The sequence below is a fragment of the Allolucifera butyrica genome (genome assembly GCF_900476375.1).
In the GTDB taxonomy this organism is placed as follows: domain Bacteria; phylum Bacillota; class Negativicutes; order Sporomusales; family UPPP01; genus Lucifera; species Lucifera butyrica.
On record NZ_UPPP01000072.1, the window covers coordinates 1 to 57,671 of the forward strand.

General features: G+C 42.2%; 57 protein-coding genes. 10 read left to right on the plus strand and 47 right to left on the minus strand.

All coding sequences use genetic code 11. From position 1 onward, the window contains the following. Positions 1-143: 143 nt before the first annotated feature. The 15 genes from LUCIF_RS11575 to LUCIF_RS11645 form a co-directional block, all read right to left on the minus strand. Positions 144-1,097 (minus strand): phosphoglycerate dehydrogenase, encoded by a 954-nt coding sequence (locus tag LUCIF_RS11575; RefSeq protein ID WP_122628056.1) that lies wholly within the window; start codon positions 1,095-1,097, stop codon positions 144-146. Between the two features lie 168 nt (positions 1,098-1,265). Next, positions 1,266-3,254 carry a methyl-accepting chemotaxis protein gene (locus LUCIF_RS11580; protein ID WP_122628057.1) on the minus strand — a complete coding sequence of 663 codons (1,989 nt, stop codon included), beginning with the start codon at positions 3,252-3,254 and terminating at the stop codon, positions 1,266-1,268. 37 nt (positions 3,255-3,291) lie between these two features. Continuing rightward, entirely contained in the window at positions 3,292-4,671 is a 1,380-nt protein-coding gene (dcuC, locus tag LUCIF_RS11585; protein WP_122628058.1) for a C4-dicarboxylate transporter DcuC, read from the minus strand. A 16-nt stretch (positions 4,672-4,687) separates the two neighbouring features. Beyond that, positions 4,688-6,025 carry an MmgE/PrpD family protein gene (locus LUCIF_RS11590; RefSeq protein ID WP_122628059.1) on the minus strand — a complete coding sequence of 446 codons (1,338 nt, stop codon included), beginning with the start codon at positions 6,023-6,025 and terminating at the stop codon, positions 4,688-4,690. A 14-nt stretch (positions 6,026-6,039) separates the two neighbouring features. Next, positions 6,040-7,230 carry a mandelate racemase/muconate lactonizing enzyme family protein gene (locus tag LUCIF_RS11595; RefSeq protein WP_122628060.1) on the minus strand — a complete coding sequence of 397 codons (1,191 nt, stop codon included), beginning with the start codon at positions 7,228-7,230 and terminating at the stop codon, positions 6,040-6,042. Between the two features lie 261 nt (positions 7,231-7,491). Beyond that, positions 7,492-8,085 (minus strand): DUF1847 domain-containing protein, encoded by a 594-nt coding sequence (locus tag LUCIF_RS11600; protein ID WP_122628061.1) that lies wholly within the window; start codon positions 8,083-8,085, stop codon positions 7,492-7,494. Between the two features lie 217 nt (positions 8,086-8,302). Further along, on the minus strand, positions 8,303-8,941 hold the full coding sequence (locus LUCIF_RS11605; protein WP_122628062.1) for a VC0807 family protein: 639 nt from the start codon (positions 8,939-8,941) through the stop codon (positions 8,303-8,305). 33 nt (positions 8,942-8,974) lie between these two features. After that, the gene (locus LUCIF_RS11610) at positions 8,975-9,529 is read right to left on the minus strand and encodes a PadR family transcriptional regulator (RefSeq protein ID WP_122628063.1); all 555 of its coding nucleotides are present in this window, start codon (positions 9,527-9,529) and stop codon (positions 8,975-8,977) included. 179 nt (positions 9,530-9,708) lie between these two features. After that, positions 9,709-11,061: an MATE family efflux transporter gene (locus LUCIF_RS11615; protein WP_122628064.1), complete on the minus strand. Its 1,353-nt coding sequence runs from the start codon at positions 11,059-11,061 to the stop codon at positions 9,709-9,711. A gap of 228 nt (positions 11,062-11,289) precedes the next feature. After that, positions 11,290-11,898, minus strand: a complete 609-nt coding sequence (locus LUCIF_RS11620; protein ID WP_122628065.1) for a P-loop nucleotide/nucleoside kinase family protein — start codon at positions 11,896-11,898, stop codon at positions 11,290-11,292. 36 nt (positions 11,899-11,934) lie between these two features. Further along, positions 11,935-12,777 carry a class II fructose-bisphosphate aldolase gene (locus LUCIF_RS11625; RefSeq protein WP_122628066.1) on the minus strand — a complete coding sequence of 281 codons (843 nt, stop codon included), beginning with the start codon at positions 12,775-12,777 and terminating at the stop codon, positions 11,935-11,937. A gap of 45 nt (positions 12,778-12,822) precedes the next feature. Further along, the gene (locus LUCIF_RS11630; protein ID WP_207857539.1) at positions 12,823-13,212 is read right to left on the minus strand and encodes a hypothetical protein; all 390 of its coding nucleotides are present in this window, start codon (positions 13,210-13,212) and stop codon (positions 12,823-12,825) included. 18 nt (positions 13,213-13,230) lie between these two features. After that, positions 13,231-14,511, minus strand: a complete 1,281-nt coding sequence (locus LUCIF_RS11635) for a PTS sugar transporter subunit IIC (RefSeq protein ID WP_122628067.1) — start codon at positions 14,509-14,511, stop codon at positions 13,231-13,233. A gap of 32 nt (positions 14,512-14,543) precedes the next feature. After that, positions 14,544-14,849 carry a PTS sugar transporter subunit IIB gene (locus tag LUCIF_RS11640; RefSeq protein WP_122628068.1) on the minus strand — a complete coding sequence of 102 codons (306 nt, stop codon included), beginning with the start codon at positions 14,847-14,849 and terminating at the stop codon, positions 14,544-14,546. A 92-nt stretch (positions 14,850-14,941) separates the two neighbouring features. Beyond that, positions 14,942-17,068 (minus strand): BglG family transcription antiterminator, encoded by a 2,127-nt coding sequence (locus LUCIF_RS11645; protein WP_122628069.1) that lies wholly within the window; start codon positions 17,066-17,068, stop codon positions 14,942-14,944. Between the two features lie 277 nt (positions 17,069-17,345). Between LUCIF_RS11645 and LUCIF_RS11650 the strand changes: the two genes are divergently transcribed. The 6 genes from LUCIF_RS11650 to LUCIF_RS11675 all read left to right on the plus strand — a co-directional run bounded on the left by LUCIF_RS11650 (position 17,346) and on the right by LUCIF_RS11675 (position 21,598). Continuing rightward, positions 17,346-17,573, plus strand: a complete 228-nt coding sequence (locus LUCIF_RS11650) for a helix-turn-helix transcriptional regulator (protein WP_243638723.1) — start codon at positions 17,346-17,348, stop codon at positions 17,571-17,573. Then, positions 17,574-18,170 carry a hypothetical protein gene (locus LUCIF_RS11655; RefSeq protein WP_122628070.1) on the plus strand — a complete coding sequence of 199 codons (597 nt, stop codon included), beginning with the start codon at positions 17,574-17,576 and terminating at the stop codon, positions 18,168-18,170. 85 nt (positions 18,171-18,255) lie between these two features. Further along, positions 18,256-19,014, plus strand: coding sequence for a hypothetical protein (locus tag LUCIF_RS11660; RefSeq protein WP_122628071.1), 759 nt, complete (start codon positions 18,256-18,258; stop codon positions 19,012-19,014). Between the two features lie 333 nt (positions 19,015-19,347). Further along, positions 19,348-20,148, plus strand: a complete 801-nt coding sequence (locus LUCIF_RS11665) for a transporter substrate-binding domain-containing protein (protein WP_207857542.1) — start codon at positions 19,348-19,350, stop codon at positions 20,146-20,148. Between the two features lie 69 nt (positions 20,149-20,217). Continuing rightward, positions 20,218-20,877 carry an amino acid ABC transporter permease gene (locus tag LUCIF_RS11670; protein ID WP_122628072.1) on the plus strand — a complete coding sequence of 220 codons (660 nt, stop codon included), beginning with the start codon at positions 20,218-20,220 and terminating at the stop codon, positions 20,875-20,877. After that, positions 20,870-21,598, plus strand: a complete 729-nt coding sequence (locus LUCIF_RS11675; protein ID WP_279386959.1) for an amino acid ABC transporter ATP-binding protein — start codon at positions 20,870-20,872, stop codon at positions 21,596-21,598. Before LUCIF_RS11670 ends, LUCIF_RS11675 begins: the two co-directional genes overlap by 8 nt. A gap of 117 nt (positions 21,599-21,715) precedes the next feature. Here the strand turns inward: LUCIF_RS11675 and LUCIF_RS11680 are convergent, their stop codons facing one another. The 21 genes from LUCIF_RS11680 to LUCIF_RS11780 form a co-directional block, all read right to left on the minus strand. Further along, positions 21,716-22,294 (minus strand): flavodoxin family protein, encoded by a 579-nt coding sequence (locus LUCIF_RS11680; RefSeq protein WP_122628074.1) that lies wholly within the window; start codon positions 22,292-22,294, stop codon positions 21,716-21,718. A 54-nt stretch (positions 22,295-22,348) separates the two neighbouring features. Beyond that, entirely contained in the window at positions 22,349-22,993 is a 645-nt protein-coding gene (locus tag LUCIF_RS11685; RefSeq protein WP_122628075.1) for a flavodoxin family protein, read from the minus strand. Positions 22,994-23,175: 182 nt separating this feature from the next. Beyond that, positions 23,176-24,219: a sensor histidine kinase gene (locus tag LUCIF_RS11690; RefSeq protein ID WP_207857544.1), complete on the minus strand. Its 1,044-nt coding sequence runs from the start codon at positions 24,217-24,219 to the stop codon at positions 23,176-23,178. Between the two features lie 3 nt (positions 24,220-24,222). Beyond that, entirely contained in the window at positions 24,223-24,891 is a 669-nt protein-coding gene (locus LUCIF_RS11695) for a response regulator transcription factor (protein ID WP_122628076.1), read from the minus strand. Between the two features lie 191 nt (positions 24,892-25,082). Further along, a complete protein-coding gene (locus tag LUCIF_RS11700; protein ID WP_207857546.1) occupies positions 25,083-25,826 on the minus strand; it encodes an AAA family ATPase in 744 nt (247 codons plus the stop codon). Positions 25,827-25,896: 70 nt separating this feature from the next. Beyond that, positions 25,897-26,448, minus strand: a complete 552-nt coding sequence (locus tag LUCIF_RS11705; protein ID WP_122628077.1) for a CD3072 family TudS-related putative desulfidase — start codon at positions 26,446-26,448, stop codon at positions 25,897-25,899. A gap of 147 nt (positions 26,449-26,595) precedes the next feature. Further along, positions 26,596-27,639: a hypothetical protein gene (locus LUCIF_RS11710; RefSeq protein WP_122628078.1), complete on the minus strand. Its 1,044-nt coding sequence runs from the start codon at positions 27,637-27,639 to the stop codon at positions 26,596-26,598. Between the two features lie 253 nt (positions 27,640-27,892). Continuing rightward, a complete protein-coding gene (locus tag LUCIF_RS11715; protein ID WP_122628079.1) occupies positions 27,893-29,599 on the minus strand; it encodes a DUF4153 domain-containing protein in 1,707 nt (568 codons plus the stop codon). 165 nt (positions 29,600-29,764) lie between these two features. Then, positions 29,765-31,162, minus strand: a complete 1,398-nt coding sequence (locus tag LUCIF_RS11720; protein WP_122628080.1) for a contractile injection system protein, VgrG/Pvc8 family — start codon at positions 31,160-31,162, stop codon at positions 29,765-29,767. After that, positions 31,159-31,812 carry a hypothetical protein gene (locus LUCIF_RS11725; protein ID WP_122628081.1) on the minus strand — a complete coding sequence of 218 codons (654 nt, stop codon included), beginning with the start codon at positions 31,810-31,812 and terminating at the stop codon, positions 31,159-31,161. Before LUCIF_RS11725 ends, LUCIF_RS11720 begins: the two co-directional genes overlap by 4 nt. Positions 31,813-31,863: 51 nt before the next feature. Continuing rightward, positions 31,864-32,910 carry a DUF4280 domain-containing protein gene (locus LUCIF_RS11730; RefSeq protein WP_122628082.1) on the minus strand — a complete coding sequence of 349 codons (1,047 nt, stop codon included), beginning with the start codon at positions 32,908-32,910 and terminating at the stop codon, positions 31,864-31,866. Between the two features lie 70 nt (positions 32,911-32,980). Further along, positions 32,981-33,490, minus strand: a complete 510-nt coding sequence (locus LUCIF_RS11735; protein WP_165865975.1) for a hypothetical protein — start codon at positions 33,488-33,490, stop codon at positions 32,981-32,983. 53 nt (positions 33,491-33,543) lie between these two features. Then, complete coding sequence (locus tag LUCIF_RS11740; protein WP_122628084.1) at positions 33,544-34,152, minus strand: hypothetical protein; 609 nt, start codon at positions 34,150-34,152, stop codon at positions 33,544-33,546. Beyond that, entirely contained in the window at positions 34,149-35,702 is a 1,554-nt protein-coding gene (locus tag LUCIF_RS11745; protein ID WP_122628085.1) for a hypothetical protein, read from the minus strand. Before LUCIF_RS11745 ends, LUCIF_RS11740 begins: the two co-directional genes overlap by 4 nt. Next, complete coding sequence (locus LUCIF_RS11750; RefSeq protein WP_122628086.1) at positions 35,689-36,333, minus strand: hypothetical protein; 645 nt, start codon at positions 36,331-36,333, stop codon at positions 35,689-35,691. The genes LUCIF_RS11745 and LUCIF_RS11750 overlap by 14 nt, the downstream gene beginning before the upstream one ends. A gap of 350 nt (positions 36,334-36,683) precedes the next feature. Further along, positions 36,684-37,547 (minus strand): ketose-bisphosphate aldolase, encoded by an 864-nt coding sequence (locus LUCIF_RS11755; RefSeq protein ID WP_122628087.1) that lies wholly within the window; start codon positions 37,545-37,547, stop codon positions 36,684-36,686. A gap of 15 nt (positions 37,548-37,562) precedes the next feature. After that, complete coding sequence (locus LUCIF_RS11760) at positions 37,563-38,414, minus strand: class II fructose-bisphosphate aldolase (protein WP_122628088.1); 852 nt, start codon at positions 38,412-38,414, stop codon at positions 37,563-37,565. A gap of 16 nt (positions 38,415-38,430) precedes the next feature. Continuing rightward, on the minus strand, positions 38,431-39,507 hold the full coding sequence (locus LUCIF_RS11765; RefSeq protein ID WP_122628089.1) for a PTS fructose transporter subunit IIC: 1,077 nt from the start codon (positions 39,505-39,507) through the stop codon (positions 38,431-38,433). 25 nt (positions 39,508-39,532) lie between these two features. Beyond that, on the minus strand, positions 39,533-39,844 hold the full coding sequence (locus tag LUCIF_RS11770) for a PTS fructose transporter subunit IIB (protein WP_122628090.1): 312 nt from the start codon (positions 39,842-39,844) through the stop codon (positions 39,533-39,535). A gap of 14 nt (positions 39,845-39,858) precedes the next feature. Next, positions 39,859-40,314, minus strand: a complete 456-nt coding sequence (locus LUCIF_RS11775) for a PTS sugar transporter subunit IIA (protein WP_122628091.1) — start codon at positions 40,312-40,314, stop codon at positions 39,859-39,861. A gap of 25 nt (positions 40,315-40,339) precedes the next feature. Beyond that, the gene (locus LUCIF_RS11780; RefSeq protein ID WP_122628092.1) at positions 40,340-42,124 is read right to left on the minus strand and encodes a BglG family transcription antiterminator; all 1,785 of its coding nucleotides are present in this window, start codon (positions 42,122-42,124) and stop codon (positions 40,340-40,342) included. Between the two features lie 269 nt (positions 42,125-42,393). Here LUCIF_RS11780 and LUCIF_RS11785 point away from each other — a divergent pair, with 269 nt between their 5' ends. Together LUCIF_RS11785 and LUCIF_RS11790 are read left to right on the plus strand one after the other, a co-directional pair. Next, complete coding sequence (locus tag LUCIF_RS11785; protein WP_122628093.1) at positions 42,394-42,834, plus strand: MarR family winged helix-turn-helix transcriptional regulator; 441 nt, start codon at positions 42,394-42,396, stop codon at positions 42,832-42,834. 50 nt (positions 42,835-42,884) lie between these two features. Continuing rightward, positions 42,885-43,631 (plus strand): nitroreductase family protein, encoded by a 747-nt coding sequence (locus LUCIF_RS11790; protein WP_122628094.1) that lies wholly within the window; start codon positions 42,885-42,887, stop codon positions 43,629-43,631. Between the two features lie 175 nt (positions 43,632-43,806). On the opposite strand, the gene LUCIF_RS11795 is transcribed toward LUCIF_RS11790, so the two are convergent. The 4 genes from LUCIF_RS11795 to LUCIF_RS26080 are packed head-to-tail and all read right to left on the minus strand — an operon-like array spanning position 43,807 to position 46,513. Continuing rightward, positions 43,807-44,013: a hypothetical protein gene (locus LUCIF_RS11795; protein WP_122628095.1), complete on the minus strand. Its 207-nt coding sequence runs from the start codon at positions 44,011-44,013 to the stop codon at positions 43,807-43,809. 30 nt (positions 44,014-44,043) lie between these two features. Further along, positions 44,044-44,907 (minus strand): ketose-bisphosphate aldolase, encoded by an 864-nt coding sequence (locus LUCIF_RS11800; RefSeq protein ID WP_122628096.1) that lies wholly within the window; start codon positions 44,905-44,907, stop codon positions 44,044-44,046. A gap of 26 nt (positions 44,908-44,933) precedes the next feature. Continuing rightward, a complete protein-coding gene (locus LUCIF_RS11805; protein WP_122628097.1) occupies positions 44,934-46,307 on the minus strand; it encodes a PTS fructose transporter subunit IIC in 1,374 nt (457 codons plus the stop codon). A 29-nt stretch (positions 46,308-46,336) separates the two neighbouring features. Next, positions 46,337-46,513, minus strand: a complete 177-nt coding sequence (locus LUCIF_RS26080; protein WP_165865976.1) for a hypothetical protein — start codon at positions 46,511-46,513, stop codon at positions 46,337-46,339. 589 nt (positions 46,514-47,102) lie between these two features. Here LUCIF_RS26080 and LUCIF_RS11810 point away from each other — a divergent pair. Further along, positions 47,103-47,498, plus strand: coding sequence for a helix-turn-helix domain-containing protein (locus tag LUCIF_RS11810; protein ID WP_122628098.1), 396 nt, complete (start codon positions 47,103-47,105; stop codon positions 47,496-47,498). 143 nt (positions 47,499-47,641) lie between these two features. Here the strand turns inward: LUCIF_RS11810 and LUCIF_RS11815 are convergent, their stop codons facing one another. The 6 genes from LUCIF_RS11815 to LUCIF_RS11840 form a co-directional block, all read right to left on the minus strand. Next, complete coding sequence (locus tag LUCIF_RS11815; RefSeq protein ID WP_207857601.1) at positions 47,642-48,820, minus strand: IS256 family transposase; 1,179 nt, start codon at positions 48,818-48,820, stop codon at positions 47,642-47,644. A 275-nt stretch (positions 48,821-49,095) separates the two neighbouring features. Further along, positions 49,096-50,406 carry a DUF6602 domain-containing protein gene (locus tag LUCIF_RS11820; RefSeq protein ID WP_122628100.1) on the minus strand — a complete coding sequence of 437 codons (1,311 nt, stop codon included), beginning with the start codon at positions 50,404-50,406 and terminating at the stop codon, positions 49,096-49,098. 245 nt (positions 50,407-50,651) lie between these two features. Continuing rightward, positions 50,652-51,218, minus strand: coding sequence for an SLATT domain-containing protein (locus LUCIF_RS11825; RefSeq protein WP_122628101.1), 567 nt, complete (start codon positions 51,216-51,218; stop codon positions 50,652-50,654). Beyond that, positions 51,196-52,074 (minus strand): SMODS domain-containing nucleotidyltransferase, encoded by an 879-nt coding sequence (locus LUCIF_RS11830; RefSeq protein WP_122628102.1) that lies wholly within the window; start codon positions 52,072-52,074, stop codon positions 51,196-51,198. The genes LUCIF_RS11825 and LUCIF_RS11830 overlap by 23 nt, the downstream gene beginning before the upstream one ends. A gap of 72 nt (positions 52,075-52,146) precedes the next feature. Next, positions 52,147-54,606, minus strand: coding sequence for a S8 family peptidase (locus LUCIF_RS11835; RefSeq protein ID WP_122628103.1), 2,460 nt, complete (start codon positions 54,604-54,606; stop codon positions 52,147-52,149). Between the two features lie 2 nt (positions 54,607-54,608). Next, a complete protein-coding gene (locus LUCIF_RS11840; RefSeq protein ID WP_122628104.1) occupies positions 54,609-55,571 on the minus strand; it encodes an AAA family ATPase in 963 nt (320 codons plus the stop codon). 321 nt (positions 55,572-55,892) lie between these two features. Here LUCIF_RS11840 and LUCIF_RS11845 point away from each other — a divergent pair, with 321 nt between their 5' ends. Further along, on the plus strand, positions 55,893-56,510 hold the full coding sequence (locus LUCIF_RS11845) for a hypothetical protein (protein ID WP_122628105.1): 618 nt from the start codon (positions 55,893-55,895) through the stop codon (positions 56,508-56,510). A 244-nt stretch (positions 56,511-56,754) separates the two neighbouring features. On the opposite strand, the gene LUCIF_RS11850 is transcribed toward LUCIF_RS11845, so the two are convergent. After that, a complete protein-coding gene (locus tag LUCIF_RS11850; protein ID WP_122628106.1) occupies positions 56,755-57,336 on the minus strand; it encodes a hypothetical protein in 582 nt (193 codons plus the stop codon). Between the last annotated feature and the right edge of the window lie 335 nt (positions 57,337-57,671).

Here is a 57,671-nt window from a genome sequence, read left to right on the forward strand (position 1 = left end):
ACACCTCAAACCAATTTATTTAAAAATGACACCTACTTTTCAATATATCAAATACAAAATATATAATATATTATATTTGATAAAATATCAACGCAAATTTGATAACACAATAAAACACTACCGCCGAAAACCTATACCTAAAGCTACCAAACCAAATAGCGGGGAGCTTTCCCAGTTAACACGCTGATTACATCCTCCGCTGCCATTATGCTGACCCTTTCCGCGGCTTCCATGGTTGTTGCACCAACATGCGGGGTAAGAATGACATTGTCTAACTTACATAACTTACTCTCCGGCAACGGTTCAATGGAAAAAACGTCCAAAGCGGCGCCGGCAATCATTTTTTGTTCCAGTGCCGCACATAAATCCTCTTCATTCACTAAATCTCCCCTGGCCGTATTAATTAAACACGCTGTCCGCTTCATTTTTTGTAAAACCGCCATATTGATCATATGCCTTGTTTCTGCTGTTGCCGGAACGTGAAGGGATACTATATCCGCCTTGGTAATAACCTCAGACAATGGCCAATAAACCACGCCGTACTTCTCTACGAGATCTTGGCGAATCGATGAACTATGCGCCGCAATCTTCATATCAAACCCGCTGGCCCGTTTAATAACTTGACCTCCAATATGTCCGGTTCCGATTATACCGAGCGTCTTGCCGCTCAATTCCTGACCAACGCGCTGGTCCCATTTCCCAGCATGCATAGCCTGATCCAATTGGGCGATATTCCGAACGAGAGCTAATATCAATCCTATAGTTAAATCGGCAACCGAATGGGTATTGGCGCCAGGAGTATAGGTAACAGGCACATGAAAGCGCTTTGCGGCTGTTACATCAACGGTATTATAACCCGCGCCGCATTTGGTTATAACCTTTAAATCAGGCATTCCGGCAGCGATCACTTGCTCAGTAACCTGGTCATTGCCGATAATCAGCGCCGACACTCCTTTGATGCAGCTAAGCAGTTCAACCTCCTTAACAGGATTGGTATTCGGATACAGCATGACCTCATAGCCTAACTTGTCCAACATAGCCAGCGCCTTCTTTGATCTGCGAAAAGAAAGTGCTGTAATTAAAATCCGCTTTGTCATAAACATCCCTCCAAAAACGAAAGAAGCCCAATACCGTTTACTAGTCTTGGACTTCTTTGCTAAACGAAATCTATTTCAGAGTAGCGATAAATTTAGACACCAGACATCAAACTTGTCAACTGTCCATCCATATAATGACTGCTTTGGCAAGTATTTAAAATAGCTCGATTAAATTTTAAACTTAGAAACCATCATTTGCAGTTCAGCAGCCGTTTTAGCCAGCGCATTCGCGGAACCGGCTATCCCTTCCATCGACGCAGTGATTTCCTCTGTAGCCGCAGCCGCTGTTTCAGCGCCCGCACTGGACTTCCTGGCAATATCCGCCACCTGCTGCGTACCGGCAAGCATCTTTTGCATGACTTCGATTTGCTGTTTGCTGGCCGTATTCATCCCGCTGATCAAATTTGCATTGTTATTAATTTGCTCCATAATATTCATCAAAACCTGCTTTACTTGATTGACAACTTCAACGCCTTCATTAACTTTGACATTGCCGGTATCCATTGCCGTAACGGCTTCATTTGTCTGCTGCTTGATTTTCCCGATAATCGAGCTGATTTCTTCCGTCGCCTGCTGCGATTGCTCGGCCAGTTTCCGTACTTCTTCGGCAACCACTGCAAAGCCGCGTCCCTGTTCGCCTGCCCGTGCAGCCTCAATAGCAGCATTCAGCGCCAATAAATTTGTTTGGCCGGCAATACCGCTAATAACATTTAAAATTTCGCTTATTTGCCTGCTCCTGTCTTCCAGCGTCTTGATAGCACTAGAAGTCAAACCAGTAGCATTTTTAATTTCGTTAATTTTCTCCACAGCATTAATAACTGCACTATCGCCTGTTCTGGCATCCTTGCTCATATCTTCCGATAAGGCAGATGCATTGTCAGCTCTTTGGGCAACGCTGTTAGAAATATCGGTCATTTCATTCACTTCTTGTAAGCTCTTTTCCAGTTTTCCCATTTGCTGCTGCGACCCTTGCGCAAAATCAGTCATGGTAACAGCAACCTGGTTTGTAGCCCGCTCTGCCTCACCTGCAGAGGCAGACAGTTCCTGGGAGGCCGCCGCCACCTGGTTAGCATGTTCAATTACACCTTGAATCAAGTTTTTTAAGTGCCCGGCCATAGCATTGAAAGCTGCGGCCAACTGCCCCATCTCATCCTCGCGCTGTATGTCAACCGTAGCCGTCAAATCACCTTGCGCAAATTTATGAGTGACATCCACCAGTTTTCCTATCGGCCGGGTAATAAATGTTGCGACAAAAACTCCTGCGAATGCTGCCAGTATAATAGCCAGCAAGGTAAATCCAATGCCTACAAGGGTAACCTTGGTTGCTTCCGCCACCGCTTCACTTTTTGGCTGTTGCACCACAACACCCCAGCCGCTAAGCGGAACATTGCAAAAGCCTGACAGTTTCTCGCCGTCCTTCGTCTCATACGACACAGCGCCGCTCTTGCCGCTGAGCACTGCCTGCACCGGGGCAAGATTACTCACATCCACCATTTTTTGCATTAGCTCCTGATTAGGATGGACAATAATCTTGCCCTTCCTGTCAACCAAAAAGGCATATCCTGATTTGCCATACCGTGTGTCCAGGACTTTTTGGCTTAGTTTTTCAAAATCTACAACTCCTAATAAGGCTCCAATAACATTCTGCCGGTTGTCCCGGATTGGCACCGCAAGCACCAAAGAGGCCTTACCGGTACTATGCCCAATTTGCACATCGGAAATGGAGAAATCAGCCCCATGCAGCAGTTTTACAAAATAATCCCGCTTGCTGTTTTCCGTATTTTTTCCTTGAGTCCTTACTGTCTGCATTCCGTTTGCATCACTTATAATAAAGGTGCTAATACTGGAAGTTCTTTTTCCTATCTCCTTCATAAATAAAATCTGTTTTTCCGTATTCATTGATTTTATCTCTTCGGTATCTGCCATAGCCTGCAGCAGCTGAATATTAGCAGCAAGCGTAGCATTAATGTCACCTGCCAGCCCTGCCGATGCTTTTTCGCTGTTAGTATAAACAGACTCAATCATAGTCGCATGACTGAGATAGGATATGACTATTGTCGTCAAAATAAGTGGAATAGCCGCAATTACCACAAAAAAGACGCTGAGCTTTTGCCTTAAAGTAAAATTTCCTATGCCATGTAACGGAAAGATTTTCATTGGTTTACCTCTTTCTATAAAATGAAAAGATTCATTATTATAAGAAGTAATAATAAATCGCAAGCATATGTACTATAAAGCCTAAAATGACCGGAATTGCGCAGCGTTTTGCCACATGGAACGGTGATACACCGGCAATACTTGCTATTGCTACTATAGCAGCCGTAATCGGTGACATGCAGCGACCAAAACCTGCCGATAATTCCATAGGCAACAAAATAAGCACGGAATCAACATGCAAGACGCCGGCAATCTTCGGAGCAAAACTTGCAAATGCGAAAAAAGCTGCATTTCCAGACCCCATGATGAAGGCACACATTACCATAATCAGTCCAATAACCAATACAATGATATGCGTACTGAAGCTACAGCCGGTAGCAAGGGCGATTAAGGAATCAATGGCGCCTATCTTAACCAGGCCTAGCCCATAAAGTTCTGCGGAAATGATTAAAGATACAACGACTCTAAATTGCTTTGCCATACCTTCAAAGAACTTCATAATGTCATTCAAAACCAAATGCGCGTTATGCGTAAAAATAAATTCAAAGACCATTGCGACAATTGTCGATAAAATCATCGCAGATACAACATCGAGTTTGATACCTGTATGAAAAAAGGGACTAAAAATAACCACAAGAAACAAGGGCAGCATCGGTAATACCGCATAAATCGCCGGAACTTTCTTATTTGAGTCTAATTGATTTTCACTTTCATCCGCTTCAGTAAATACATTTATATTAAATTTCTTTTCCCGCTTCTCCCACCAAGGCTGGGCAAAATAATGCGCCGCACCGACAACAACAATTGCAGGAAGCACTGCATAAAGCTGATATTTAATAAAGTAAGTAACAGGATCTAACCCAGCTGTCGTTGCAGCCAAAATTGCATTGGATGACAGCGGACCGATATCTGTAAATTTTGAGGTTGCAATAATTGTAACCGCAGTAAGTTTACTTAAACCGCCGGCTACCATAATGGGATAAATGGTAAGCATAAGTAAAAGTCCAAGCCCTGCATGGCTCGGTATAAATAAGTCAATAATTTGCCCGATGATATACGCAACAACCATAATTAACATGGGTGATTTTACATGTTTTAACGGAAAAGCAGCCATTTCAACAAGCGCTTTGTTTGCGCCGCAATTTTCCATGTAACGCACAAAGCCGCCAATAGACATAATTGTTAAACCTAGTCCTGCCAAGCGCGAACTGAACAATAATTTGGCAGCTACAAAAATATCCAGCCATACAGTACCGGTAGATTGCTTCGCAGTAACAATATTGCTTGTCCCAAAAATTGCTGCGCAAAACAACAGAATGATACCGGCGGCAAACAAGACACCCTGCGGCTTATATTTTTTATACAGCATATAGCCTACCCCAAGCGTCACTATTAGAGCAATTACTAAAGATAACATCGCAATCTCTCCTCTATTAAATCCTCCGTATTGGGTCCTGTAAATTGTCAAGACTATCTTCATGGTCCAATGCTAAAATAGTTGTCAAAAAACTCTTGGCAAATGTTTCTCCATAACCTGAGTATCTAATGGCCTCCAAAAATTTACTTTCAATTTGGTTGTAATCCGGCGTATCATTCGAATGTAATATCTCTTTGCAAATACATTCGCCATTTGTTAAATAGATACTGACTTTTGCCTGACGTTCCGGGAATGCAGCTGTTGCCGCCGGGCTCTCCGCAACACTTACTTTTTCTGCTAAGGCAAGAACTTCCTTGCTATGCAAAATTTCCGGTTTGAATTCATTTAAGGATACCTTGCCATATAGAATGGCTATTGCAATACAATACGGCAAGGAAAATTTAGCTTGATCTTCCGTCTCGCAGGCAAGCCTCCCCGTAATTTCGACGCTGGTTTTATAAGTTTCTACCGAAATTTTCCGGACTTCTTCTGCTATAATTCTACGGTTGTTCAAAATGTGAAATACTGCATCAAGCGGCGAGTTTGTGTGTCCGCACGAAGCATAAATCTTGTAAAAGGCCGTATTGGCCAGGAAACGCATTTGATTGATTTCGTTTAAAGGCTCTTCGGTTGCATCAACACTTGTCGCTCTGACAAATCCTTTCGGCCCCATAATAATATCGGCAGGGCCTGTAAACCCTCTTTGGGCAAGCAATGCAGCCAAACCGCCGTTGCGGCACGCCTGTCCGATATTTAAGGATTTGGCATAAGTGCCAAATGTTTGCTGTAAACCAGACGCCATTGTCCCTGCAATACCCAACGCATTTACAATTTGCTTATGGTTTAATTTGAGTAAATACGCCGCCGTTGCGGCAGCGGCAAAAGTACCGCAAGTACCCGTCGTATGCCAATAATGATAATGCGATGGATTAACCACACAGCCAAGACGAATAAACACTTCATAGCCAACGAGAACTGCTTTTAAAAAATCCATTTCAGAGCAACCGTATCTTTCTCCAAATCCCAAAGCCACAGGTACGGTAACGGAACCGGGGTGTCCAATTGCCACTCTATGGCCATCATCCAATTCTGCGACATGTCCCATAATTCCATTTAAAAATATGCCGTCCAGTAAAGAAACCTTTTCTTTACTGCCTATGACCAGTACCTCTTCCTGCTGATTGCATTCTTCAACAAATTGTCCGGCAATGTGAGACTGCGGATAACTTTTCCCAATAACAGCACATCCCAGCCAATCTACAACACGATACTTAATATCATGAAGAATCTCTTCAGGAATAGAAATATCCTCCATTTTCTCAATGAAATTTGCAATCTTTTCTTGACTGTTCATTTTTCACTCTTCTCTTATTTTATTGTCACCTTATCCGACTCAGCAATCGACTTGTCTGTCAACTCTTGCCCGATGCCGGGAAGATCCGGTACCTCATAGAAACCATCTTTCGGCAAATAGTTATATTTGCAGGTATTGATGTTACCTTTGAGCAACCCATATCTGTGGAGTTCATGAATCGCGAAATTTGGAATGGCGCATTCCAGTTGCAGCGACGCCGCTGTCATGATAGGGCCGCCGCAAACATGGATTTGGCAGGTACAATCGTAAATATGCGCCATATCGCAAATTTTCTTTGCTTCCGTAAAGCCGCCGCATGTACCAAGATCAGGTTGGATTACTGCTATAGAGCCATCCTCCAAGAACGGTCTAAAACCCCATCTGGTATATATCCGTTCTCCCGCAGCAATCGGAATATCGACATTATCAGCAACTTTTTTCATCTGCTTAAAATTTAAGGGCTGAATCGGCTCTTCATAGAAATAGATATCTAACTCTTCAATCATTTTACCGAATTTAATGGCAGAAGTAGTATCTGTCAACGCATGGGCTTCAACGATAATATCCACTTTATCCCCAACCGCTTCCCGAATGGCTTTCAGTCTCTTATAGCCTACATCTAATACGCTTTTGGAAAGCGGTCCATAAAGATTACGACGTTTTGCATAACCCTCTTCGTCGATTTCATTGACGTCGACTTTTATACAGTCATAGCCATCCTCTACCGCCTTTACCGCTACTTCCGCATACTGTTGAGGAGTTGTAAGAATGTCTTTTTTGGCAGACAGACTCCAACCAAATTGAAGTTGGCTGGCATATGTTCTTAATTTATCTCTTGTCTTGCCGCCAAGCAATTGATAAACAGGAACATTTAATGCTTTGCCCTTGATATCCCACAATGCAACATCAATAGCACTCATGCCTGCAGAAACAACGGTACCGCCCCCTTGACCCCAGAATGTCTTTTTCTGCATCTTATCCCAAATGGCCTCATTTTTCATTGGGTCCATAGCAAGAATAATTTTCGACAAATCCTGAGCCATACCAAATCCTGCTGAGGCTCCTACACCATACGCCATGCCGACTTCACCGAATCCGCAAATCCCCTCATCTGTGTTAATTCTAACTACTACTGGTCTCCACTTAGCCACGGCTGACTGCAGATCGTTTTTAACATCAATAATATCAACACTTGTAATTTTCATTGTGCTTCCTCCAATCATATATAATATATTATATATGATATATTATTTGTTTTCTTCCTGTCAACCGCGAAGAAGCAACTTTTCGATTTTTTCGAAATGTGCATCTTCTCTTTGTTGCCATCGTAGCCATGCTGCTGCCTTTACCAGCCAGAAATTACAAAAAGGCTAAAGAAAACACTATTAGCGCTTTCTTTAGCCTTAAAATCCTAATCAGCTAACACTTTATATTTTGACAGTAAAGTAACATAACATTATTATGAATTACACTTCATCCTCGTACGTAATCTTAAGCTTTTTCCGCCAGTAACGAGAATACACCGCACCAAGAGGATTATGGGCCAGAACTCTGTCTTTTGCCACCAGGCAAGTTACCGGAACCTCTGCAGCCCCTGTAAATAATGCATCATGCCCCACACATAGACCCACAGTAATACAAAACTCTACCCCTTTTTCTTGCAGCAGCCGCGCCTGCATTAACGGATTGCACATCGTTTCGCGCGCGCCTTCGTTTATCTGCTCCAGTCCTAGATTTTCCTTAGCTACACCGCAAACCTTGCAACAAACCGAATAAACTTCAAATGTTTTGGCAAAGTATTCTTCTATCAGTTTCGCTTCTTTATTAAGACCTATACAAAAAGCTATACCAATCTTCTTGAACCCCATCAGCTTGCAAAATTCATTGGTCTCTTCTAATCGGGTCAGATTATTATAATAGCGTCCCTCTGTACAGGCGGCCGCCTTCATAATATCCAAAAGCTTTCCTGTATAAGCCTCTTTTACATCGTTAACAGTAATTTTTGTGCAGTTCTGTCCTTCTACATAACATTTTTTCCGCATACATTTCGCACATTTCATTTAAAACATCTCCCCTATGAATTCATAATGATAAACGCCACATTTCTAAACGTAGTTGGTATACCGGTATACCAACTGTTGAAAAATATAAAAGGGAATCACCCTTAATTTTTATTCATTGCAATGTTTATAATAATACCGTTTATCTTATATGTCAATCAATGACAAGTTAAAATGCGTTAATCTTATGTTATTTTTAAAGCATCGGAATTTGGGATTATCTTTTAACACCAATTCTTTTCCAATACCATTTAGGAAACTTATAAGAAAAAAGTAAAAGTAACGGACTGGAAACATTGACGTAAATCTTGCTGATAGCATAGTAAAGTTCGATTGGCACTGAATATAATAATGCAACTCTTAAAAGAGCCTGGGATACATTCAAAACGCCCCAGGCAATCGTAAGTATTTTCCACACAGATTTATATTGTGAAGTTTTTCGAAACTCTTCCGGGAAAGCTACGATATGGGAATCTTCAACGAATACTTGAATTAACGGCCTGGAGAAGAATAAGGAGCTAAAGAAAATTACGGCATACAATACATCTTCAAATATTGGTTCCACAAAATAAATATTCGGGTTTCGCCAAAGAATCGTACATAATAATCCGATTACCAAAAAAATTCCTGATAATAAGGCCAGTATATTTGTTTTATGCTCCCGGATTAAATTAAATAAAAAAACGCCAATACACCAGCATCCTGATAATATTGTGCCTGCAAGAGCCATCTTCCTATAATTAAATATATAAAATATGATCAATGGAATGATAACGCTTGCAATAAATTCTTTATTAAATAGCTTTGCAGAAGACGGAGGCGGTTTTTGAGAATTTTTATCAGCAGCTTTTTCCATGGTCCTTCTCCTCGTTTCATGAGTTTTATTTGGTTACATTTCTTTTCGTTTTAAAGACTCGATCTTTTCTATAGACTCCCTATACCAGGCAATAACGGCTTCCATGCTTTTTATTCCATAATCAACCGTCAAGCTTTCAAACAAAGTGAAGCTATTTTTCAAGGAGTGATTTTCAGTGATTTCATTCCTTATTTGCTGATATTTCGCCAGGTTACTTTCCGCTAGTTCTAAACGCTGATTGAGTTGGGAAATAATCAAGTTTTGATCAATATTTGCACCAAAGAAAATTTTAATTAGAAAGGCACTTCTATGCGGTTGTGGTTCCAGCGGTTCAATCAGCCAGTTTCGCAACTCTTCTCTTCCCTTATCGGTAATATGATAGATTTTGGCATTCGGGGAAGAGTCCTGGTATTTAACTTCTAAAGTTAATAAACCGTCCTCTTTCAATTGACTTAATGTGGGATAAATTTGACTTAAGCTGGCGTTCCAAAAGTAACGAACCGATTTGTCAAAGCGTTGTTTCAGTTGATAACCTGTCATGCTTTTATAATTTAAAAAGCCAAGTATTGCATGTTTTAACGACATCATAAACCTCCATATATAATTAATTATATATATAACTAATTATATATTAGGAGAAAGATTTGTCAATCTCGAATTAAAGCATTCGTTCTCCCAGACCAGTGGGAGAACTATTTTCTCCATCCTGCCGCTTTTAACCATATACGCATTTGTCCGTCCTTCGGAACCTGTTCTCTCTTCCCTCTTCAACAAACATTATGCTTATACCATGCTGTTTCCCGGAATCGTTTTAAATACAATCCCCCCCGTACCAGCCAATCAATGAACATTCCCAACCATACCCCTTCTATTCCAAGTCCTAATCTTATACCAAGTAAATACCCGCCAAAAATCCTGAATAACCACATTCCAAGCAGCGAAATAATCATAGTATACGTAGCATCCCCAGCGCCTTTTAGACCGGCAGGTAAAACAAATGATAAGGCCCAGACTATCATAAAAACAGAGTTTGTCACTAGTAAGTCTACAGTCATTTTTATAACAGTTAAATCTTTTGTATATAAGAGAACAATATACTTGTAAAACGGAATGCATGATATTGCAAATACGGTTAAAGAAACGGTAGCTAGTTTTAATATATACACCAATATTTCTTTCGCCTTTAAAATATTTTTCTGTCCCATGTATTGTGCAACCATCATGGTTGCAACAACACCCAATGCATTTCCCGGTATATTTAATATTGCAGATATATATATCGCTATATAATTCGCTGCAATTGCCTCCGTCCCTAAACTTACAATAAAAACCTGGGTAATAATCTTACCTCCGTTAAAGAGCAAAGCTTCTAGTGTTGCTGGAATACTAACGCTAAAAATTTTTCTAATTAAAGAAAAATCGGGGACAAATGATAACGGCCGATTTAATTTCAGATAATCAACCCCATTTATATAGGCCGCGATTGCCATTATGGCCCCTATTGCACGTGGAATGCCAATCCCGATTGCAGCTCCAGCAATGCCCAGTCCAGGAAACTCCAAAAAAGTTTCATTGATATGTATTCCATATATAAAAATATAACTTAAAATAACATTGAATCCGTTCATAATTATATTAATTTGCATAGGTAGTTTAGTATTACCAGCCCCCCTGAATATTCCTGAAACAATCAACTCTATTGCAATGAAAGGATATGTATATATTGTTATTTGCCAAAATGCTATAGCATTATTCATTACACTTGGTTCCGCTGCACCATATAAAAAAGACAAAATAGGATATTCATAATATCCAATTATTATCGTAATAAGAAGGGAAATCAATGTACCCATATATAATATTTGTTTCCCGCTTTCATTCGATAAAGAGAGTTCTTTTTTTCCATAATATTGAGCTACAAGTACGGTTCCGCCTACCGCCAGGCCGGAAAAAGAATAGATTACTACCATATTAAAAGAATCGATCATACCGATTGCGGAAATAACTTCCTTGCCCAAACTGCTGGCAATAATTGAATTTAAAAAGCCCATAATTAATATACAGAATTGCTCCATAACAACCGGAAAGGCCAGATTTATAACCTCTTTGCGAAACATCATACCATGCTCCTATAATTTACATGAACCAGTGTCAATCTTATGTGAAAAATATTCTTGACAACTATTAGAAAGTTTACTATTAATATTTAAAAAGTAAAAAATACCATAACTTAGTATAATCTATTTCAATTCCATATACCAAAAAAAATATCTATCATATTGATGAAAAGAAAAATAAGAACGAAATTTGATAGATTGCTCTGTCAATTTTCGCTCTTATTGGGTCTGTCAAAATTTTAGTATTCTTTCTAATTCCCGAAGTAATTCAGAATAATCAACAGCACTAAAATCCGTCATATCCATCTCAATTAAATGCCCTAACTCAAACGATCCATACCCCCGGGTTTGACACCGTACTATAAATTCCTTGTAGTCAAGCAAACCTTCCGCTTCCCTCCGGTTCTTTACCTTATCTCCATAGTGATAGCAATTAAGAATGTGCCCTGGATGCCGGTCCGGATCGATATCCCTTTTCTTCTGCCGTTCAAACAATACGTCTAAATTTCCAGTCAATCGGATCGTAATGATTTGATAGCCATATTGCTGAGACAAAAGTGCGATCCTTGACTTCTGTTTTTCACTAAAAGGATAATCCGAAATAATGGATGACCCTTCTCGCATGATTTTTTCCATTTCTGCGTAGTAATAATTCCAACTAAGCTGTATGACCGCTTCTTTTTTTTCTAAATTGTTAAATCCAAATTGATCCCAGAATCTCTCCTTGATATCGTCCGGTGATACGACAACAAAAGAATCTCTCCAATTAAGTATGGTATTGCACAAATATGTTTTTCCTGTACCCGGATATCCAGCCAATAATATAAGATTTTTCTGCAATTTACAAGTACTCCTTGTGTGCCGTTTAATCGTCTTTTAAGCGTTTAGGAAAATGCCAATTTTATTTTTAATCACACTAGCAACCGCTTCATTACAAGGAACAATATTTTTTCGCAATGAAGTATTCTCTTTCGTTTGCGAAAATAACTTTGCCGCTTCTCTCGTCCACCCCACTAGCAATTCTGTTCCTACATTAAACTTGCGCACGCCATATTTTGTACATTGCTGAATATCTTCATCCTTTACACCGGTTCCGCCATGAATCACCAGCGGAATGTCCACTGTCTCATGGATTTCCTTTAGTAAGGGTATGTTTAATTCTGTCTTTGACTTATACTGGCCATGATTGGTACCGACCGCAACCGCTAAGGCGTCAATCCCCGTCTCCATAACAAAGCGTTTGGCATCTTCCGGGTTGGTATAAGCTTTTTGGCTCTCTTGCACGGCAGCGCCCTCTTCCATTCCGCCAATGGTTCCCAGTTCGCCTTCCACGGATACACCCCGCGCATGAGCGTACTCAACAACTTCCTGCGTTCTCAGCACATTTTCTTTAAAATGCAGGGACGAGCCGTCATACATAACCGAAGAATAGCCCGCATCAATTGCCTTTCGTATATCGGCAAAATAATTGGCATGGTCTAAGTGCAGCACCACTTCAATACTTTCATACTCCGCCAAGTACTTACATACATTCGCAATCACGCCATAGCCAATATACTCGGCCGTTCCTGCACTCGTCTGAATGATGATAGGCGATCCCATATCTTTTGCCGCCCGGATCATCGCCGGCAGCATTTCTAAATTATGCATATTAAATGCCCCAACTGTAAAATTCAAGCGGATCGCTTTATCTGTTACTTTTTTTAAAGTCGCATACATACCATATTTCCTCCTACGTTATTCTGACTAAAAGCTATAGTCCCATCAATCTAAGCCGCGGATTACATCCTTAGAAAGCTTCATTAAATCATCAATCTTATTCAAATATTGCTGTACCTGTTTATCATCATTGCTTAGAGCAGCGTCTTTTCTCTTGATATTGTATAATTTTAGTAAATCTGTATAGGCTTTGCCCAAGGAACGATTTTCTTGGATGCTCAACTCATAATATTGGATAGCAGCATCTGTTTCTTGCAGTGCAAATAAGCTGCTGCCTAATTCATTTAATATCTTCGTTCTCAAATCACCGTTTGCTACCTCTAATTCATTTTTCAGCCGTTCAATTTTAACACGCAGCTCCGGCCTAATAACCGCCCTTTTTATTGTATTTGCCGGCGCATCTGTCGATTGATTTTTTTTCCTAAAGAAGAACATGCAAATTCCCTCTTTTTCTTAGAATATACTCATCAATGGTGTAATAATCCAAGCGTACAGTAATGCGGCAGTGACCGTATCCACATCCGTAGCCGTTGCATTGGCAAATCCCAGGTTACTAAATATAGTCACCAACAGCGCCGGCAGCAGTGTGATAAAAAATCCATGGGCAACACCGCCAATGACCGCGCCCCGTTTACCACCGGTAGCATTGCCAAAAATCCCTGCCGTGCCGCCGGCAAAAAAGTTGGTCAACATACCCGGCAAGATCATCGCTAACCCAAACATCGGTAATACAAACATCGCAATAACGGTACCAATCGTAGTACTCACGAAACCAATGATAACGGCATGCGGCGCATAGGGAAACAGCACCGGACAATCCAGCGCCGGTATAGCATCCGGCACTAATTTCATGGCAATACCGCGGAATGCAGGCACAATTTCTGCTAAAATCAACCGCACACCGGCCAGCAATACATAAACCCCAACGACAAACTGAATCGCTTGCAAAAATGCATATACCAAATAATCCGTATGTCCGGCTAACTTCGCACCAAACTCAGGGCCGGCAAAAAACGCAGTGATTAAATATAGCGGTACCATAACAACCATAACCGATAGATATGTATCTTGTAAAAACTCAAATCCCTTAGGAAGCTTGATATCCTCAGTCGATTCTTCCGGATTGCCAACCAGTTTGGCTATCCCTGCTTCAAATAAATAACCGATGGTGCAAAAATGTCCCAGGGCAATATCATCACTGCCGGTTATCTTACGGACTAAAGGCTGGGCAATAGCCGGCATAGCTACAGCAAAAATGCCCCCGACAACCCCGCCAACAATAATCAGGGTTACCCCTCTAAAACCTGCGCTATAACCAAATACCGTACACATCGTGGCCATCCACAGAATCGCCTGACCGGTTAAAAAGATGTATTTCCATTTCGTATAACGCGCAATGATAATATTAACAACAAAGATAGCCAGAAAAGTAAAAGCAATCGGACTGCCCAGCCCCAATTCATTCATGGCCTGCCCGTTAATCGCTTCTATGGAAGGTATGATACCTTGCATATGAAATCCTTCCGTAAAAATCTTGCCAAAATAAATCAAACTGCCAACGATGATGCCGGCGCCAGCAGATAACACCATGAATCCTAACAGGGTCTTAAACGTTCCTGCGATTGTCTGCCCAATGGATTTTTTCTGCAAAATCAAGCCAAGCATTGCAATTAAAGCAATCGTAATGGCCGCTTGCGTCAAAATGTTGGTAATGATGAAATTGATAATTGACACAACGATTCCCCCTCATTCTTTTATCGTTAGCTCTATAGCACACCTTTGTCCTGTAATAACGGAGTCAGTTTCTCTTCGATTTCTGCTTTACTGACAATATTTTTCAAATATACGATTGTCGTTGTATCCGGAATCGTAAACTGTTCAAATTGGGTTTTAAAATTCATGGCTGTAATGATGACTTCCGGATTCATGGAAACCGCCGACGAAATGTCACAATGATCCAAATCCGCTTCCACCCCCATTTTATTCAAAACATCTTCAACACTCATTTGACAGGCAAAACTGCTGCCCAGCCCTGCTCCGCACACCATTAACATCTTAATTTTTTTCCTCATCTCTACCCCTCTTTTTAAATAATTCGAAACTTTTCCGCCAGTATGCAACGGCATCCCGGGCGTTTGTAAAACCGCTAGTCTTTTTTAATCATCTATAAGCCCTCCTCAAACTCAACCAATACCCGTTTTAAATCATCAACAGTATACTGGTTTGATATTTTATCAATTTTGCATTCTTCAGCAATAATATTTACAATCGATTTCATGACTTTCAAATGCGAAAAATTGTCAATGGCCGCTAAACAGAAAATTAATTTAACAGGATCATTTGACTCATGACCAAAATAAATTGGTTCTTTTAATGTCATGATACTCAATCCTAATTTAGCGGCGCCATCTTCCGGCCGCGCATGAGCAAGCGCAACCCCTTTTGCGACAACGATATAGGGGCCATATTTTTTGACTGCCCCAATCATCGCGTCAACATAGTCCTGATTGATATAGTGATCCTCAAGTAATGGCTGCGCAGCATCTTTAATACAGGTCTCCCAATCTTTTGATGTATGCTGCAATAAAATATGATGGTCTTTAACGACTTCCTGGATCATTGGCTGAACCCCCTGCCGGTTAAGAATGATTTTGTTTTTCTCAAATAGATCCTCAAGCTCTTCGATAAAATTTCCCATCTTTATTTTCATGCTGTGTTTTTCAGCAATTTTACAAATGTCTTTAAAAAAATTAACTGCGTCAAAATTGGCTCCCCCCGTTTTTTTTATATCCGGATTACTTTCGATGAATTTTTTAATTTTTTTCCGGTCATACTCTGTCAAAACCGGATCTATCTTAAGCGAAGGCAGATTTTTAATTTCGATATCAATTGTTTTTAAGGCAAAATCTGCTCCCAGGCGCTTAATCGCAGGAAGATCGTAACCATTCACAACCCCAATGACATCAAACTGATAATATTTCTTTAGATTCTCCGCTAATAATTCACCGGTTGCCACACCATGGCCACAAATAACCACAACCCGGTATTTTCCCGGATTATGCTGAGCAAGCTTTTCCTCGGAAGCACTAAAGTGGAGTGTGATATAGGCAATTTCTTCTTCTGAAATCTTCTGGCGGCAATATTCTTCTACGATGCTGACGGCTTTACAAACTGCATTATACGTAATGCTGTATTGCTCCATAATCATATTTTTAAGAGGATTAAAGATGCTAACCCCATTTTTACTCCGGTTAACCAAAGGCTCGATATGGTTGAATAGCCGTTCAAACAGCTCTTTATCGTCGAGAAAAGGAATGGATGTTATCTTTTCCATTTCTTTAATCAACTGAATTGTCAGCAATTGCAATCCACCCCAGTCGATTTTTAAAGCAGCCGGATTTCTGATATTGAAACTATCAATAATAAAACATAGATAATACCGTTCATATTCACTGATTTCGCTGGCATTAATCCCCATGACTTCTTGCAATAACTGGATAACTATATGATAGGAATGCAATTTCTCATAGCGAAGTGGCAGACTATTCGTACTATTTACCAGATAACCTTGGGTAAAACGTTTATACCAGATAGCAAAAATAACAGACATTTGCCGGCAGTGCATTTCATTAAAAGCTAACCCATCGGTTCGTGCAATTTGTTGGAGAGACTGATAAATTTTAAAAAGAATCTCTTCCTGCAAATAAGACGTGACGATCTTTTCTTTCTTAGAAAAAATTGAACGGCTGCTGCAATGATCCATCATCATTTCTAAATTGATATATTTATTAATGACATTATTAATAAATAAACGAATTGACCATTCATCTCCAAGAAACTTGAAACCCTCTTTCGGTACGCTTTTGACCGCCACCCCATATTCCTGAGCCTGTTTGCGAATGGTCTTCATATCTGAATCGATAGAACTTTTGCTGGTAATCAAATCTTCAATAAAAGCAGTGGCAAAGGACGGTGTCTTTTCGTCTAAAATCGAAAATAGAATCATGAGTACCCGCTCTTCCACCGAATAATACTCCGCATGATATTGCGCGGATTTAAGCAAATAAGAAAATTGCTCTTTTTGAGAAGCCGTAAATTGTAATTTAACACCAAGCTTGCGATCCTGCTCAATCTGCGGTAAGTGATTTTGCTGTAAAAGTTGATTGGCTTGTTCTAAATAATACCGGATTGTTCTTTCGGACCTTTGCAATATTGTTTTCAGTTCATGGTACGTAGTATATTCTTGGCGTGACGCTAAGAGCAAAATTAACTCTACTTCTTTGCCAGTCATGGTGTCCACCTCTCATGTTTAGTATAAAGACGAAGGGTAATCGGAAAAAGTAGAACTTTTTGCAAGATGTTTTTGCAAAATCTCATGCATAATTAAGCAATAATCCTTTTAACGCCTGTCCATTTCCCGGTGCAGCCGCTTACATCTTCACCGGCATAGCAGGTTTTTTCGCTGATATGGCCCGTCTTACTTTTGTTTTTAATGTAAAATAAATTTGACATTATGATAAATATATTCTACAATTGTAAATGGAAATTCACTGAGAATGGGGATAAAAATGACTAAACCAACCATGCAATTAAAAATCTCCAATCGTTTGCACGTTCTCCGCGCAGAACACAGAATGACCCAGGAACAACTTGCCAAAGAAATCGGCGTAACCCGTGCAACGATTATCGCAATTGAAGGGGGAGGATATAATCCGTCGCTGGAGCTTGCTTTTCGTCTTGCCCGTTATTTCAAAACAGATATTAATACTATTTTTTCAGTTGAGGAGAGTAAATAAATGAAAAAACTGGATTCCCTTTTATTAAAAGTATTTTTATATGGGTTGCCGCTTATTATTGTTCTGGCTGTCTTTTCCTATCTGCATGATTCCGGGATCATTGCCTCCGCTTATAGCTACCTAGAACATTTATATAATTTTGCCGGATTCATGTTCGCATTGTGGATGCTGCTTTCGGTTTATTTGGGTATCCGGTTGATGTTTTCCGGAACGTTCCGGGAAAAAGTGCTGACCCGAATCACGTTTATAAAAGAGCGCGATGAGCGGGAAGTAATGTTAACCGGAAAGGCTGCCAAAACAACCATGCTTACCACGTTGGCAATCCTGATTTTTTTCTTTTGCCTTTCGTGCTTTCAAGTTTCTGTTTATCGTATCCCACCGGAAAATGCGGTCCATGGGAAGACCGGGGTTATTTCCATCGGTTTAAATTTTTCATTACTGGAAAATCCGCCTCAGGATGCCCCGCAGACTTCCGGACAAAAACAAAATATTTTCACCTACAGCGGATTGCCTGTTTCCAATTCAGCCGTCATTCTGGGAGTAATAGCATGGCAGATAATCGCTTATAACTATTCGATGCGGCGCTTAATGAAATAATAGCAAGAGAGTAGTGTCGACCTGCTCTGCCGGATCTTTACATAGATGAAGCAGCGAATTTTCAAAAGAAAGGGTGCAAGAAGTTATGCTACGGAAATATCAGATCAATCGTTCTATTCTGGCGTTGGCGATTTGTTTCGCTTTATTTTCGGAAACGGCGGCAGCCAGCGGTGAAATTTCTCTTGAGGGAGAGTATTGGAATCCGCACGTTAGCGGGGAGTTAAAATCATCTGTTAATATAGATGTCAAAAATGATCTTGGTTTGGGTCATTCCAGCATTGCCGATTTAAAATTAGGTTTCAAAGGAGATAAAGGACCAAAATACTTTATAAAATATGAAAATCCGTCCTTCAACAATACCGGCAGTTTAACTCATTCCTTAAATTTTGACGGTAGAGATTACTCAGCCGGAGACCGGGTTACTTCCAGCATGGATGTCAAGCATTATCAATTCGGCATTCAAAATGACAAAATCACTCCCGGCGGTAAGATATCAATTATTTACAGTTACAATCACAATTCCATTCATACCGGGATTCAGGATGTAACCCAGAATTTTGACCGGAATAAGGACGGCACCAGCGATGCGCTAAATGTAGGCTTTGCCTGGGAAAGTTTAAATCGCAAAGGGATAAATTTCTTCGCGGCAGTTACCCCCTTATCTATTGGCACACACGGCGGTTACCTTGATTATAATGCTGGTGTGAAGAGTGAAATCGGCAAAACGATGACCCTAACGGCAGGCTATCGGGGCGAACGGCTGGAAGCCGGGAAAACCTCCGGTTCGGATGGCTCCACCATAAATCTTAAAGGCTGGTATGTATTTTTAGGATCCGGTTTCTAGTTACGCCGTTCCCCTTTTCCACAACAAATTTTGTATACATTACTTTATATCTATACTTTTTTAGAAAGTGATGCTACAATATAAAAGAAAAAAGCAATGGCGCTTAAAAATATTTGTTTTTTAAGTGGATCGGACTGTAGACCTAAAACTCCCTATGTATCTAGTCCATAAACAATTGTTTAATATACTGATACATATTAGTACTATTAAGTTGTTTTTTGATAGCGGGGAGCTGTTTGTTAACAGTTTGAGACGCTTAAAAAGTATCTATTTTTTTAAGCGTCTTTTTGTTTTTCTCAAAAATAGCTTAGACAAATTTTAGGGGGAGTTCAAGTGAAGAGTGTATCCAAAAAGATCCTAGTTATCGCCTCTTTGTTAATTCTTATTGCAGCGACACTGGCCGGCTGCGGAGCGGTTACGGCCGACAAAACAGCAAGCAGCGACAAAGGACAGACCAAAAAATACGTCATTGCCTGTGACGCCAAGTATGCGCCATTTTCCATGGAAGTTAACGGAAAATACAAAGGCATTGATGTAGAGCTTTTGGCGGCCATTGCCAAAGCGGAAAATATTAATTATGAATTAAAGCCTATGGATTTCAGCGGCATCATTCCCGGCCTGGTTTCCGGCCAGATTGACGGCGCGATTGCGGGTATGAACATTACGGATGAGCGCAAAAAATCCGTTGATTTTTCCGACGGTTATTTTAAATCCGGTTTAGCTGTTATCGTAAGTAAAGACAATACCAGCATTAAAAGCCTGGCTGATTTAAACGGCAAAACCGCCGCGGTAAAAAAAGGCACGACCGGTGCTAAATTTGCCGAAGACAATAAAGACAAATATCACCTCCATATTACTTATTTCGACGATTCACCCAGCATGATGCTCGCTGTGGCTAACGGGAATGCAGACTTCCTCATGGAAGATTATCCGGTAATTAACTACCAAATCAAAATTGGCGAACAAAGCAAATTGAAAATCGCCGTTCCTTCCGTAATCGATCCGCCTTCGTATGGCTTCGCTGTTAAGAAAGGCGAAAATCAGGAGCTTTTGAAGAAATTCAACGAAGGCCTGAAAAAAATTAAAGCCGATGGAACTTATGATAAGATTGTCGGCGAATACATTTCCAAGTAATTAAGTAGTTATGCAGTAAGAAGAGAACTGGCATAAAGAGCAGTTCTCTTCTTTTTTGAGGAGGATATCATGCACGAATATATCCAATTATTTATTTCCTGCTGGCCGGATCTATTTCGCGGTTTGCAGAATACCGTATTCATTGCTGCAGCCTCGCTGCTGTTTGCTTTCTTTCTCGGTCTCATCTTAGCGGTTATGGGAATGGCCAAATACAAACTATGTCAATGGATCTATCAGTTTTATGTTTATCTGGTCCGGGGCATACCGGTGATGATTTTTGCCTTATTTCTCTTTTTTGGCGTCGGAGCGCTGCTGCATGTCAAATTCAATCCGATCTTCGCGGCGATTATTACTTTGACGATCAATGCCAGCGCCTATCTGGCGGAAATTTTCCGCGGCGGCATACAGGCCGTTGACCGGGGGCAGGTAGAAGCGTCGCGCAGCCTGGGGCTGGGATATTTCCGGACATTAAAACTGGTCGTTCTGCCGCAGGCAGTCAAGATCATGATTCCACCGATTATCAATCAGTTTATCACCACCCTGAAAGATACTTCCATCCTTTCAGTCATTAGCGTAAGAGAATTAACGATGAATTCCCAGATTATCATCGCCAACAACTATAAGCCTTTTGAGGTCTATTCCTTTGCGGCCATTATGTATCTGATTGTTATCGTTGCCTTATCGCTCTTCGCGAAGTGGGTAGAAAGGAGACTTCACCATGATAATTAAAGTCGATAATTTAGTGAAATCCTTCGGCGAAAATGAAGTGCTGAAAGATGTATCCTTCCATGTCAATGAAGGAGAAGTCGTTTGTATTATCGGGCCTTCCGGCTCGGGCAAGAGCACGCTGCTGCGCTGCCTGAACCGCCTGGAAGAAGCGCAGGGCGGGTCGATCCGGGTCTTCGACACGGATGTCATCCACGTGAAAGATCTTAATGCCTTTAGGGAAAACATCGGTATGGTGTTTCAGATGTTTAATCTATTTCCCAATTATACGGTTATGCAGAACATTACCCTGGCGCCGGTACAACTGGGCAAAATGACCCAGCAGGAGGCCGAGAAACGGGGCATGGAACTTTTGGCGATGGTTGGGCTGGAGGAAAAACGCGACGTCTATCCGTCCACCCTTTCGGGCGGTCAAAAACAGCGGATCGCCATCGCGCGGGCCTTGGCGATGAATCCCAGAATCATGCTGTTTGATGAACCGACATCGGCGCTCGACCCGGAAATGGTCGGGGAAGTCCTGAACGTTATGAAAGAACTGGCCCAGGAAGGCATGACCATGGTCATTGTTACCCATGAAATGGGCTTTGCCAAAGAAGTGGCGGACCGGGTGATTTTCATGGGCGACGGCGTGATTATTGAAGAAGCTCCGCCAAACGATTTATTTAACTCTCCCAAGCATGAACGCACCCAGAAATTTTTGAAAAGTGTTTTGGAACACGTGTAAAAAGAACTTTCTATATTTATAAGAAAGAGCCAGCGGTCAGCCCGCTGGCTCTTTCCCCTTTAACAAATCCGATCCGTATCCTGTGTTCCCATTACAACTTCAATTGCCATATCCTCATTATTCCGGGAATCGTTCCAAAACCAACGCTGAACCGATTTCCTTCATGACAGTGTGCAGATCTTTTCTTTCATGCGCCGGTCCATTTCGCATACCGGCAACGACATGTACGCCTTTCACATCAAATTCCAGCAACTGAAACATTTTTTGCGTGTAATCATAATACGGCTGAAACATGCCGGCATCAGGATTACCCTGATTAAACACAAGAACCAGCTTTTTCCCGGCATTTTGTTCCTTGAATTGCGGCGAGAACCGCGGATGGTATTGTGCGAACAGCCTGTCGGTGAATATCTTCGCCTGGGCGCTCATCTGCCCCATGTAAGTCGGCGAGCCGAGAACAAGAGCATCGGCATGCTCCATCGCGTCATAAAGTTTCTGCATGTCGTCTTTGATAATACAGCGCAGCTCTCCCTGTTTGCAGCCATAACAACTCTGGCACGGTTTGATATCAAGATCGCTGAAATACCAGGAGCGAGTTTCGGCGCCCTGTTCTTTCGCACCTTCGAGTATTTTGTTTATGATCCAGGCGGTATTGCCTTCTTTCCGCGGACTTGCGCTAAATCCGATGATTTTCATTTTTCCTTTTTCCTCCTTAGCAACGGCAGGCTACCCTTTTCAAATGTCAATGAATTACGCTTTAACAAGCCTGACTCCTAAATCAAATGCTTTTTGCAAGTCCTCGGCCGATATTTTTTCGACACGATTAGATTTTTCCTCTTTATCCGGCATCAGATAAACGTACTTGGAATAATCGTCAAATTGAACGGTATTTGTTAAAGTTAGCAGTTCACAACTGCCCAATGTACGGCCCATAATTCCCGCAAAACTAGTTAAAGTATCCTCAAACCCTCTTTCAACATAAATTTCATCACTGACATTCATTGTTGCAATTAGAGCTGTTTTAAAGTTTTTTGGTTTAGGGCCTGTAGACGTACCACCGTAATCAAGATATTGAAAAAGTAATCTGTCCGTAAATGAACGCATTTGCCCTGATAGATTCCCATAATAAATAGGTGAACCAAGCACAATAACGTCTGACTCCTCAATACGTCCCAGTAAAGGTTTAAGTTCATCATCTACCACACAATGTCCGTAAGATTTACTATTTTTCAATTTACAAGAACAACAACCGATACAGTCCTTATAGGTTAAATCAAAAAGATTTATAAATTCCGTTTCAGCACCCACTGATTTTGCGCCTTCAATGACTTGGTGCAACATTTTTGAGGTATTGCCATGTTTTCTTGCACTACCGCACAAAGCTATGAGTTTCATAAATTATCCTCTTCTTTCTATCATTTAGTTAAAAAATAATTTGTCTGCCAATACATAATTCACCTTTCTTGTGTTATTGCAATCGTAACATCCCAGTTTAAACTGAATGTAAACTAAAGTCATAAAGAACAAAAGTACAGTCTCGCCAATTCTCCGCAAAACTATACTTTTTAATTTTCGTCTTAACAAAGTGGCAGGATTACGGTAAACGTTGTACCTGCTCCCACTATGCTCTCGACATGAATATTGCCTTGGTGCATATCAATGATCTTTTTAACAATGGAAAGCCCCAATCCGTTGCCCTGTTGGGATCGATTCCTGGCTTTATCCGCTTTGTAGAAGCGCTCAAATATATGAAGCCGGTCTTCTTCCGTCATGCCAATACCGGTATCGGAGACTCGGCAGACAGCATTTTCTCCTTGCCGGTGCAGTTCCACTCGAATCGACCCGCTCTCGGGCGTAAATTTGATACTATTATGGATGAGATTGATCCATACCTGGCTCATTAGGCTTTCATCGGCTGTTATCTCCAGCTGATCCAAGAACCCTTCCATTTCTATTTTTTTCTGCGTCCATTGGGGTTCGCATGCCAGGATAATATTTTTTATCTGTTTATCCAAACGATAAGCGACAGGTGTAATCTTGCTGTTTTCCGCTTCGAGAGAAGCCAGTTTAAGCATGCTGTCACTCAGTTGCGACAGCCGTATGCTTTCGGTTTCAATGATACTTATAAAACGCAGGCGATCCCCGGAACTTAATTGGTCATTGTGTAAGGCCTGAGCAAAACCCCTGATTGAGGTCAATGGCGACTGAATCTCATGCGAAACATTAGAAATGAACTCTTGCCGCATCTTCTCCATCTGGTTTAATTCCAACGCCATCTTATTTATGTTGTTAATCAGAGCTTCGACCTCTTCACTTACACGAAAGCCTAAGTGTAAGTGGGTTGTAAAATCCCCCCGTGAAATTTTTTCAAGAGCCGCTGTAATTGCGGCCAAGGCTTGTTTGATTTGCGCCATATGCTTCATCTGGAATAAGGAAAAAAACAGGATCGCCCCCAATAGGCCGAGAAGTGAATTGATGATCTGAATCAATACAGGAGATAGGCTCTCTATTGTAACGGTAAATACATGGGCAGTTAAAAAAAAAGCCCCTGCAATGCAGCCTACATATACTACCAGCAGCAGGACGACTCCGGAGACAAATTTCATTTTTCCTTTGCCCATGGTTTACACCTCCAGACGATAACCGAGGCCCCGGATCGTCCTGATTTTAAAGTCACACTGTTCTGCCGGAAAACGTTCACGCAACCGGTTAATATGGACGTCCAGCGTCCGCTCATTTCCTTCAAAATCATAACCCCAAATATCCTCGATCAACTGCTCCCGGGAAATTGTCCGCCCCGGATAGCCGGCTAATTTGTACAGCAATTCGAATTCCTTGAGGGGAAGGGTTAATTTTTCGCTGCCAACAGTTACTTCGTAGGTTTTGCGGTTCATCGATAATTTCCCAATCTGAACTACCTGGGATGATACAATTTGATATCGCTTCAATAATGCTTTTACTCTAACCACCAATTCCAAAGGGTCAAAAGGCTTAACAAGGTAATCATCCGTTCCTAGTTCGAAGCCTTTAATTTTTTGACTTGTTTCTCCTTTAGCCGTTATCATAAGCAAAGGAATGTCATAACTCTCCCGCAGTTCGCGACACAACTGCCATCCGTCCATGTTGGGCATCATGATATCAAGAATGGCCATATCCACTTTTACTGTCTCAAGCTTTGCCAGAGCTTCAACACCATCTGAAGCCTCATATACCTCAAAACCTTCATGGCTCAAAAATACCTTTATCAATTCTCTAATATGCAAGTCATCATCTACGATTAAAATTTTCCCCATCGTGACTCCTCACTTTTGCTCGTCTCGACACTCGTGTCCTACCTAACCGTTACCAAAAATATATACCTATTATTTAAACTGAATTTAAATAAGTATTCCACTCCATAAAAATATAACCCTTTACACGCTCACCCGTTTAAAGCCAAAAGACTAAGGGACGGTGGTTATGTCCGGGACACAACCACCGTCCCTCAGTCTTTTGTTAGTTCATTCAGCATACCCTTATAATTATTAACAAAACTTTTGGTTATCATGAAATGATCTGTTTGTTCATAGGAGACCTTCTTGATTCCGTTATCATCAATATTATAGATATAGGAGTCCGGATAGGCTAAAAGCAAAGGAGAATGAGTAGCAATAATAAACTGGGAATTATTTGAAACCAATTCATGAAGGCGGCTGATTAAAGAAAGCTGCCGCATGGGAGACAGCGCGGCTTCCGGTTCATCCAGAATATAGAACCCTTTTCCCAAAAACCGGTTAAGAAATAACGACATAAAAGACTCTCCATGGGATTGGGCATGGAGAGAACGTTCCCCATACACCGCTCCTACTCCCAGGTCCTCAATATTGGTTGCTACATTATAGAAACTCTCAGCACGCAGGAAATAGGAATCTCTGGGCCTTTTAACTCCCTTCCGCAGAACAATATACTTATATAATTCGGAATGGGACTCTCGCGTCGAAAAACTAAAATGTTTTGATCCGCCTTCCGGATTAAAACCAAAGGCGATTGCAATCGCCTCAACCAGGGTAGATTTCCCGGCCCCGTTTTCACCGATAAAAAACGTTACCTTAGGATGCAATTTTATTTCATGCAAGTTTGATATCGCAGGTAAAGAAAAGGGGTATTCTTTATAGGACGGAATATCATTTCTTTTCAGAGAAACTTCAAATACATAATGATTTTGCGTTAAGGAGGAAATCTCTGCCACCTTCTTTATTTAACTAAGTATCTCCAAGAGATGATTGTATACTGCTTTTTATCCATTCCGAAAATATATCCTAAAAGATTATATTTAGCTTTTCCACTGCTACAACAGCCTGCTTCGGGTCTCGTGCTTTTATACCTATCATGTTAATAAATATGCCCTTATCCCGAAATGCTTTTTCTAGCAATTCAATAAATACGCCTTGCCCTACATACTCTCTATCATCTGACCAGGTCGTATCGACACCGCAAGTTGGAGAACCGTTTATTCCTAATAGACCAATGATTTGAAAACCATGTTTTCTATATTCCTCGACCTGATATACAACATTGTCAACCATTGACTGGCATAAACATTTCACATTCTCATTCTTCATAAGATTAGCAACCCTTGTATCTTCTGATTCAACTGTGCGAATCGCTTCTATATCGGCCTCTCTATCTAATCCCAAACAAAGGAGTTCAGGGCATGGCAGTTGTATTATTCCAGCTTCTCCATCCAATAATGCCTTTGTCGCTTCTAGAATTACACCAGGATAATGAGCGCAAGCATCAATTTTAGAATTTTGATTAAGAACACAATGGGCAACGAGCACAATCTTTTTACTTCTCCCATCTTGAAACATATAAAATTCCTCCCTACACCATTTTGCACTTTTAAAACAAATACCAAGGATTAATCCCTTTAAGTCCTCAATTTAACGAAAGGACAAATGTTTCACCTTTCAGTGGCATTCTTACAACCCCGTCTCCTGACACTTCCATAAGATTAGTTAAACATTTAACGAAATTAGCGATGGTTTCCATTCTTCGTAAACGGATATACTACGCTCTGTTTCATCATATGGCCGAATGGGATTAACAACCCCTGGATCCTTTTGGCTTATTGTCATTTTATATAATATTCCCCCGTTTTCCTTTATATCCTGTCGCGTAATCGTTATATAATCATTACCTTTATGTAAGTGTATAAACATAAACTTATCGCTATGATTCATCTTTTCTAATGACTGATCTACCCAATTCCGGGATTGTTCTTGCTCCCAATCAGGGAATAATACTTGCAGAGTCAAATAAAATAAATTCAAATTTTCTTTTGAAGGCAAATAATTAGTATAAAAAGCTGCATACGCCCCTTGTAGGTGTTGACTGTCCTCCCCAAATACACCAAAATAGACATCTTTATCAAAAGCTTTATCTAAAAAGCTGCAAGTAGTCGCAGCACTGCTATAAGCCGCATCATATACATTAGGCCCTTGGGCTTCCTCTATTTTACTTATTTTATAACCCTTATTTTCAAATAAATCAAAATACTCCTGTTTGTTATATGGAATGTATTTTCTCCCAGGCGCGACCATTGGCTCAATATGATTTTTCGATATATATTCCGTTATTCTATCAGCTAAGTAGTCAACCATTGATCCCCCAGCAGCGTCCGCCATAGGTTTCGCTTTAGTAGACGTAAAAAGCACTGCGCCACTTTTGCCGTAAGCAGTAGTACTTCGAATTTGATACATTTTTCTATCCTTAGTTACGGCTATTATCATATGCCACACATTATAATCTAAAACTTCTTGCTGATGAGTATAAACATTTAACTGTTGAATATCTTGCTTATACGTCACTTTTACCCATACATCATAATAAGTTGAATTATTATTATCTTTTGTAATAGCTAGTGTCACTGAATCAAAATAAAGATCAGCTTTATCCGATGTGCCCACCAATAAAAGTCGATCATCCGCATAAACATACGGAAAGTTAGTAAATCCAATAATCATCGTAAAAATCAGTAAGATTAAAATCTTTCTTCTCATTGTAAAGCCCCCTCAACTACAATTATTTAACAAATTCTACATTAACTTGGAAATACTTCTTTTTAAGTTAAAATCTTCAATAATACAAGAAAGACCCAAAGGGTCTTTAAGTGGAAGGAAAGTATTTTACTTTTCGGCTTTCTTAAGAAGAATGTGTTATTTAGAAACAACTCGAAAAGTTATACTTTCCGATCCCATAAAAACAAACCCGAATTTCCAACTAAGGACTTTCGGGTTTATTTGATTACCTTTATTATTTGGTCTTGATAAAAAGGTAAAACGCAGGCGTGAAAACCACTCTTTCTTTCGTACAAGAAAACTCCTTAAATATAAATTTCACTTCCACAGATTCATTACCATCAATGTAGGTCATTTCGTTTTGAGTTAGATTATTTACCCCTTTATGGATTTCATATATTTTATAAGCGATGTCCCGAATATTGTTCTCGTAAATCACCTTATCTTTCCTATTAATACTCAATTTTCCGTTAGTAATGTTGACGGAATATGGGGAATTGGGATCAGAAACTTTAGATACGTATGGTTCTACCTCTATTAAATAGTCATATCCCTTAATATGAAGTATCGGTTGACTGGCTAACTTATACAATTCCGCACTCGCACTGCCAACATTACCATACATGGCAAATCCAAAAACTTCTTTCATCTGTCCCGGCTGAAACCCTCGGGGAACATATTTTATATCATTCAAACTGTGATAGCGCATAAAATACATAACTTTTGAACGGATCTCCGCAATAGTCTGTAAAGATAGAGCTGGATTGGCTTTTATCGTACCGTTGTCCAGCATACCATTATCGATGAGTATCTTTTCCAACCGGTTATTTTGGCTCTGAATCGCTACATTAAACGAGCTCCATGGCCCCCAGAGAGAGAAAAGCGAAATCACAGCAACCAGTATAACTGCCAAAAGATTTTCCGGTTTTCTTGATATACCCAGATATATCATATATACGGCCAGATAAATACCGAGAAGCACCACATAATATCTACTTTCCGTAACGCCATAGGCATTGATCCTTATGCCGATAGCTATAAACATCATAACCAGTAAAGGTATTAGGCCGCGTGAAAAATATCGGATAAGTTTCTCTATCCAAGGAATAAATTCTCGCAAAGGCCAGATACAAAACAATAGTCCGGCACACACAATCGAATACCATACTACCAGATTTGCAACCATTCCTTCCGGCCATTGGGTATTAATAAGTATCTTCATGAAGTAAATATATAATATAACCATATACGTTATCGCCAGAGGCAAAGCGATATAGATCATAAGGATCCGCAAAAACCTCGGATATCCTTCTAACTGCATCTCTGCTTCGGGTTTGGGGACCCCCGCACAAAAACAAACAAAACCGAAAACAGCGGTGACACACCATATGTCAGCAAACCACTTCCAGGTTACATCCATTGAAAAGAGTAGTTTTAGGGTTACAACTATAAATGATAACCCAGCGAATAAGATTATCGCATACAAGACAGCAATAAAACACTGCAAAGTGAGGTTGACCAGATAAAGCTCATATTTCTCCCGGCGATAGTAAGGTATGACAGTAAAAAGAACGTAGAAGAAGCTATTTAAAACGAAATACCTTGTCATAGACACATAATTTTGTTCTTGCAGCATCAAGTAGCAGGCCGTTAATCCGGCAATCGATAATATATAAAGTCCCGCTATCGCGTGTCTCTTGACTTCAGGGTTTCTTTCCAGGAAAACCCTTATGGAAAGAAAAATAGGGCAGCCTATTACCAGCACTAAGCTATAACGAATCAACTCTTTTTCATACACATGATGGTTTAAATAGATAGCAATACAAGCACTCACGGCCGCCAAAATGAACGTTTCCGGAAAACGTTTAAACCCCAATTTAATTTTCTCCCCTTGCTTTAAAAGAAGGGAACAAATACTTTTAATCACGGCAACCACTCCCATAATATTCCTCAAGGGAAAATATAAATAGGAAAAATATAGCCGGCATCCACATTGATTTTCCTATTCTAAAAATATCTATTGCTATAATTACCATGACAATCCATCGAAAAACAAAAAAACTACTCTTTCTTTGTGTGTACCGCAAACGGCATATGCATTTCCTGATTATTTCTTAAAATGCACGTTCGGCGCCCGAAAATACATTTCGTTTTCCATTGATATATAATTGGACGGCGTATTTAAGAGCACTTGACCGGGTGCGTTTACCGCCACTTTTTTATTTGACTTGATAACAATTTCTTCTTTTGCTTCCATGGTAATTCCTTTATGGCTGGATATATGGACCCCCTGCTGATCGTCCAGCGTAAGCACAAGGTCCTCGCGCCCGGCAGTGAAATAAATGCCGCCCGGTGCAACTTTGAGTTCCTGACCGTACTCTGTTGCCAAATAACGGGTGTTAGGATCGCCGGTCTGCTCACAACTGGCTCCATTGGTCCGGACGCAGCCGGTGATGACGGCATCCTGTTCTTTTACGCCGGGTATGTATAAACTGACCTGGGTCCCCAATTGCGGCATCAGGTACATCATATCGGTCGTAGGCGGCGCAAAGGGGTACCAGAAGGCCTCGTCGGGATTCTGTTCCGGGTCAATTGCCAAGTGCACTTTGACGGTCTGGTCTTTTACGTCCAGCACGGTTCCTTCCAGGCTGATCCCCTGGATTTTTTTATTATAAATGGGGTTTTGCCGAAGGGTACTCTTGCGCACCAGCCTGGCGCGGTAAACCAGTAGCCCCCGCTTTAATTCAATAGTTACCGCTCCCACATACATTTCAAAGTCCAAAAAGGTCACTTTATCCCCTATATTCAACGCTTCCTGAGTTTCGACCTCATAATAAGCATACTCATTGGCAAGCAGCCGGGAATTGTAAGCAAAATCCTCATAAAAGGCCCGAATATTCTTGCCGGTTTTGTAAGCAATCTCAGCCGGCAAGGTTTTACTCCCGCCTTGAGGATAGCCAAAAGAAAAAATCCGGTCCGCCGCAATACTGTCGGCTGCCAGTACCGTTCCCATTAACGCGGCCATCCGCCGGATGAATTGCCAGTCTGTCTCTTCATATTGAATAACCGGGGTGTCAATCTTCACGCCCGGGGCCGTCAGTTCAAAGGTCTTACCGCTGTAATCCTGCATGACCTTACGGACAATATCACCGTAGGTCAGGCTGGTATCCTGAAAAGAACGGCTTTTTTTCTCCTCATCCAGCAGCGAACTTTCGGACAGGAAGCAGGCTTTCAACCTATACAAGCCTCCTTGGACGCAAACCTCCACGGCTTGAAGCCGCCCCTTAAAAATCACTTGCGTATTTTCAGTGTGCACAAGCACCTGTACCGGGTCATTTCTGCTTTCCATAAGCCCGGCCTTTTTACCGGCGTCTTCGCTGAGTATCGCCGTAAAGCGGCATTCCGTATGCTGACTCAGCCTGCTCGTTATCACCAGATCGTTAATTGACTGGATCTCCCATGGACTGATTATTTGTATTTGCTCATAACCAATAGCCGTCATCATTTCCACCGCCTATTTGCTTTGGCCCTTTCTTTATTGGAAATAGCACCAATATGATATCGCTTGCGAAGAATCTGTTTGTAAAAGCTTCGGATTGTACAATATTGAAAAACGCAGGCTAGAAAGGTTCCACATACTAAGATTAACAAACCAACGCCCCTCGGATTCAAACTATGTACTGCAATCTTTCCCACAAACATGCCTAATACGCCAAAAGCACCATAAACCGCCGTCGGAAATCTAATTGGTTGACTGTCGCCACAGAGGATTTTCCGTGCATTCCGTTTTACCAGGTAGATGTTAACAGGCACTACCAGCAAGATTAGTGTCAAAAAGATTCCGCCCTGCAGTACATTAAAATGATTCACACCAATTGGCGCCAGGGCAAAGCATAATGACCACCAACTAAATATACCACCCAAAAAAAGAAATAAATCTTTACCATTCTTTTTCACCTTCCGGCTCCAAACCAAAAACATTACCGAAACAAGAGCGATGAAGAAAGCAGCAACCTTAAAGTTTATATTATCAAAATTAAACACACAGGCAATTAATCCAAAAGCAAATGACCCAACCCAGACCTTCGCTACCTTTTTTTCCTCTTCAATAATATCTAAATATTCACGTACCCTAGTCAATTCTTCCGTTTCCATCTAGCTCTCCTCTCAACAAGAATCTACAATTTTTGAATAGAGCAAATACAATTAATTGCTATTCCAAAGCTCCTCCATCCTTTCAAGTCCTTCTTTGGCCCAATTGTGCAAATAAGCTCTTAGCGTCTTTCCCCTTATAGTAACACCATCAGTAGCAACAGTAATAACTACCCCTACAACAAAACCTGCAGCCGAACCAAAAGGTCCGCCTACCGCTGTTCCAGCCATCGTCGATAATTCAATGGTCCCCCACGCAAGTCCCATATCAGTTCCAGTCTCGGCGGCAAATTGGTTCGTAATATGCCCCTGTTTCAAATCATCCCAATTGTTGCCGACATCACCCGCCAAAGTAATTCCGTAGGCTAACGGATTGGCCAATTTGCCCAATTTGCCGGCTTTCTCATAGGGCTCTAAGTCCTTCATGATCCCTTTAAACATCTTTCGCCGCTGACTGCGGGTAAGATCAGCGTATTCGCTGGACCGGTTGGCGCCTAAAAGCCTTTCTCCCTGGGTCTGACTGGTATATTTGAACTTCGTTTCACCTCCGGCGCCAATTCCGCCGGCAATAGCGGGGACGTTATTCGACCATTGCAAGTTACCATTGTCGTCTTTCCAAAAGGCCCGGGTGAAGCACGCAGCCGGGGAGTTATCATGGATGTTAAAAATCGGTTGGTAAGCCTGGTTGCTGTCCATCGTAATTTGCGCCCCGTTAAGGCCGGCAAGCAACGCCGCCATATCGACTTTGCTGTTCGTAACCATGTCCGCCGTCACATCGGGCTGCCCTTCCTCGACGATGGTAATGCAGCCGCCGGCATAGCAGGTTAAGAATGACCCTTTTATTAGGGCAGGACGACCGTCAATCCGGGTATCCGTCTTTGTTCCCTGCCAACAGGGCGCCAGGGAAGGCTGGCAATGTTCCTTTATTTTGCAGGTGCCGAAAGGCAGGACATTGACTCCCGCAATACAATCCTGGTCATTCAATAATGGTCTATCAAGAAAATAAAGGCCGTGGTCGTCGGGCAATTTCAATTCGGTAATTTGTCCGCCTTGATTACACCGTACCTTCGCCCCTTCCACTATATACTTTTCATTGGCCATTTTTTCAGCTCACACCCTCGTTTCTCCGTTATCACACGAAATCTGTAGTCCGGCGAACCGGAAGGACCGGCTACACCAACTCCACCCGCTGTAATTTTATGCCGCGAAAATCACGGCGCAGAATACTCTCCGCCGCGTCCAGCCGGGCGACGATGATCGTTTCCAATTTATGCGCAACCCGAAATAATGGATAGTTGCAAATCGCGGCCTGTTTCAGGACCAGTTTCTTTACCGCCGTTTTATCCGGCGTCTGAATGCTTTCTTCCGCCAGGCAGTCCACCGCTTTAAAAATAGGCAACCAGTAAACAGTTTGCCGACTGGCCACCGAACTGATCAGCAGCACTCTTCGCCAGATTAATCTGGGTACATAGAGTTGGAATGTTGCCTGAAGCGATTCGGATACTAAAAACAACTGCCGGTCAAGCAGATCAATAAAATCCGGATCCTTTTCGTTAGCCAGCCGGCACACCGTAAGTTCGGCAATTCGATGCGCTTCTTCCGGTGTTACGTATCGCCGGTCGATTGGCTGCTCCACATTGGGAATGACCGGAGCATTCACAAAGTCCTTATTCTGTTGCAAACGAAAATATTCCATCGGTGTTTCCTTTCTTTCTCTGATCCAACAGTCAATATTTATGCAGGCTCCTGCCCCGGCTGTTCCGCATACAGCAGTAGACCCGCATCTCCATATTCGCCCATAATAATCTTCAAGTCCGGCGCTTTTTTCAACGCCTTATATTCCGGAATCCGAATCGCATCCCGAATCGCCGCTTTGGTAATTACCGTGGCCGCTACATTGTATTCTTCGGCCATTCTTTGCTTTACCCATTCCAAATGCACCGGGCGCACTTTGTTGCGATAAAGGCCCGTCCCGGCGGCAACCGCCACTTTATCCAGCCGTTTCCACAGATACTGCCAAACAAAATCCAGCGTATAGCCGGCACAGCATTCAACGGGGTCCCGGAAGCCTCTTTCATCGTACAAGTCCACACGGTGGCGCCAGATGTTATCCATAATATTGGTCCGCAAGAAGGAAATGCCAATCACAGCGGCCGGGCCTTTTTCCCCGGCTGCCTGCAACTCATTCGCCTTCGAACAGACTGTCCGGAGGGCTGAAGTTAAGCTGTCCAGAATCCGGTCCCGATTTTCCAGCAATGCCTGTTCCATTGCCGGAAAATCTTCCTCAGCCCAGCCTTCCGTCTGGTTTTTTATAAAATCCTGTACTATTTTTTCATGGTTCATTGCTGTACGTTCACCTTGGCTCCGCAGAGGTTGATGTCCTGTTTCATATTAATTTCACCAGCCCCTTGCTGAATACTGATTTCATCCATGGCACTGACGGTGATTTTACTGGTCTTGCTCGTAATTTCAATATCTTCTTCGGCTTCGAGCGTAATTTTCTTATCGCTCCGGATGCTTACGCCGCCATCATCGGTCAACGTCATAAGTAACTGGTCGTTGGCGATAATCTCAATGCCGCCTGGATTCAATATCAATTGTTTCCCGTGTACCGTACTGATTATCTTACTGTCCGGGTCCGTTCTGGCGCCCCGCTTAGAAGGCGTCAGGTTCACCGAACTGACGGCCACGGCCTCCGCTTCTTTATGATTGGGGAAGTAAAGGCGAACATTGTCCCCCACTTCAGGCATACAGTACCAGCCGCTGCCATCCGGCGAGGAGTATACGGTCGTATAGGGATAAAACCAGGTGGCGCCATCGTCCCAGGTCTGGTCTATGGAAGAAATATATACCCGCACTTGGTCATTTTTGACTTCTTTTATAATACCTTTCAGAGAAATTCCCGCCAGATTTGGATTATACAGATCATCCTGCATCAAACCTTTTTGGGTGGCGAGGGTATAAGTATTGTTTACGGCTCCCTCTTCCATGCGGATACGACTATTCATTACGTAAAAATCAAGATTGAGGAAGTTCACTTTTTGCCCCAAACGCAACACATCCAGAGATTCTACGATACAATAGGTAAAATCATTCTCACTTAAGGCCGTACCACTGTTTTTCCGGGTATTTTTACTGGCTTCGGCATATCGTTTGGTATCCCGGTAAATTTTATAGGAAGATACATTGATCTGCGGCCCTTCCTGATTTTCTCCCTCCTGCCCTTTATTATCATCCTGGTTTCCGGCTGGCTGCGGCGGTAAACCAAAGTATATTTTAGGACATTCAAAGGTAATATCCGGCACCAGACCGATGTTAAAAAAGGAGGCCAGTCTCTTCAAAAACATCCAGTCCGTCTCCTCGTACTGGAGAATCAGTTTGCCGGTGGTCTGCCTGTCCCGTCCTTCCGGCACAAACAGTACATTCCCGTTCAGATTTGGCACATAGTCCCTCGCCCCGGCGTTAATCCGGTCAAAGATATATTGATACGGTTCCTGCTGCCGTTGAAAGGAACGGCTCTGTCTGATTACATCCAATTGAAAGCTAAAACTGACCGCTTCAATTTCCAGATATTTCAACCCGCCTTCAACCTGCTGCTGAATATTGGTTACCAGGCCTTTAAATAGGCACTTTTCCGCCCCGCTATGATCCGTATAGGTCAGAGTCACGGGCGAGTTTTCAGTGGTAGTCTGGACATAGTCCCGTCTGGGGTCCATTCCGTTATCGGGCAGTGTGCCGCGAATATACAAGCGGGCATGTTCATTTATGGCTTGGGTAATTTCCACCGCCAAAATATGCTGCAACGGATAAGGCGAAAAGTGCAGATGGTGCCAATTGATCGCTTTTCCCTCACTTGGCAGCATGGTTTGCTCTTGCTGATTAGCGGATTCCATTCGCCTGCGCTCCTTTCCAGGACAATTCCGGGTCTGCCGGCGGAACTGCCGGCATCACTCGCACCGACTGCATAATTTGCCGCGCAATCGGCTGCCAGGCCTTGTACACTGCAAAAGGGCAGCTAAAAATCCCCATGATTACGCTTCTTTCCATTTCTAAAAAGAAGCGATACTGGTACAACGGCTCCCCCATGGTGGGACTCTTGAATTCCATAAAAGCGGCTGTTTTTTCCGCGACGTTTTCTACTCCTTCGCCAACAAACAAGTATGACGGGTTCTGTTTTCGCAGCAGCATTTTTACGAGGTCTTTTATCTCCGGAATTGCTTCCTCATCAATGTCATTGGAAATATAGCTTAAAGTAATATTGATTTCACCGGTCTGATCGGTCTTGATAACCTGGGGCCGGTCTTCCGAAGGGTATTTTAGGCGAGCCCATTCTGCCGGCATGTCCTCAAAAACAGTCGGTATATAAATTTTCAACCTGTCATCAAAAAAGGACTGCTCGGCAAACTCATACTTTTCGTCATTAACAATCACACCTTCATAGATGCTCTGGCTGTTGATTTCTTCCTGTTCTTCCAGCTGATTGACGATATGGCGGATTTTTTCATCCACATATACATGGGTCATAGTGAACTCCTTTCTCCCTCTTTCAAAACTAATTTTTGAATCTCACCAAATATATTTAAATGGATTAATATAGTTAAACACCCATAAAAAAGAAAGTTAAAACTGTAACTTTCCTTTTACTTCATAACCTGCCAAATTCCTCCTTAAATTAGAATAAATGGGATAAAGGTCCCTAAAACAAGTACAATTTATAGGACTAAAATTCTATATATGGAAAATTTTTCTTTAAAAAGTCTATAACAAATTTGTGACAAAAAAGTGACAAACAAAAGCCCGGCAGCCAAAAAAAGACTAAGGGACGGTGGTTGTGTCTAGCTGGACACAACCACCGTCCCTTAGTCTTTCTCCCCTTAAATGTAATACTTTGCTTTGTCTCCATCGTTAAACAGAGCAATTTTGTGATAGATTACTTTTTTCATGGCTTCAATACACGGGGGGTAGATTGCGTTCGGTTCACGGATCGCCGGATCTTGCAAGACCTCCCGGCATTTTTTATAAAATGCATCTTTGATATCGCTGGATATATTGATTTTAGAGATTCCTAATTTTACTGATTCGGCGATTTCTTGATCCGAATTGGCCGAACCGCCATGCAATACCAGCGGTATAGCCACACATTCCCGGATTTCCTTTAACAAATCCAGTCTCAACTTGGGCTGCCTATCCTTAGGATAAATTCCATGGGACGTGCCAATCGCAATGGCCAGCGTATCCACTCCCGTTTTTTCCACAAACTCTTTAACGGTAGCAGGGTCCGTATAGATAATCTTTTCACTGCCGCTTTCCCCGCCGTTGCCGGTAGTGCCAATTGTGCCCAATTCCGCTTCGACCGAAACATTGACTGCGTGCGCCATTTCGATGACTTTTTGGGTAATCGCAACATTTTCCTCAAAAGAAAGCAAGGAAGCGTCAATCATTACCGAAGTAAAGCCGCATTGAATCGCTCTGACAATTTGGGCAAAATTACCGCCATGATCCAGATGAATGACTACGGGAACGTTGGTTTTGGCGGCTTCCTCCCGCACGCCGGCAATAAAACTATCTTCCACAAACGACAATTCATCCGGGTGAATGGCAATAATTACGGGGGCCTTTTTTTCCTTGCAGGCTTCCATAACCCCTTTTAAAATCATACTGCTGCTGACATTAAAAGCAGGTACGGCAAAATGATTTCTCTGCGCTACGGACAATAACTCTTTCATATTTAATAACATATCCATCGATCTCCTCTAATTTTTGTTGCTGGAACCGGATAACCGGATATAATACCGAACCAATTCCATGCTGTCTTTCTCTACCTGACTGACTAAATCATAATAGGTTAGGTTCTCATCCTGCTGCAGGCGGCTTTTTACCGCCTGCAGATTTGCATTCATAAAATCGCAGCCGACGTTAATCTTATTGATGCCTTCTTTCACGGCAGTTAAAATATTCTTTTCCCCCGAGCCGGAACCGCCATGGAGCACCAAGGGCATCTGCGTCTGCTTCTTTATGTATCGCAGCCGGTCAAAATCAAACTCGGGGGTCATACCTTGCGGATAATTTCCATGGGAAGAGCCAATCGAAATGGCTAGCGCATCAATCCCTGCTTCCTTGGCAAAGGTAACCGCATCCTCGGGATCGCTGTACATGGATCCATCCGTAAATCCGGCTTGCTCCGTACTGCCAATGCAGCCTATTTCTCCTTCCACACTTACCCCCTTGGGAAAAGCATACGCAACAATTTCCTTCGTCATCGCAATATTTCCGGCCAGCCCAAAGCGGGAAGCATCCACCATCACCGAAGAAAATCCGTCGTCGATTGCTTTTTTTAAAAACAATACCTCTTGTCCATGGTCATAATTTAAAGCGACCTTTATATCAGTCCTGCCTGCCAGCGTTTTAACGATCGGCGTTATTAACTGGCTGTCACAATGAGCAAGCAAATGATCCTGATACAGATTAATAATAATCGGCGCATTTTCCTTTTCCGCCGCCCGGATTACGGTTCTCGCAGTCTCCAAATTGAAGCAGTTGATTGCCATTACCGCATAAAACCCGGCATTTGCCTTACTTAACATTTCTTTCATAGAAACGTACATAGCGCATACTCTCCCATTATTTTATACTAATGCCCGATAAATCCATCTCTTCCTCCTCATCCACTTCCGCTGCGTCTTCGACGGCGTCTTTCTTTAAGAACACCAGCAATAAGGCGGTGACAAGACTGCCGGTACCCAGCGCAATTAAAAAGCCTAGCGGGTTTTGCATGGCCGGAACAATAAACATTCCCCCCGAAGGAACCGGCGACCCTACATTTAACAGCATGATTAGAATTCCGCCGATGGCGGCGCCAAAGGAGCAGGAAAATATAACCCGGAGCGGGTCGATCGCGGCAATCGGGATAACGCCTTCGGTGATCATGCAAATCCCCATCGGAAAGGCAATTTTTATATTATCGGCTTCATTTTTACTGTATCTGGATCTTTTAATCAGCCAGGACAAGGTTACCCCAAATGGCGGAATCATGGAGGCACATACTTTGATCGCTTCCGGTCCGTAGATTTTGTCAATTAACAGACCGTCGGCAAATAAAGAAGCCACTTTATTAACCGGTCCGCCAAAATCAAAGGCCGCCATGGCTCCCATGATCGCCCCAAAGATCACTTTGGACCCGCCCTGCATATTAACCAGCATATCTTTCAGTGCAAAGGAAGCGGCGGCAATCGGCCTGCCGATAATAAAGAACATGATAAAACCGACAATAACCGACGCCAATAACGGAATAATCATCATCGGCATCAATCCCTGAGCCCAGATGGGAACTTTTATGTTCTTCTTGAGAACATTCACACACCAGCCCGATAAATAACCGCCAAGCATACCGCCAAGAAAACCCGCCCCCATTGCATTGGCAATCATCCCCATTAATAAACCGGGCGCAATCCCCGGCCTGTCCGCAATCGAATAGGCAATGGCCGCCGACATAACCGCCGGAATTAAGCTCATCCCGTAAACCCCTAAGGTAACCGACGCTTCCCAAAAATTATAATAACTTTTGTAATCCGAAATTAAGGCCGGATTGCCGCCGGCTATATTGCCGATCGCAATCAATAACCCCGAGGCAACGACCAAAGGAAGCATGTACGATATTCCTGTCAGAGCATGACGCTTTAGTTCCAACTTTTTTAACATAATGAACCTCCATTCAACTCATTTTTTATTTCTCTAATTCTTCCTGGATTTTCTTTAATAATGCTTTGGGAGATTTAATGGCAATCTCGGTGGGGATTTCCACGATCCGTTTTCCCTGAAAACGTTCCTTGCCGCCCACTTTAATATCCGCGGCAATAATCACAATATCCGCTTCCTGGATATCCTTAGCGGTTAACTCATCCTGCGTTCCGATGGTCCCCTGCGTTTCAATATGAATCGTATGATTTAACTCTTTCCCGGCTTTCAGTAATTTTTCTTTGGCAATATAGGTGTGTGCAATTCCGGAAGTACAAGCCGCAATGCCGACAATATTCATCTTGACCACTCCTTTTACTTGTCTTCACTAAAAATATCAATAATCTCGCTGGTTTGGGTACTGGTCAACAATTTTTCAACAACCTGCTCGTCCGCCAATTTACCCGCAAATTCCCCTAATAGCTTTACATGCATCGTTGTACTGTCCACATCCCTCACGGCAAATAAAACAATGCACCGGACCGGCTGATCATCCAGGGATTCCCAGAATATTGGACGTTTCGTTCTCCCGATTGCCAAAGACGTTTTCAATACGCTTTTCGATTTACCGTGAGGAATTGCAATTCCACCCCCTATTCCCGTTTTTCCCTCGGCTTCCCGCAAATACACATCCTGTATAAACTTCTCCTTGGAGGATAAAACACCCGATTTCATCAGCATATCCACCAAGGCATTGATCGCTTCCGCCTTATTCGCTGCGTCCAACTCCAGATTAATCCGGCTTTCATCAATCACTGTCAGCAAATCCATGTTTAAGCCCCCTGATTCTCCGATTTTATTTATGCTCTGTTTTTATTACAAAATGGTATACCCTTTTGAGTAAATCCTCCGACAAGTCTGCCTCACCGCCAAGGATCACGGTTACTTTCTTTTTACCGCCATCCATGTTTTTCAGGATAACCGGCCGGTTCTCTTGCTGCCCAGCTGGCTTGCTATATATGCAAAGCTCTGCGTTATTTAGCACAATTCGCTCCCAGCATTGGGCCTGCGTACTGTCAAGATACCGGCCATCGGTTGCCAAAGAGATCTCCGGGTCCTCTTCGATCCTTTCTGTAACCGGTTGATACCCCGGCAGCAACGATTCCCGGATCCGGCTTACATCCGCTTTATTAAATAAGGCGCTGACATAGGCTACGGGTTTGTTTACCGGCTTCGTTAACTTTACCGTTGATAAAACTAAATCAATATCCTCCCAATCCGTCTTCCTTTCCATCTCTTTCGCGGAAACAATATCTACGATCTTCCACTCCGGGAATTGATTCTTTACCCGTTTGGCCAGTAAATGGGAGGTTCCGACTCCCGTAGAGCAGATAATCATAACATTTTGCCGGTCTATCGATTCCTCGATAGCGGATTGAAAATAAACCGCGATATAACTAATCTCGTCTTCACTAATTGGCGGCAAATTGTACCGGACTCTTATCTTCAGAATCACCAGCCTTAGCAACAGCATGACCTCGGGAAATTCCTCTTTTATTTCATTTAGCAAGGGATTCTTTATTTCAATGTTGTACTCAATCCGATTTATCATTGGCTTTAAATGAAGAAGCAGGCTATTGAACAGCAGGGGAGTAAACAGAAAATTAAATTGTGAGATTTGGGCGGACAAGTCAATCATTTCCTTGGCCATTCGATGTAAAAAATCGTCCACCTCATTTAATTTGTCGGCATAAGATTCCTGTACGATCACCCCGCCGGAAGACATGAGATAGCGGTAAATATAAAATACTTCTTCCTTATTTATCTTTATAGCCAATGCATTTTCCAGCCATCTTGCCATCTTCTGGGAAACACGGTAAAAGGACGGATCCTCCATTTTTTCCACTTTGGTTTGGGAATAAATCGTTTTTCCCTGTTTGGTTCGCTGGATTAAAATTAATAAGTGAGTAATCAGATTAATATAGTAGGGTTCGGTTATCCGATAATGTAAAAGCGTTTCCGCTTTCTCAATCACTGTTTTCACTTGACTTACGTTAAATTCGCCAAAATGCTCTTCTAATTCCAAAATCGTTTCTTTATCAATCCGGGTATTTTCCACTTGCAGCGGCATGCTTTTGGAACCGATTAGCGTATTCAGCATATCAACCATGGCTTTTCGAATATCCGTTTCCGAGCCGGTTAAATAGGTTCCCTGAATACTCTTTCTAAGCTGCAAATTATACTTTGCCAACTTTTCTTCAATCACTTTAAAGTCGTTTACAATCGAAGTTTTACTAACAAAATATTTACCGGCTAAATACTGAATCGATAATTTCTCTTTGGTTCCCTCAAAAAGCTCAAAAAGTATTTTCATCCGTCGATCTTCTACGGATAAATCATACAAAACGTTATTTTCCTCGATCCGATTCCCAATAGCATTGCGTCCTGACGGGAGAAGCCGGACTCCCCGCCCGGAAATCCGTTCCAGACTCACGCCGCTTTCTTCTATGACTGCCAGGTCATTCCGGATTGTCTTAATGGAACATTGCAGCGCCGCCGCAATGTTTTTAACAGGCTCAAAATCATCCATCTGCAACAAGTATTTCAGGATTTGTTTTTGCCGATGCTGTAGCTCCTTCATGTGGATTTCCTCCTGTCCTGTTTACATTCGCATTATAGCATTATTTAGTGAATTCAAAAATGACAAAACATTGCCACAATATTAATCCCATTTTAGTATACTTACTGCCGTCTTGATTTTGTCCCTGTTAGGACAACGGTAAGGATTCTGACAAAAAAATCACAGACTCTGGTGTATAAAAATAAAAGGCCCTTTTAAATTATCGTTTGCAAATTTTTTATACAATGCTACAATATAGTTAGAATTCTAATTATAGGAGAGCAACATCAATGAATGATAAACTACCAACCATGTCCAAACTGGGCGTTGTATTTCTCACCTGGAGAAGGTATCTTCAAAGGAAACTGAACTCCCACAAAATAACCCTGAAACAGTTGTATGTTCTAAGGCAGCTTGAAAAATGTGAATTTCTCTATCCGTCCCAGATTGCAGATATGCTGTTCTGCGATCGTCCAACGGCAACCGTTGTTATTAAAAACCTGGAAAGGGAAGGCTGGGTAACGAAGGAAAAGGATCACGAAAATTCAAAACAGGTCAAAGTATTTTTGGCGCCGGAAGGACATCAAAAACTACTCTCACTTAAAAATGGGTCAAAACTTCCCGTAGAGGAAGTTGATCCGCTGGAGTGTTTTACCATCGAGGAAAAGCAGCAATTTGACCAGCTTATCAGCAAGCTTGACCGGTATATTGCGAAACTGGAAGATAAGTAAAATTTTTTACTTATCTGATTAGAGTTCTAATTATTAATTGGAGGTTTAAAATGAACAACACGCTGGAAACAATCTACTCACTGCGTTCCATCCACGGCAATTTCTCAGAGAGGGACATTTCTCCTGAAGACCTGAAAACCATAACAGATGCCTGTGTTCGTGCAGCAAATGCATCCGCCAGGCAATCCTATTCGGTCATTGTCATAAATGACCGACAGACCATAAAGGATCAGTTCTGCTATGGCGGCAGTAAAGCGCTTCTCTTCTGTATCGATTTCAACCGTATTCTCAAAACCGCCGCTTATCTTGGGCAAGAGTTCAATACGGATGGCATTATCGGGTTTATTACGGGCAGTACGGATACGATCCTGGCTGCTCAGACCGCCGCGCTGGCCGCGAAATCACTGGGGATTGACTCCCTTTTTACAAACAGCATACACCGTTGTGACATCACAAAACTGAATAGAGCGTTCGATCTACCGGTGAAATACTGTTTTCCCCTGATTGCGCTTATTCTTGGCTATCCACAGGTAGAACCAGGTTATATGAAAGGCCGGTTGAACGGAACGGGAATAATCCATTATGAAAAATACCATGAACCGGATAAAACAGACTTGGATGAGCTGGTATCGACTTACGATGATCCACAGAGGCATATGGGAATGATCCACGATTGGCAGGACAAGGGGTACCAACACTACCTCGATTGGTTCTATCGGAAATGGTGTTCGCCTGTAAATACGGAAAAGGAATCGGAAGTATATTCCGTTCTCAGGCAAGCCGGATTCATTGTTTAAGCGCAAATTCGTATCCGTATCAGGGGTCGATCCAACATTTTAACCTTTTTATACGCTAAGGGATACGTATTAAACAATATCGGAATCGGGGGAAAAATAATTGATAAAATTAAAGCAGAGCATAAAAAGTAAAAGGGACGGTGGTTATGTCTTAGGCAGACACAACCGCCGTCTCTTACTCTTTCTTACTGTCTGATTCTTCCGGAGGAGCTTCACTGTCTACGCTATCCTTTATATCAAATAAACCGGATTCTAAGATCTGAAGTACAAGCCGGTAAGATTTTGCCGCCCCCACCGAATATAGGTCACCACGATGCTTTTCCATGTCCTTTGCCATTGTGTCTAACCATTCGATTAATAGCCGGATGTTAATCATTGCCATTTGGACTTCTCAACTCGTTCCATAAACTAACTACCTGTATAAATTCCGCTTACCCAAGGTGTTTAAAACCCCTAATTTATGTTGAATCACTTGTTTGGCTGCCGCTATGCAACGGGGGAAAATCTCATTCGGTTCGTAGATTCCGGGATTCTCCGCGAGAACCCGCCGGCATTCGTTAAAGAAGACACTCTTCACGTCGCTGGAAATGTTCACTTTGCAAACGCCCAAGGCTACGGCCTGGCTGATTTCCGGGTCCGGATTGCCGGAGCCGCCGTGCAACACCAGCGGAATGTCGACCAGCCGGCTGATTTCCGCCAACCGTTTCAGGTCCAGCTTCGGCACAAAATTCTTCGGGTATAAGCCATGGGCGGTGCCGATCGCCACCGCCAGGGTATCAACGCCGGTCTTTTCCACAAAATCCTTGGCCTGGGCCGGATCAGTATAGACCACCTGCTCCACGCCCTCGGCGCTGTAATTCATGACGCCGATAGAACCCAGTTCCGCCTCCACGGATACAGGAACCGCATGGGCCATTCTTACAATTTCCCGGACTTGTTTGATATTCTCCTCATACGGTTTCTTCGAGGCATCGATCATAACGGAAGTATAGCCGTTATGAATCGCCCGCATCACATCCCCGACCGTTTCGCCATGGTCGAGATGAATCACCACCGGAAAGTCCGCCTCGCAGGCGGCCCGGCGTAGCGTGGCAAGATAGAGATCGGTCAGGTGTTCAATTTCCAGTGGATGAATCTCCAGGATTACAGGAGATTCCGTTTCCTTGCAAGTCTCCAGCACCGCCCGCAATATTTCATGACTGCTGATATTAAACGCCGGCACTGCGAATTGATTCTCCCTGGCAACCGCCAGTAACTCTTTCATCGTGTACAGCATCCTTGAACGCTCCCTTCTACTTTTTCTTATTCATAATTATTCTTCCACTTCAGTCCTGCCACACTCAGGCAGGTAATAACGGTTCCCGCCACTAACGCCAACACATACATAGGTAAATTGCCAATGACATGCGGAATCGGCAAAATCCAAATCCCGCCGTGCGGCGCCAGACTGGTGCAATTCGCCCCCAGCGAAATGGCGGCGGCTACCGCGGAACCGGCCATCAAGGCGGGAATCACCCGCAAGGGGTCCGCTACGGCAAAAGGAATGGCCCCTTCCGTAATGTACGAAAGCCCGAGCACCCAGCAAGACTTTCCCGCTTCCCGTTCTTCCATGGTAAATTTCTTTTTAAACAATACCGTGGCTAACGCCAACCCCAAGGGCGGTGTCATGCCGGCCACCATGCAGGCGGCGATGGGCGCGTATACCCCGGTGGACATCAACGCAATGGAGAAGGTAGAAATGGATTTATTAATCGGCCCGCCCATATCGGAGGCCATCATAATGCCAATCAGCGCGCCAAACAGAACCCCTTGCGCCGTATCTAACGAATTTAAAAAGAGCGTCAGCGAATCGAGCAAATATTTCACCGGTTTACCGACGACAAAAAGCATGAAAAAGCCGGTAACGCCCGTGGCGACTAAAGGTACAATAATAAGGCCTTTCAGGGTTTCCACCGATTTCGGCATTTTTATCTTTTGCATCAGGAAGGCCGTCAAATAGCCGGCGAATAACGCGCCGAGCAGGCCGCCTAAAAAACCGGCTCCGATACTTTTGGCCAGAACCCCCGCTACCATTCCGGGGCATATCCCCTGTTTACCGGCCATGGAATAGGCAATCCCGGCGGCCAGCATCGGCACCATCATGCCGAAAGCGGCATCGCCGCCAATTTTGCTGAACGCGGCGGCCCACAGATTATAGCTGGGGTCCTTCGGATCCCCGGCATGAATGCCGAACATGAAGCTGAACGCAATTAAAATGCCGCCGGCAATGACGAAGGGCAGCATGAAATTGACGCCACTCATTAAATGCTTATACAAGCCGGTCTGCTGCTGCTTTTTCTTTTCTTTCGCCGCCGCCGCCAATTGAAATAAGCTGCCAGTATTCCCTTCGATTGCCTTCGCCAAAATTCCTTTAGGATTTTTCACCGCCTGCTCCAGCGAAACCTCCACCACCCGCTTGCCGTCAAACCGGTCTAACTCCACATGCTTCGAAGCGGCGATGATCACAATGTCGGCGGCCTGAATTTCCTGCGGGGTCAGTATATTCCCTATTTCCACCCCCTGCGTTTCGATCTTGATCTCATGCCCCAGCTCTCTTCCCGCTTTCTCCAAGGCTTCCGCCGCCATATAGGTATGGGCAATTCCGGTAGGACACGCTGTAATACCCACAATTTTCATCCGGTAATTCCTCCTCTTCCTTCGAATCCCTACGTCCGGCCCCCGGCCGGCGCGAAGGCACCGGCCGCAGCCGTCCGTTTGCCGAGACAGCCTACGGGCACTCTGCCGCCGCCCCGGACTTTCGTATTGCATTCTCCTAAATACAACGGTTTACGTTTATAGCCGGATAGGCTATAATAAAGTTGTTTACAATTTCTTCCGCGCACCCTTTGTTTACGGCAAAATGGGCGCACAAAACCAGCAGCATCAGTGCTTGGCGGCTTGCAATGCTGCTTGCTTTTTCCTCTCACCTCACTTCGATTGATTTGTGGACAAGCAGATAAAAAAACAGCTCCTTTCCTAACGCAGGCAGTCCCAGTATGCCGGTGTGATAATCACGCCGCTTGCGATGGTCGCCTTGCTTGTTTGATCTATTTATTACAAAAGCGAAACAGTCTGGACCCAAGGATGCCAGTTCTTGTCCAAAATTTCCGCTTTGGTAAACTGGGAAAAACCCAAATTAATCTTTAAATAATTTCCATTTACCCTAAACTTTTCGCATATTTGCTAATCATCGTAAAATGAACTCCGACAATATCAGCAAGATGGGTTTCGCTCATATCTCTTTCAACTCTCAATTTCAGAATTTAATTCACTGTATTATTCATTTTTTCATCACCTTTTAATTTAATTTTATAGAATTAAATTCTAAATGTCAATAATCATTTTAGAAATTCATTCTAACTTTTTTTGTTTTATCTAAACCATAATATAATTAAACTAGAATTTAATTCTGAAAGGCAGGTAGTTGTAACTATGGATTACGGAAAACGATTAAGAGAATTGCGCAATAGTAAATACTTATCTGCCAATGCATTAGGACGTATGGTAGACTTAGACCAAACAATGATATATAAAATAGAGCGCAATGAAGCAAAACCATCATTAGATTCGCTTGAACGTATCTGCTCTGCCTTAGATGTGACTATGGCTGAGTTTTTCGCTGATAATCCCACCGAAGCTGCCAATGTAACCATTCGTTCAGTAACCTCTGATGATGCAGAGTTACTTGAATTTCGGAAGGAACTTGAAGAGCGTGAAGATCTTCAGCGCTTTTTTAGGCAATTAAAAAGCCTCTCCCCTCAAACCTTGAAGCGCGTAATACGTTACATCAAAATGGTTGAGGAAGAAGAGGCTAAGGATAACTTATAAAATGAGCGATAATTGGAGTGTATCCCACAATCTGTGTAAACTCAAGATTGGCGCAAAACAACAAAAATTTTCAGGGGGCAAATCAGCCGATATGGTTGGTTTGCCCTTGCTAGCATTATATCGAAAAGGTTCTAACTGTCAAGCTAATCGAGCCTGTCAGCAAAAAATATTTCCAGTTGGGAATAGATCTTACCCCAGTCCTGGCGACGGCCCGTCCATTTTTTTGTAATGTCCATCATGGCCAGGTACAGCATTTTTAACAGGCTTTCGTCCGTCGGAAATACAGATTTGGATTTCGTTACCTTACGAAGCTGTCGGTTAAAGCTTTCAATTGCATTGGTGGTATAAATCAAGGTTCTGACTTCCTGCGGGTATTTAAAATAGGTGGATAAATTTGCCCAGTTGGTCCGCCATGACAAAGCGATCTTCGGGTATTTTTTGCTCCATTTTTCATCGAAGGAGTCAAGTTGGTATAATGCCGTCTGCTCGTCTATGGCGGCGTAAACCTTTTTTAAGTCGGCCATCAGTTCTTTAATATCCTTATAGGAAACGAACCTCGTTGAATTACGGATCTGATGGATTACGCACTGCTGGATTTCTGTTTTGGTGAATACTGCTTCAATTGCGTTTGCAAAGCCCGTGAGGCCATCCACACAGGCAATTAGAATATCTTCTACGCCACGATTTTTCAAGCTATTGGGGACTCCAAGCCAGAATTTGGCGCTTTCATTTTCGCCGACCCACATACCTAGAACATCCCGGACTCCGTCCATTTTTATCCCAATGGCAATGTAAACCGCTTTCTTTACGATTTGGCCTTCGCTACGGACGTGAAAGTGGATAGCGTCCATGAATACTACGGCGTAAACACTTTCCAAAGGCCGCATCTGCCATTCCTTCACGACGGGTAGGATTTTATCCGTAACCCGGCTGATGGTACTATCGGATACTTCTAACCCGTAAATATCGCGGATATGTCCTTCAATGTCACTGGTTGTCATGCCTTTGGCATACATGGATAAGATTTTTTCTTCAATATCACCGCTGAGGGTGGTTTGATTTTTCTTCACGATTTGCGGCTCGAAATCCCCTTTGCGGTCGCGAGGGACAGCAATTTCCAGATCACCGAGGCTAGTTTTCAATGTTTTTTCACTGTATCCGTTACGACTATTATCCGTTTCTTTGTTGCGATAGTCGTATTTGCTGTAGCCTAGTTCGTCTTCCATTTCACCTTCCAAGCCGTTTTCAAGGACAGAGCTTACCATTTCCTTGAATAGCTCTTGTACTCCGGCTACGTCATTAATTCCGGCATCCTGTAGCATTTCCAATAATTTTTTTCGCCGTTCTCTTCTTTCGGGGCTAATTTTTCTTTTAACCATAAGTAAACCTCCAAGTTTGTATTTTTATTTTACACCAACTTGGAGGTTTACACAGAATACGGGATAGACTCGATAATTGATCAAATCTCCAATATGATTTCCGAACTCGTCCGCATAACCAACGCTTGCCTGGAAGAACTCCGGAAGAATGTTGCCGACTTACAACAGGATGTATAAAAAAACACGGCTTAGTGCCGTGTTTTTTTGAAGTAATTTGCTTAGTTTTTACTTCCATATGGGCTTACTTTGGCGCTTACTAATTTGCACTTAGGACAACCACTTATAATCCTTTCTTTTTCCGAATAGTAGTAAGGAACATACATAATCATTCCTGCACTTCGAATTATGTCAAAAGCAAGTCCTTGAACAACCTTCCCCCCCAGCATCGATTCCCCAATCATTATGTCGCTCAAAGGCAAATTTTCAGGATTATAGATTCTTACGTCGCCGGGTTGACGGTTATATGCCTCCGTACGATCACCAGATTTTCCATAGGCAATGTCTGTCGCTTTAATCCAATTAATGGGTTCGGCTTTATGGCACCAATCGACAAGCTTAGTAAGTTGGTTAGGGTCAATCTTACGCTGATAGTCGCCATGCCTTTTGCATGTGCCAACTTCAGCCAAACTTCCCAAATAGAAATCATATGAATGATCGTCGGCAATAAGCGGTAAGCGGAAATAAGAATCTACTTCCAGTGGTTGAATGCTCGTGTTACGTAATAATTTGACCAATATGCTATAAAAATGGTATAAGCATTGACTCTCTCTATCAGGAAAACCAAACATATGGAAATCTTTGATATTCTCAATATCAACATTAAAATATTTGCCTCGATGTTCTTCACCGTGAAGAAAAAATCCTTTATTCAAAATAAAGACACCATTACACCAGACATGGTTTGGATTTTGCTTAGCAAACGCCTCTATTTCCCGAATAATGTCTTGCCACTCAAGATCACTGTCATATGCAAACAAAATTCCGAAGCCACGATTAGATTTTCGTTCATCATAAATAACCCAACCAGTCGGCTCATAATGAGCTCGATCTAACCGTTTAAAAGATGCAAGATTGGCCAATCCATCTTTGATCTCATGTTTATTTAGCCGGGATTTCACTTGAATTACACCATATACACTTTCAACGGGAAATACTTCATAAATTTCCTCCCGCTGCATCAGGCAAATTGAATCAAAAGGATCATATAGGAGAATGTCCATTTCGTTACTCATATGACCGGTTGTCGATGCAACACGAGCACTAGTTCGCGAAATGCCATATCGATTCGGTAAATATCCACTACTCATAAGAAATTTCCGGAGTATTTCTTCGCGAGCACTTCCTACATCTCGTGGGTGCTTAATGTCTTTCGATTTATTGTAATCAATAAGCATCTGTGTCTGACAATACAAAAATTCCCGTTCGAGACCATGAAATTCTCTATCTTTGGAGCGTAAGGCTATTGCTCTCTGAGATTGATCAAGTAGAACATTCTTTATATCTTCCTCCCGTTGTTTATCGTCTGACATGATGCATTACACTCCTTTGATTTTTAAGGTATACCACATCTGTATAAAAGCCTATTCCTATGAAAACAAAATAATAAGTTTCTACCGCAAACAAATATTTACTCACTATCGAGCTTCAGCCTAATTGAGAATAAGCAAGAAAAGCCTTGGAAATCCTCCAAAGCTTCTTATGACAACAATCTATAAGCATAACCAAATCAATATCAGAAATTGCATTACAACAAGATTCTTCTCTTGTTTCTAAGCTATTGGCACTTTCTTATTCGTGTAGGCAGTAACTTATCAATTTCTTCATCGGAGAATGTTAGCTCCTCACTCTCTTTTAAAGCTTTTTGTGCCGCCTCGTAAGCCTTTGAGTTTGTTCGCGGGCATCCTTTATATATGTTGCCTAATTTTTTTTGTAATTCATCCCTTTTGTTAATGGCATCTCCTATGGGCATAAACCTAAAATCTGTAAGCAATGAAAGGTAAGATTCCCTTATATCCCATAAACTCGAAGCAGCTGCCTTATGTTTTTCTGCAAGCCCAGCAAGATCATATTTCTTAGTGTAGGCATTTAAAACCAACAAAACCGTTGATAGAATTGTGCCAATAACGGCAGCTATTTTACCATCCCAAATGACAGTAGCCAAAAAAGTACCTGTTGTTACAGCCGAGAGAATCATCTGCCATAGCTTTATACAAGCATTGGAACTCAACAAAATATCGGCACATTTTTCATGAGTTTTGTGACTATAGGTGACGCGTCCAAAGCACTCTCTAATTTGAGCTTCAAGCAACTCCTGCTGCTCATGAAGGGAATTTTGTTCCATAAATTTCTCTCCATTTCTGCTTTGCAGACCACTCATAGTCTTTTTCATAATTAATAGCAGTGAGCGAAAGATTATAACATTGAAGAGCCTTGTACTCAAACGGTCCCTTCCTATTGACTTGCTGATTACTCCCTAATGCCAGCCAATAGTTCTGACTCTTATTTTGTTCACTCAGATACTTAAAAAAATCCCTACTCATCCAATCGTAATATAAATACGAATCGGTACGATGTTCCCAGGTCTTCATAAAGTTATATGCCAGTGTATCAATCAGTAAACCGCCCATCGGTACATCCCATGTATCTTTCCATGCCCTTGCCATTCTACATAGCCGTTTTAAGTTCTTATTCCATAAATTGTTTGCACTGTTTATTTCAGCAATCTCAGCTCTTGGTTTTGTAACCTTCCAACTTCCGCCATTATTCGTATCTGGATAAGTGCAAGATGAGTTATCCTGATTTAAAAAACATGGAACTATCTCAAAACGAACCCCATCAGTAAATTCTAATACAATAACCTGACCGTCTGCTCTCATATGCGTTGTCGAATAGGTTTTAGCAATTGAGTTTTTTACCTCTTGAAGTAGTGCCGACTGGCCACCGATAGTATACTTATTGTATTGATGATACTTTTCCACTGGTAATACAAATAACACATCAATATCGCTAATATGTATTGCCGTTCCTCTACCATAGGACCCGACGTATAAACTATTTTGTGTGTCAGAATTGATATTCCAAAAATCCAGATTTATCCGTGAAGTCATAGTTTTATATCTATGAGAAATTGCATCTGTCGTCGTTTTTATCATCCGTAGATCAGAGTTAAATGTCTCAAACCAATCTGCTAACCCCAACTCCCAATGCCTCCTCACACATTCTATTCCACCACTCCTTTAAAAACGAAACGATAGGCCTAACAATACTAGTTATCTTGTAATCTCAATTGGTACTCTGGTCCTTATCATATTAACGATTGGTGTATACAAATCCACTGTTTCTGCTTCGGTACTTAAAGAAACAATTAAGGAATACCGAATCTCTTTATTCCACCGTCCAAGCCCATGTCGCTCCCGCCACCAGCCAATGGCAGGATATATTCCAATCAGATTGCTTGTTGCCAGTTCAGCCGCGGTACCTTCCCAAATGTCCGAATGCACTGATCCACGATGCCTGGTATTTTTACCAATGAGCCAGCGGTCGCTGCCACTATCATTATCGAACTCACTCTCATCACGGGCCGCCGCATTCAGCCGCCGGTTAAAATTATCCATATCTTCATTTACATTATTTACATCAAACCGCAATGCGCAGGAAGCGTAACGATAACGATCTTTCCAGCCAACTTCCCCCGGGCTTGGTTCAATAAAATACGATAATGTCACGCGCATTCGTACCGTCTGCGCACCTAAAGCCAATAATACTTCTCGCGGCCAGGGTAATTGATGGATATGCATATCTTTTGTGACATATCTACCTCTTTCATCACGGTCATAGGGTTGAAGGCTTCCCTGTATAATTAAATTAACACTGTTTTGAGCACACCAGCGGGCCTTTGCCAAGTCTGGCACGCCGTAGCCGCATGTTCGTAATAGACGATGATACTCTCCTTTGCTTGGGTTTGCTGGCAGGAATTGTTGTCGCATTTGAAATGTCCAGTCAGCAGAATGAATCATCAAGCCGCGAACAGTCTCCGGCCAGGCGCTAGGGTATGCCGCCTGAAGCTGAGCCGCCATCCAAGCGGCTTGAGCAGTAGCTGCACTAGTTTGTCCAAAGCAAGTAAATAACCGTTCTGCCGGTCTATAATAAGTCGTCAAAACCGAAAGATCGTCACAAGTGAAACAACCTAATTTATCCCGAATTAAGTTGCCACCCTCCAGTAAAATCTCCGGTTTAATGGGCCATTTATTCTGTTCCCAAACACAAGAAGTTGTGCTGAAAGGAGATAATCCCCCTCTAGGTGCAACCTGTTGGGTGTTCTGCAGATCTGGTTCTGTAATTGTATCCTTTGCCGTATACGCTCCTACAGTTACCGCATTCCAAGCTTGTCCCGGACTTTCGACCCGGCAGGATATATTGCTTGCCGGGTAGTTTAAATAGTCTTCACGATCTCTGACGTTTCCAGCTGATACAAAGAATAGCCGTTGTTTATCATCCAAATAGCCAGATGCAATTTCATCGATAGCACCTGACCAGGAATCAGGACGCCCGTCATTTACGGAATACGCATCCGTAGTCACAGCCATGCAAAGAATGCGTTGGTATTCCGGACGCTGTATCTCTGCTTTACTAATCCCCTGCGATGTGATCGCTCCATACAATTCGGGATTGTTGTCTCCGACAGGCGGTAATATTTTAACGGATTCCAGCTTATGGGTTATCTGAATCGGCGTATTTGCCGTGACAGCTTCTTGCAAATCACCATAGGCCGCTATGCCGGCCATTTCTGTTCCATGGCCGGCATCATCATGCGTTCCCCACTCTGGCTTAAACGCATGCCGGTCGTCATCCTCCATTAGCGGTTCCAGTAATGTATGTCCATTGTTTACACCGGTATCCAACACACATACCGATACCTGGCTATCCGTCAGGACTTGTAACCGGGCAAGCAGATCATCTACCCATTCCCTTTGCCCGCGATTAGATTGTTCAACGAAAAAGCGGGCTGTTTCCGGCGCTCGTCTGAATTCAGCAATATAAGGACTCCTTTGCACCAATTCCAGCAGATGATTACGATAAACATGCGCCAAAATGACCGTTCTTTCGGGAAAATAGATGCTTTCATCTTTGAGCTGTATTCCCATGGCTGCAGATACTTCTTGAAATGCCACCAATACTTCGGGTTTATCGCTAGACAACCATATTTCACACCACACAGGTACTTCTGCTGTTGGCATCCAGGCTGCATCCCCTTGCCAAAAGGATTCCAGCACGGCCTGCCTGACCTCTTCAATACTAGCCAGTAAGGATTTATTTTTTCCGCTTTCCATATAGGCCACTGTTTTATTGAGAAAGTGAGCTCGTTTATCATACGGCACAAAAATAGTAGCCCGTTGAACCGTATGTTCCCCTAGTGTTATTGTTCGAACATTTAGCAGTCGTACGCCGGCCCGTAAATCCTCCAGGCTTTTAATCTTTAAATCAAAACCTGGTGCACTTTCAAACTCCAGGTACATTCCTTCGCGGGTGGGTACGGCAACCGCTTGCCGATTACTTACCTCGTCCTGGTACCGCTGCCAAGCCACGTCGAGCTGTCGCCGAATATTGGCACCGTGCTGTCCTGCATCACGATTAGGCGTTTTAAAACGCGGTCCATTTTGTTGAGGATTGGTATAATTGACACGGCTTACGGTGTCGCTTAAAAATAGATTGTCATAACGTTCTGGCATCTTTATTTTTCGCCCCAATCATAGACCGAGTGCCGCTCTGTAATCATTTTGCGCAGCAGATCCAGTGTCACGGTCGTTTGATCACTAAGAATGGCTTCTTTAATTGCATCATCACAAGCTTTGGTTATATCGGCATGACTTAGCGTCTTCGAAAATTTCGCTATCTCCAAAACATCTACCGTTGAAAAATCACCAAATCCACTTAGACGATTTTCAATCAATTGTACAATTTCATTTTGAGTCGGATAGTCATAATACAGAACATCGTCAAACCGGCGGAAGAGAGCCTGATCCAATAGCTTAATGCTGTTAGTTGCCGCCACAATCAGACTGTCTGAGCGGTCTTGCTCAATAAATTGCAAAAAGGTATTCAGTACCCGTCGCATTTCGCCAACGTCATTATCTAGTGTGCGTTCCGAACCAATCGCATCAAACTCATCAAATAGATACACACCCGGAAATTCTCGAATCGCATCGAAAATCTGCCTGAGTTTTGCACTCGTTTCCCCCATATATTTCGTGACTAGCTTATCCACGAGAATCGTACAAAATGGTAATTGCAGCTCGCCTGCCAAAACAGTAGCCGTCATAGTCTTACCCGTCCCTGGAGGCCCTGCTAAAAGAATCTTGCGGCGATTGCCTAGGCCATGTTTATGCAAACGTTCTCGCTGTTTAAATTCTTGCAGGATACGTTCAATCCGCGTGCGTAGTTCTTCCGAAACGACCAAATTGGAAAGCCGATAATCTGAGGTGGCGTTATACAATAACTCGTTCAGCTCTTTATTCAGCGGAACGACTTTTCCGTTTCTTGATTTATCAATTAAATCCCGGATGTCGCGGGCGAGTGCACTATGTCCTTGATTAGCCTCATGTGCCGCTAGTTGTAGGACAATGGTACGGAATCGTTCGTCATTTTGCTCAAAATGTGATTTAATCAGCATTTTCAATTGCTCTGCGGTCGCCACGGCACTCACCTCCAGTTATATATCTTATTCTACCAAAAAATCTTCTGCGCATTAATAGGCAAAACCATTTATTTTTACCAAATACTACATTTTATATTATACTTCTCCCATTTCAGCACTAAGCCCTTTACTCTAGGTAGCTAAACACACTAACTTTCCGCCGTGTAGTTTGCTAATTAGATTGCTCTGCCTAATGCGAAACGATCACGTGTGAATGAAAATATTGACAGAATAAATTTCCATATATTATTATACGGTCAATGAGATTTCTAGGCGAAAGGATGATATAAAATAGAAGCGCTAAATGAGAAAACATTTAAAATGGTTCGAGATATCCATAACTACCCTGATGCATTTTACATACTCAACTTTATATTAGCAATTGATTTTGGGCTTAATCTTACTTTTCAAAAAAACCTTCTGACTTTTGAATGGTCACAACTTACAATTGGAATTATTGTTGTTTTCGTGGCAACCTATATACTTTTTACATTATTAGCCAATATCTTCTTTGCACTTTTTGAATATTTCCTTTTGCAACTCTTTAGTCCGACGGTTGAAAGCATTAAAGATTTTTTTAAATGCAATAACTACAATACTTATGATAAAGATTCTAAGAGTATTTTTACCTTGCGTGATGAGGCACTAAAGGAAGAAAGTGATTTCAAACTTAAAATATTTAATGAACATCAAATACGTTATAATAAACTTGCGAGTAAGAAACAGAATTTCTTAAGCATTACCTTTAAGTTTATGCTCTTATTGCTCCTTGACTTGCATTTTACAAAAACAGAATCGAGTATGCAGCTTATGGTAAGCCATTTACCGCCTTTTTTATATAATTGGGCATTTTTTGCTTTGCTATTATTAGCTTTATTATGGCTAAGAGAATTATTTGAAACTGACAGTTCTGAATACAAAATAAACTGGCCAAAATGAGCCAGTTATCTATTCAATAATTTTTATTAATTAATTTTGCTGGTTCAATCCTGTCTCTTATATAAAATACTGTCTTTCACAATAAGACGACATTTTCATTGTTCTTCAACTCTAAATAAATATAAAACTCGATAAAAAATATACGAGAAAATATCGCAAGGACGGGGTATCGACACTTTCATGTTAGTATCCAAAAAGCCCTAAATAATTCACTTTCCATTTGTACTATTCAAAAAGGAATGAATTAGAATCGGTTCAGGACCTCTAATAAAGGTATACGGGAAACCGGTTTTACACCGCTCAACTTAAGAGTCTTTTCTTCGCCGGAACTTAAATCCCAATAGCTTATAGTTTCTAATTCATTAGGCCAGCTACCGTCGAAAGCAAATTCATTAATTAATCCGACCAATACCTCAACTTCCCCAAGCATATTATTAGGTTGTCCAAATGTTAAGATAACTGCATCACTATTATTATTGTCTAATAAATACGGAAATGGTATTTCAATTCCACGCCGTGTACTCGACAAAAATTTTTCATTAATAGTAATAATGCCTTGAATAAATTCCAAATCCTGTAATGGAATAGAACATCGACTACATGCTAATTCCTCTGCATGTTCCAAAAATCGCAATGCAATACCGCTTTTTTTCTCTCTAGTACGATAATCCTCTATAGGTTTTTTGCTACGGTTTTCATATGCCTGTGTTAAGACCTCAGTAGTATCCTGAATAGCGAAAGCGTAAAGTCTACTTCGCGCTGCACTACTATTCGAAGGATAGTTAAAAAACTTTCTGTAGTAACTATATAACGAACTTAATCGCACAGCATATCCCTCCTATTACTTACAAGAGACGAAGTTGCCGACAATTCTACCGCCCAATAATTCTATTAATCGTATTTTGTATTGCCCTGGAAAATCGTAACTATTTTTTTTTATTTCAAACTCCCTATTATAATTTTATTTCCCATTAAAAGCCAAAACTCCTGCCAAATTCATACATATTCGAGATTTTACTATGATAAAAAAATTTGCAAGCTAATTGACCATTAGAGGCAGATATTCTCGTTGTTTTTCTTTCTAGAAAAGCCCCTTCCCCGCCACTAAGTTAACATATTTTTTAAACTATCTGTCAATAACTTGTGAAAATGTCACTCGTA

Coding starts and splice junctions, on each gene's coding strand:
- LUCIF_RS11575 (WP_122628056.1), bottom strand. CDS start 1,097: ATGACAAAGCGGATTTTAATTACAGCACTTTCTTTTCGCAGATCAAAG.
- LUCIF_RS11580 (WP_122628057.1), bottom strand. CDS start 3,254: ATGAAAATCTTTCCGTTACATGGCATAGGAAATTTTACTTTAAGGCAA.
- dcuC (WP_122628058.1), bottom strand. CDS start 4,671: ATGTTATCTTTAGTAATTGCTCTAATAGTGACGCTTGGGGTAGGCTAT.
- LUCIF_RS11590 (WP_122628059.1), bottom strand. CDS start 6,025: ATGAACAGTCAAGAAAAGATTGCAAATTTCATTGAGAAAATGGAGGAT.
- LUCIF_RS11595 (WP_122628060.1), bottom strand. CDS start 7,230: ATGAAAATTACAAGTGTTGATATTATTGATGTTAAAAACGATCTGCAG.
- LUCIF_RS11600 (WP_122628061.1), bottom strand. CDS start 8,085: ATGAAATGTGCGAAATGTATGCGGAAAAAATGTTATGTAGAAGGACAG.
- LUCIF_RS11605 (WP_122628062.1), bottom strand. CDS start 8,941: ATGGAAAAAGCTGCTGATAAAAATTCTCAAAAACCGCCTCCGTCTTCT.
- LUCIF_RS11610 (WP_122628063.1), bottom strand. CDS start 9,529: ATGATGTCGTTAAAACATGCAATACTTGGCTTTTTAAATTATAAAAGC.
- LUCIF_RS11615 (WP_122628064.1), bottom strand. CDS start 11,061: ATGATGTTTCGCAAAGAGGTTATAAATCTGGCCTTTCCGGTTGTTATG.
- LUCIF_RS11625 (WP_122628066.1), bottom strand. CDS start 12,777: ATGTATGCGACTTTAAAAAAAGTAACAGATAAAGCGATCCGCTTGAAT.
- LUCIF_RS11630 (WP_207857539.1), bottom strand. CDS start 13,212: ATGTTCTTCTTTAGGAAAAAAAATCAATCGACAGATGCGCCGGCAAAT.
- LUCIF_RS11640 (WP_122628068.1), bottom strand. CDS start 14,849: ATGAGGAAAAAAATTAAGATGTTAATGGTGTGCGGAGCAGGGCTGGGC.
- LUCIF_RS11645 (WP_122628069.1), bottom strand. CDS start 17,068: ATGACTGGCAAAGAAGTAGAGTTAATTTTGCTCTTAGCGTCACGCCAA.
- LUCIF_RS11650 (WP_243638723.1), top strand. CDS start 17,346: ATGACTAAACCAACCATGCAATTAAAAATCTCCAATCGTTTGCACGTT.
- LUCIF_RS11655 (WP_122628070.1), top strand. CDS start 17,574: ATGAAAAAACTGGATTCCCTTTTATTAAAAGTATTTTTATATGGGTTG.
- LUCIF_RS11660 (WP_122628071.1), top strand. CDS start 18,256: ATGCTACGGAAATATCAGATCAATCGTTCTATTCTGGCGTTGGCGATT.
- LUCIF_RS11670 (WP_122628072.1), top strand. CDS start 20,218: ATGCACGAATATATCCAATTATTTATTTCCTGCTGGCCGGATCTATTT.
- LUCIF_RS11680 (WP_122628074.1), bottom strand. CDS start 22,294: ATGAAAATCATCGGATTTAGCGCAAGTCCGCGGAAAGAAGGCAATACC.
- LUCIF_RS11685 (WP_122628075.1), bottom strand. CDS start 22,993: ATGAAACTCATAGCTTTGTGCGGTAGTGCAAGAAAACATGGCAATACC.
- LUCIF_RS11690 (WP_207857544.1), bottom strand. CDS start 24,219: ATGGGCAAAGGAAAAATGAAATTTGTCTCCGGAGTCGTCCTGCTGCTG.
- LUCIF_RS11695 (WP_122628076.1), bottom strand. CDS start 24,891: ATGGGGAAAATTTTAATCGTAGATGATGACTTGCATATTAGAGAATTG.
- LUCIF_RS11705 (WP_122628077.1), bottom strand. CDS start 26,448: ATGTTTCAAGATGGGAGAAGTAAAAAGATTGTGCTCGTTGCCCATTGT.
- LUCIF_RS11710 (WP_122628078.1), bottom strand. CDS start 27,639: ATGAGAAGAAAGATTTTAATCTTACTGATTTTTACGATGATTATTGGA.
- LUCIF_RS11715 (WP_122628079.1), bottom strand. CDS start 29,599: ATGGGAGTGGTTGCCGTGATTAAAAGTATTTGTTCCCTTCTTTTAAAG.
- LUCIF_RS11720 (WP_122628080.1), bottom strand. CDS start 31,162: ATGATGACGGCTATTGGTTATGAGCAAATACAAATAATCAGTCCATGG.
- LUCIF_RS11725 (WP_122628081.1), bottom strand. CDS start 31,812: ATGGAAACGGAAGAATTGACTAGGGTACGTGAATATTTAGATATTATT.
- LUCIF_RS11730 (WP_122628082.1), bottom strand. CDS start 32,910: ATGGCCAATGAAAAGTATATAGTGGAAGGGGCGAAGGTACGGTGTAAT.
- LUCIF_RS11740 (WP_122628084.1), bottom strand. CDS start 34,152: ATGAACCATGAAAAAATAGTACAGGATTTTATAAAAAACCAGACGGAA.
- LUCIF_RS11745 (WP_122628085.1), bottom strand. CDS start 35,702: ATGGAATCCGCTAATCAGCAAGAGCAAACCATGCTGCCAAGTGAGGGA.
- LUCIF_RS11750 (WP_122628086.1), bottom strand. CDS start 36,333: ATGACCCATGTATATGTGGATGAAAAAATCCGCCATATCGTCAATCAG.
- LUCIF_RS11755 (WP_122628087.1), bottom strand. CDS start 37,547: ATGTTATTAAATATGAAAGAGTTATTGTCCGTAGCGCAGAGAAATCAT.
- LUCIF_RS11760 (WP_122628088.1), bottom strand. CDS start 38,414: ATGTACGTTTCTATGAAAGAAATGTTAAGTAAGGCAAATGCCGGGTTT.
- LUCIF_RS11765 (WP_122628089.1), bottom strand. CDS start 39,507: ATGTTAAAAAAGTTGGAACTAAAGCGTCATGCTCTGACAGGAATATCG.
- LUCIF_RS11770 (WP_122628090.1), bottom strand. CDS start 39,844: ATGAATATTGTCGGCATTGCGGCTTGTACTTCCGGAATTGCACACACC.
- LUCIF_RS11775 (WP_122628091.1), bottom strand. CDS start 40,314: ATGGATTTGCTGACAGTGATTGATGAAAGCCGGATTAATCTGGAGTTG.
- LUCIF_RS11780 (WP_122628092.1), bottom strand. CDS start 42,124: ATGAAGGAGCTACAGCATCGGCAAAAACAAATCCTGAAATACTTGTTG.
- LUCIF_RS11785 (WP_122628093.1), top strand. CDS start 42,394: ATGAATGATAAACTACCAACCATGTCCAAACTGGGCGTTGTATTTCTC.
- LUCIF_RS11790 (WP_122628094.1), top strand. CDS start 42,885: ATGAACAACACGCTGGAAACAATCTACTCACTGCGTTCCATCCACGGC.
- LUCIF_RS11795 (WP_122628095.1), bottom strand. CDS start 44,013: ATGGCAATGATTAACATCCGGCTATTAATCGAATGGTTAGACACAATG.
- LUCIF_RS11800 (WP_122628096.1), bottom strand. CDS start 44,907: ATGCTGTACACGATGAAAGAGTTACTGGCGGTTGCCAGGGAGAATCAA.
- LUCIF_RS11805 (WP_122628097.1), bottom strand. CDS start 46,307: ATGAAAATTGTGGGTATTACAGCGTGTCCTACCGGAATTGCCCATACC.
- LUCIF_RS11810 (WP_122628098.1), top strand. CDS start 47,103: ATGGATTACGGAAAACGATTAAGAGAATTGCGCAATAGTAAATACTTA.
- LUCIF_RS11815 (WP_207857601.1), bottom strand. CDS start 48,820: ATGCTACAGGATGCCGGAATTAATGACGTAGCCGGAGTACAAGAGCTA.
- LUCIF_RS11820 (WP_122628100.1), bottom strand. CDS start 50,406: ATGTCAGACGATAAACAACGGGAGGAAGATATAAAGAATGTTCTACTT.
- LUCIF_RS11825 (WP_122628101.1), bottom strand. CDS start 51,218: ATGGAACAAAATTCCCTTCATGAGCAGCAGGAGTTGCTTGAAGCTCAA.
- LUCIF_RS11835 (WP_122628103.1), bottom strand. CDS start 54,606: ATGCCAGAACGTTATGACAATCTATTTTTAAGCGACACCGTAAGCCGT.
- LUCIF_RS11845 (WP_122628105.1), top strand. CDS start 55,893: ATGGTTCGAGATATCCATAACTACCCTGATGCATTTTACATACTCAAC.